The 52,413-nt window shown below is 45.7% G+C and carries 51 protein-coding genes and 5 tRNA genes (1 of these 56 cut by a window edge); 43 read left to right on the top strand and 13 right to left on the bottom strand.

Going from position 1 to position 52,413, the window contains the following annotated elements:
• The 17 genes from OA57_RS01460 to rnhB all read left to right on the top strand — a co-directional run.
• A partial coding sequence (locus tag OA57_RS01460; protein WP_034612483.1) for a YadA family autotransporter adhesin occupies positions 1 to 2,088 on the top strand: 2,088 nt, incomplete at its 5' end.
• Positions 2,089 to 2,188: 100 nt separating this feature from the next.
• Positions 2,189 to 2,932: an OmpA family protein gene (locus OA57_RS01455; protein ID WP_034612481.1), complete on the top strand. Its 744-nt coding sequence runs from the start codon at positions 2,189 to 2,191 to the stop codon at positions 2,930 to 2,932.
• A gap of 227 nt (positions 2,933 to 3,159) precedes the next feature.
• Positions 3,160 to 3,912: a 30S ribosomal protein S2 gene (gene rpsB, locus OA57_RS01450; RefSeq protein WP_034612478.1), complete on the top strand. Its 753-nt coding sequence runs from the start codon at positions 3,160 to 3,162 to the stop codon at positions 3,910 to 3,912.
• 133 nt (positions 3,913 to 4,045) lie between these two features.
• Positions 4,046 to 4,894 (top strand): translation elongation factor Ts, encoded by an 849-nt coding sequence (gene tsf / locus OA57_RS01445; RefSeq protein WP_034612474.1) that lies wholly within the window; start codon positions 4,046 to 4,048, stop codon positions 4,892 to 4,894.
• A 130-nt stretch (positions 4,895 to 5,024) separates the two neighbouring features.
• On the top strand, positions 5,025 to 5,750 hold the full coding sequence (pyrH, locus tag OA57_RS01440) for a UMP kinase (RefSeq protein WP_034612472.1): 726 nt from the start codon (positions 5,025 to 5,027) through the stop codon (positions 5,748 to 5,750).
• A 52-nt stretch (positions 5,751 to 5,802) separates the two neighbouring features.
• Positions 5,803 to 6,360, top strand: a complete 558-nt coding sequence (gene frr / locus OA57_RS01435; RefSeq protein WP_034612470.1) for a ribosome recycling factor — start codon at positions 5,803 to 5,805, stop codon at positions 6,358 to 6,360.
• Between the two features lie 198 nt (positions 6,361 to 6,558).
• Positions 6,559 to 7,749: a 1-deoxy-D-xylulose-5-phosphate reductoisomerase gene (ispC, locus tag OA57_RS01430; protein ID WP_034612468.1), complete on the top strand. Its 1,191-nt coding sequence runs from the start codon at positions 6,559 to 6,561 to the stop codon at positions 7,747 to 7,749.
• Positions 7,750 to 7,804: 55 nt separating this feature from the next.
• A complete protein-coding gene (gene uppS / locus OA57_RS01425) occupies positions 7,805 to 8,533 on the top strand; it encodes a polyprenyl diphosphate synthase (RefSeq protein WP_084589840.1) in 729 nt (242 codons plus the stop codon).
• A gap of 23 nt (positions 8,534 to 8,556) precedes the next feature.
• Positions 8,557 to 9,429 (top strand): CDP-archaeol synthase, encoded by an 873-nt coding sequence (locus OA57_RS01420; RefSeq protein WP_034612466.1) that lies wholly within the window; start codon positions 8,557 to 8,559, stop codon positions 9,427 to 9,429.
• 12 nt (positions 9,430 to 9,441) lie between these two features.
• Complete coding sequence (gene rseP / locus OA57_RS01415; protein WP_034612464.1) at positions 9,442 to 10,788, top strand: sigma E protease regulator RseP; 1,347 nt, start codon at positions 9,442 to 9,444, stop codon at positions 10,786 to 10,788.
• Positions 10,789 to 10,858: 70 nt separating this feature from the next.
• Positions 10,859 to 13,270 carry an outer membrane protein assembly factor BamA gene (gene bamA, locus OA57_RS01410; protein WP_034612463.1) on the top strand — a complete coding sequence of 804 codons (2,412 nt, stop codon included), beginning with the start codon at positions 10,859 to 10,861 and terminating at the stop codon, positions 13,268 to 13,270.
• Positions 13,271 to 13,360: 90 nt separating this feature from the next.
• Positions 13,361 to 13,894, top strand: a complete 534-nt coding sequence (locus OA57_RS01405) for an OmpH family outer membrane protein (RefSeq protein ID WP_034612462.1) — start codon at positions 13,361 to 13,363, stop codon at positions 13,892 to 13,894.
• 11 nt (positions 13,895 to 13,905) lie between these two features.
• Positions 13,906 to 14,934 carry a UDP-3-O-(3-hydroxymyristoyl)glucosamine N-acyltransferase gene (gene lpxD, locus OA57_RS01400; RefSeq protein WP_034612460.1) on the top strand — a complete coding sequence of 343 codons (1,029 nt, stop codon included), beginning with the start codon at positions 13,906 to 13,908 and terminating at the stop codon, positions 14,932 to 14,934.
• 72 nt (positions 14,935 to 15,006) lie between these two features.
• Positions 15,007 to 15,486, top strand: a complete 480-nt coding sequence (gene fabZ / locus OA57_RS01395; protein ID WP_034612458.1) for a 3-hydroxyacyl-ACP dehydratase FabZ — start codon at positions 15,007 to 15,009, stop codon at positions 15,484 to 15,486.
• Between the two features lies 1 nt (position 15,487).
• Complete coding sequence (gene lpxA, locus OA57_RS01390; RefSeq protein ID WP_034612455.1) at positions 15,488 to 16,276, top strand: acyl-ACP--UDP-N-acetylglucosamine O-acyltransferase; 789 nt, start codon at positions 15,488 to 15,490, stop codon at positions 16,274 to 16,276.
• A 120-nt stretch (positions 16,277 to 16,396) separates the two neighbouring features.
• Positions 16,397 to 17,569 (top strand): lipid-A-disaccharide synthase, encoded by a 1,173-nt coding sequence (gene lpxB, locus OA57_RS01385; protein WP_034612453.1) that lies wholly within the window; start codon positions 16,397 to 16,399, stop codon positions 17,567 to 17,569.
• On the top strand, positions 17,556 to 18,161 hold the full coding sequence (rnhB, locus tag OA57_RS01380) for a ribonuclease HII (RefSeq protein WP_034612450.1): 606 nt from the start codon (positions 17,556 to 17,558) through the stop codon (positions 18,159 to 18,161). The genes lpxB and rnhB overlap by 14 nt, the downstream gene beginning before the upstream one ends.
• A gap of 56 nt (positions 18,162 to 18,217) precedes the next feature.
• Here the strand turns inward: rnhB and OA57_RS01375 are convergent, their stop codons facing one another.
• Positions 18,218 to 19,432, bottom strand: coding sequence for a pyridoxal phosphate-dependent aminotransferase (locus OA57_RS01375; RefSeq protein WP_034612448.1), 1,215 nt, complete (start codon positions 19,430 to 19,432; stop codon positions 18,218 to 18,220).
• A gap of 161 nt (positions 19,433 to 19,593) precedes the next feature.
• On the opposite strand from OA57_RS01375, the gene OA57_RS01370 reads away from it, so the two are divergent.
• The 11 genes from OA57_RS01370 (at position 19,594) to prmA (ending at position 30,561) form a co-directional block, all read left to right on the top strand.
• Positions 19,594 to 20,898 carry an isochorismate synthase gene (locus OA57_RS01370; RefSeq protein ID WP_034612445.1) on the top strand — a complete coding sequence of 435 codons (1,305 nt, stop codon included), beginning with the start codon at positions 19,594 to 19,596 and terminating at the stop codon, positions 20,896 to 20,898.
• Positions 20,898 to 22,604 carry a 2-succinyl-5-enolpyruvyl-6-hydroxy-3-cyclohexene-1-carboxylic-acid synthase gene (gene menD, locus OA57_RS01365; protein WP_034612443.1) on the top strand — a complete coding sequence of 569 codons (1,707 nt, stop codon included), beginning with the start codon at positions 20,898 to 20,900 and terminating at the stop codon, positions 22,602 to 22,604. The genes OA57_RS01370 and menD overlap by 1 nt, the downstream gene beginning before the upstream one ends.
• Positions 22,594 to 23,340, top strand: coding sequence for a 2-succinyl-6-hydroxy-2,4-cyclohexadiene-1-carboxylate synthase (gene menH, locus OA57_RS01360; RefSeq protein WP_034612442.1), 747 nt, complete (start codon positions 22,594 to 22,596; stop codon positions 23,338 to 23,340). Before menD ends, menH begins: the two co-directional genes overlap by 11 nt.
• A 22-nt stretch (positions 23,341 to 23,362) precedes the next feature.
• Positions 23,363 to 24,220, top strand: a complete 858-nt coding sequence (gene menB, locus OA57_RS01355) for a 1,4-dihydroxy-2-naphthoyl-CoA synthase (RefSeq protein WP_034612439.1) — start codon at positions 23,363 to 23,365, stop codon at positions 24,218 to 24,220.
• Between the two features lie 111 nt (positions 24,221 to 24,331).
• Complete coding sequence (menC, locus tag OA57_RS01350; RefSeq protein WP_034612437.1) at positions 24,332 to 25,324, top strand: o-succinylbenzoate synthase; 993 nt, start codon at positions 24,332 to 24,334, stop codon at positions 25,322 to 25,324.
• Between the two features lie 82 nt (positions 25,325 to 25,406).
• Positions 25,407 to 25,853, top strand: a complete 447-nt coding sequence (gene aroQ / locus OA57_RS01345) for a type II 3-dehydroquinate dehydratase (RefSeq protein WP_034612436.1) — start codon at positions 25,407 to 25,409, stop codon at positions 25,851 to 25,853.
• A 168-nt stretch (positions 25,854 to 26,021) separates the two neighbouring features.
• Positions 26,022 to 26,462 (top strand): acetyl-CoA carboxylase biotin carboxyl carrier protein, encoded by a 441-nt coding sequence (accB, locus tag OA57_RS01340; RefSeq protein ID WP_034612434.1) that lies wholly within the window; start codon positions 26,022 to 26,024, stop codon positions 26,460 to 26,462.
• 75 nt (positions 26,463 to 26,537) lie between these two features.
• Positions 26,538 to 27,884 (top strand): acetyl-CoA carboxylase biotin carboxylase subunit, encoded by a 1,347-nt coding sequence (gene accC / locus OA57_RS01335; RefSeq protein ID WP_034612431.1) that lies wholly within the window; start codon positions 26,538 to 26,540, stop codon positions 27,882 to 27,884.
• A 94-nt stretch (positions 27,885 to 27,978) separates the two neighbouring features.
• Positions 27,979 to 28,242, top strand: coding sequence for a YhdT family protein (locus tag OA57_RS01330; protein ID WP_034612427.1), 264 nt, complete (start codon positions 27,979 to 27,981; stop codon positions 28,240 to 28,242).
• Positions 28,239 to 29,699 carry a sodium/pantothenate symporter gene (gene panF, locus OA57_RS01325; protein WP_034612425.1) on the top strand — a complete coding sequence of 487 codons (1,461 nt, stop codon included), beginning with the start codon at positions 28,239 to 28,241 and terminating at the stop codon, positions 29,697 to 29,699. Before OA57_RS01330 ends, panF begins: the two co-directional genes overlap by 4 nt.
• Positions 29,680 to 30,561, top strand: coding sequence for a 50S ribosomal protein L11 methyltransferase (prmA, locus tag OA57_RS01320; protein ID WP_034612421.1), 882 nt, complete (start codon positions 29,680 to 29,682; stop codon positions 30,559 to 30,561). Before panF ends, prmA begins: the two co-directional genes overlap by 20 nt.
• A 116-nt stretch (positions 30,562 to 30,677) precedes the next feature.
• Here prmA and OA57_RS01315 read toward each other — a convergent pair whose 3' ends face one another.
• From OA57_RS01315 to yihU, 3 genes are read right to left on the bottom strand one after another with little or no spacing between them, the layout of a single operon-like run.
• On the bottom strand, positions 30,678 to 32,693 hold the full coding sequence (locus OA57_RS01315) for an alpha-glucosidase (protein WP_034612418.1): 2,016 nt from the start codon (positions 32,691 to 32,693) through the stop codon (positions 30,678 to 30,680).
• 53 nt (positions 32,694 to 32,746) lie between these two features.
• On the bottom strand, positions 32,747 to 33,634 hold the full coding sequence (locus OA57_RS01310) for an aldolase (protein ID WP_034612416.1): 888 nt from the start codon (positions 33,632 to 33,634) through the stop codon (positions 32,747 to 32,749).
• A gap of 35 nt (positions 33,635 to 33,669) precedes the next feature.
• Positions 33,670 to 34,557, bottom strand: coding sequence for a sulfolactaldehyde 3-reductase (gene yihU / locus OA57_RS01305; RefSeq protein ID WP_034612414.1), 888 nt, complete (start codon positions 34,555 to 34,557; stop codon positions 33,670 to 33,672).
• A 149-nt stretch (positions 34,558 to 34,706) separates the two neighbouring features.
• Here yihU and OA57_RS01300 point away from each other — a divergent pair, with 149 nt between their 5' ends.
• The 10 genes from OA57_RS01300 (at position 34,707) to fis (ending at position 44,584) form a co-directional block, all read left to right on the top strand.
• Positions 34,707 to 35,609 (top strand): PfkB family carbohydrate kinase, encoded by a 903-nt coding sequence (locus OA57_RS01300; RefSeq protein ID WP_034612412.1) that lies wholly within the window; start codon positions 34,707 to 34,709, stop codon positions 35,607 to 35,609.
• A gap of 47 nt (positions 35,610 to 35,656) precedes the next feature.
• The gene (locus OA57_RS01295) at positions 35,657 to 36,436 is read left to right on the top strand and encodes a DeoR/GlpR family DNA-binding transcription regulator (RefSeq protein WP_034612389.1); all 780 of its coding nucleotides are present in this window, start codon (positions 35,657 to 35,659) and stop codon (positions 36,434 to 36,436) included.
• A gap of 364 nt (positions 36,437 to 36,800) precedes the next feature.
• The gene (locus OA57_RS01290) at positions 36,801 to 38,042 is read left to right on the top strand and encodes an AGE family epimerase/isomerase (protein ID WP_034612385.1); all 1,242 of its coding nucleotides are present in this window, start codon (positions 36,801 to 36,803) and stop codon (positions 38,040 to 38,042) included.
• A gap of 69 nt (positions 38,043 to 38,111) precedes the next feature.
• A complete protein-coding gene (locus OA57_RS01285; RefSeq protein ID WP_200883580.1) occupies positions 38,112 to 38,648 on the top strand; it encodes a TRAP transporter small permease in 537 nt (178 codons plus the stop codon).
• Positions 38,649 to 38,651: 3 nt separating this feature from the next.
• On the top strand, positions 38,652 to 39,941 hold the full coding sequence (locus OA57_RS01280; protein ID WP_034612382.1) for a TRAP transporter large permease: 1,290 nt from the start codon (positions 38,652 to 38,654) through the stop codon (positions 39,939 to 39,941).
• 39 nt (positions 39,942 to 39,980) lie between these two features.
• Complete coding sequence (locus tag OA57_RS01275) at positions 39,981 to 41,030, top strand: TRAP transporter substrate-binding protein (RefSeq protein WP_034612379.1); 1,050 nt, start codon at positions 39,981 to 39,983, stop codon at positions 41,028 to 41,030.
• A 126-nt stretch (positions 41,031 to 41,156) separates the two neighbouring features.
• Positions 41,157 to 42,218 carry an aldose epimerase family protein gene (locus OA57_RS01270; protein WP_034612376.1) on the top strand — a complete coding sequence of 354 codons (1,062 nt, stop codon included), beginning with the start codon at positions 41,157 to 41,159 and terminating at the stop codon, positions 42,216 to 42,218.
• 31 nt (positions 42,219 to 42,249) lie between these two features.
• Complete coding sequence (locus tag OA57_RS01265; protein WP_034612374.1) at positions 42,250 to 42,978, top strand: sulfite exporter TauE/SafE family protein; 729 nt, start codon at positions 42,250 to 42,252, stop codon at positions 42,976 to 42,978.
• Positions 42,979 to 43,282: 304 nt separating this feature from the next.
• Positions 43,283 to 44,248: a tRNA dihydrouridine synthase DusB gene (dusB, locus tag OA57_RS01260; protein ID WP_034612371.1), complete on the top strand. Its 966-nt coding sequence runs from the start codon at positions 43,283 to 43,285 to the stop codon at positions 44,246 to 44,248.
• 39 nt (positions 44,249 to 44,287) lie between these two features.
• Entirely contained in the window at positions 44,288 to 44,584 is a 297-nt protein-coding gene (fis, locus tag OA57_RS01255) for a DNA-binding transcriptional regulator Fis (protein ID WP_034612369.1), read from the top strand.
• Positions 44,585 to 44,735: 151 nt separating this feature from the next.
• Here the strand turns inward: fis and OA57_RS01250 are convergent, their stop codons facing one another.
• From OA57_RS01250 to gltX, 4 genes are all read right to left on the bottom strand, one after another.
• On the bottom strand, positions 44,736 to 45,317 hold the full coding sequence (locus OA57_RS01250) for a sugar O-acetyltransferase (RefSeq protein WP_034612529.1): 582 nt from the start codon (positions 45,315 to 45,317) through the stop codon (positions 44,736 to 44,738).
• A 6-nt stretch (positions 45,318 to 45,323) separates the two neighbouring features.
• Entirely contained in the window at positions 45,324 to 46,028 is a 705-nt protein-coding gene (locus OA57_RS01245) for a GDSL-type esterase/lipase family protein (RefSeq protein WP_052122319.1), read from the bottom strand.
• Between the two features lie 107 nt (positions 46,029 to 46,135).
• Positions 46,136 to 46,211, bottom strand: a tRNA-Ala gene (locus tag OA57_RS01240).
• A gap of 121 nt (positions 46,212 to 46,332) precedes the next feature.
• A complete protein-coding gene (gltX, locus tag OA57_RS01235) occupies positions 46,333 to 47,775 on the bottom strand; it encodes a glutamate--tRNA ligase (RefSeq protein ID WP_034612367.1) in 1,443 nt (480 codons plus the stop codon).
• Between the two features lie 184 nt (positions 47,776 to 47,959).
• On the opposite strand from gltX, the gene OA57_RS01230 reads away from it, so the two are divergent.
• From OA57_RS01230 to OA57_RS01210, 5 genes are all read left to right on the top strand, one after another.
• Positions 47,960 to 48,035: transfer RNA gene (locus tag OA57_RS01230), tRNA-Val, on the top strand.
• 41 nt (positions 48,036 to 48,076) lie between these two features.
• A tRNA-Val gene (locus tag OA57_RS01225) sits at positions 48,077 to 48,152 on the top strand.
• 42 nt (positions 48,153 to 48,194) lie between these two features.
• Positions 48,195 to 48,270 (top strand) — tRNA-Val (locus OA57_RS01220).
• A gap of 34 nt (positions 48,271 to 48,304) precedes the next feature.
• Positions 48,305 to 48,380, top strand: a tRNA-Val gene (locus OA57_RS01215).
• A gap of 110 nt (positions 48,381 to 48,490) precedes the next feature.
• The gene (locus tag OA57_RS01210; protein WP_034612365.1) at positions 48,491 to 49,282 is read left to right on the top strand and encodes a glycosyltransferase family 32 protein; all 792 of its coding nucleotides are present in this window, start codon (positions 48,491 to 48,493) and stop codon (positions 49,280 to 49,282) included.
• A 44-nt stretch (positions 49,283 to 49,326) separates the two neighbouring features.
• On the opposite strand, the gene hisIE is transcribed toward OA57_RS01210, so the two are convergent.
• The 5 genes in view from hisIE to hisB are tightly spaced (at most 44 nt apart) and all read right to left on the bottom strand, a layout consistent with a single transcriptional unit that may run on beyond the window.
• Entirely contained in the window at positions 49,327 to 49,944 is a 618-nt protein-coding gene (gene hisIE, locus OA57_RS01205; RefSeq protein WP_084589839.1) for a bifunctional phosphoribosyl-AMP cyclohydrolase/phosphoribosyl-ATP diphosphatase HisIE, read from the bottom strand.
• A 24-nt stretch (positions 49,945 to 49,968) separates the two neighbouring features.
• Positions 49,969 to 50,742, bottom strand: a complete 774-nt coding sequence (gene hisF / locus OA57_RS01200; RefSeq protein WP_034612362.1) for an imidazole glycerol phosphate synthase subunit HisF — start codon at positions 50,740 to 50,742, stop codon at positions 49,969 to 49,971.
• Positions 50,724 to 51,473, bottom strand: a complete 750-nt coding sequence (gene hisA / locus OA57_RS01195; RefSeq protein ID WP_034612358.1) for a 1-(5-phosphoribosyl)-5-[(5-phosphoribosylamino)methylideneamino]imidazole-4-carboxamide isomerase — start codon at positions 51,471 to 51,473, stop codon at positions 50,724 to 50,726. Before hisA ends, hisF begins: the two co-directional genes overlap by 19 nt.
• Positions 51,474 to 51,517: 44 nt before the next feature.
• Positions 51,518 to 52,111 carry an imidazole glycerol phosphate synthase subunit HisH gene (gene hisH / locus OA57_RS01190; protein WP_034612355.1) on the bottom strand — a complete coding sequence of 198 codons (594 nt, stop codon included), beginning with the start codon at positions 52,109 to 52,111 and terminating at the stop codon, positions 51,518 to 51,520.
• On the bottom strand, positions 52,108 to 52,413 hold the 3' portion of the coding sequence (gene hisB, locus OA57_RS01185; RefSeq protein WP_034612521.1) for a bifunctional histidinol-phosphatase/imidazoleglycerol-phosphate dehydratase HisB. 789 nt of this gene lie beyond the right edge of the window; only the last 306 of its 1,095 coding nucleotides appear in the window; its start codon lies off the right edge, out of view — the gene reads right to left on this strand; it ends in the stop codon at positions 52,108 to 52,110. Before hisB ends, hisH begins: the two co-directional genes overlap by 4 nt.

Raw genomic sequence — 52,413 nt, 5'->3', positions numbered from 1 at the left:
ACATTAAACGACGGCTTGAGATTCCAAGGCGATACAGGTAATGCGATTGCGAAGAAACTGAACGAAACCTTGAGCATTAAAGGCAACGTTGCCGCAGATGCTGAGGTTACCGATAAAAATCTGCGTGTAGATAACGTTAATGGGGATTTGATCCTGAAAATGGCGCGTGATTTGACGGACTTGAACAGCGCAATATTTCTTGATCAGGCTGGAAACCGTACGGTGATCGGTGCTAACGGCATGACGATTGTGTCGGCGGATCCGAATAAACCGACCGTTAGTTTGACGGAAAACGGTTTGGATAACGGCGGAAATGTCATCAGTAATATCGGTGCGGGCAAAAACGATGCTGATGCAGTGAATAAAAAACAATTGGACGATGCCGTTAAAAATGTGGTGGATAATGCGAAAACCGCCAGCGTAAAAGCCGGAAACAACACCACGGTAACAAGCAGTGTTAATCCTGCTGATGCGAATGACACGGTTTATACGGTCAATGCGGAGAAAAGTACGGTTACAGCCGGTTCGGATTTGGTTTCTGTAGCCTCTGCAACAACCGAGGCGAGCAACGTCACCGATTATAAGATTGACCTGTCGGAAAAAGCAAAAGCGGAAATTGGTGCCGCCAAGACTGAAGTTAAAGCGGCTGACGATGAAGCCAATGTGACGGTAACGCCGAGTGTGGGTGAGAATGGTCAGGCTGTTTATGAAGTGGCACTGAACAAAAACTTGTCCGTGGATAGCGTGAAAACAGGTGATGTTGAGATTTCTGCCGGCGGTATCAATGCCGGCGATAAGAAAATCAGCCACGTTGATGCCGGAACGATTGCACAAGGGAGCAAAGATGCCGTCAACGGCGGTCAATTGTTTAATCAGGGCGAAGGGGTGAAAAACATCATCGGCGGCAACACCGTTTATGATCCTGAGACCGGCTCGTATACCAACAATAATATTGGCGGAACCGGTAAGCGTAATCTCAATGATGCGATTCAAGCCGCAAACGAGAAAGCCAATGCAGCTGCCGAGCAGGCGGGTAAAGGCTGGAATCTGTCGGTGAACAATGGGGTTAACGCCGGTAATATTGCGCCGGCGGCAACGGTTGATTTGAATAATGTTGATAAAAACATTGTGATCAGCAAAACAGAGAACAATGTAACCTTTGATCTGAATAAATCGGTAACGGTCGACACGATTACCGCCAATGAAAGCATCAAGGTCGGTGATATTACCGTATCCAAAGACGGTATTAATGCCGGCAATACCGTGATCGGCAATGTGAAAGCGGCAGAGATCAAACAAGGCGGAACCGATGCGGCGACCACCGGTCAGTTGTATAACAATGCACAGTCTATTGCCAAAACGTTAGGCGGCGGTGCAACGATGGATGCCGGCGGCAATATTACGGCGCCGACTTATAACGTGGTCAACGGGGATCCGGCAAGCGGTAATTCGGTTCAGGTTTATACGGTTGGCGATGCGATCAATAACTTAAGCGCTGCGGTGCAAAAACCGTTAACATTTGAAACCGATACCGGCAGTTATGTTGCCAAGTTGGGCAGCTCGATTGCCGTCAAAGGGGACGGAAACAATATTTCTACTTCGGTTGACGCTAATGGGAATATCAGCGTGAAGATGGCGGAAGCACCGACATTCAATACGATTACTGCAAACCGCTATAACGTGGGCGATAAGACATATATTGACGGCAACGGTATTAACGCCAACAATCAAACAGTCAACAATGTGGCTGACGGTGAAATATCCGCCACCTCCAAACAAGCGGTTAACGGCAGCCAATTGCACGCCACCCATCAGGCGATTAATCATGTGAATAATCGTATTGACGGGCTGGCGAAAGATATTGACGGTGTCGGTGCGACGGCTGCGGCAATGTCGAGCCTGCCGCAAGCCTATTTACCGGGACATTCTGCCGTTGCGGTGTCGGGCGGTGCGCATGGCGGACAAAATGCGCTGGCGTTGGGGGTATCCCGTATCTCCGATAACGGTAAAGTGATTGTCAAACTGAATGCCGCCCATAACAGCCGTGGCGATGCCACTGCCGGAGTCGGTGTGGCTTATCAATGGTAATCAACACGTTATCGTCGTCGCAGTTGAACGGGCGTTCACGACTGTCAAACCGGTCTGCCCCCGTTTATAACGGATAATGAAATATTAAAAGGAACATAAAATGAAACAGTATACCAAATATGTTTTAGTGCTGATCGTCGCCATGGCGCTGGCAGGCTGTCGTTTGAGCGATGTGAAAGCCGACGGCACCACCGACGAGCCGGTATGGCCGAAAATCGAAGATGCCGGTGTTAATTTCAGTGGTTCGCAATACGGCATTTGGCCTAACTGGGACAATGTGCGCATGATCGAAAAAGGCATGAACAAAGATCAGTTGTATTATTTGATCGGCAGACCGCACTTTTCCGAAGGGCTGTTTGCGGTGCGTGAATGGGATTATGTGTTCAATTACCGTCAAAACGGAGAACATAAAATCTGTCAGTACAAAGTGTTGTTTGATAAAGATATGAACGCCCAATCTTTCTTCTGGAATCCGCTCGGCTGTAACAATCAGTTTGCGCTGTCGGGGGATTTCTTGTTTGATTTTGATGCGTCAGGCTTGACGATACAAGGCAAATCGGCACTGGACGGCGTGATCGGCGGTTTGCGGGCCGAGAATGTGAAGGCAGTGGAAATTGCCGGTTACACCGATCGTCTGGGTTCTGAGCGATATAATCAATTATTGTCGCAAAAACGGGCGGAAGCGGTGAAAGCCTACTTTGTAGAACAAGGTTTTGCACCAAGTGCGGTGACGGCGGTCGGTTACGGCAAAGCGGATCAAGTGGCGGCGTGTGAAAACGAGCAAGGGCAGGCGTTGCGCGATTGTCTGAAGCCGAACCGCAGAGTGGTGATCTCAGCAAAATAAACCGTCTCAACCTTGTATCGGAATCGGGGCGGACGCATAAGTACGCTAAATTTGCTGGCTATTTGGCGCCGATTATGGTATAAAATGCGCCGTCATTCCGAATGGTCGGCATGGCGTTATGATTAATTCAGACTTCACACACATATCACTTACTGTCAGTCGGGGTGCCAAACGGTCGATGCGACAGGATATGTGGAGGCTAAACCCCAATTTATTAAGGAATTATTATGGCACAAGTTTCAATGCGCGATATGCTGCAAGCTGGCGTACATTTCGGTCACCAAACCCGCTACTGGAATCCAAAAATGAAATCTTACATTTTCGGACCGCGTAACGGCGTTCACATCATTAACCTGGAAAAAACCGTTCCGATGTTCAACGAAGCGTTGGCTGAATTGACCCGAGTGGCGGGCAACAACGGGAAAGTGTTGTTTGTCGGTACCAAACGTGCGGCAAGCGAAGCGGTAAAAGAAGCGGCATTAAGCTGTAACCAATACTTTGTAAACCACCGTTGGTTGGGTGGTATGTTGACAAACTGGAAAACCGTTCGTCAATCAATCAAACGTTTGAAAGATTTAGAAGCGCAATCTCAAGACGGCACTTTTGAAAAATTAACCAAGAAAGAAGCGTTAATGCGTGCGCGTGAAATGGCCAAACTGGAATTAAGTTTGGGCGGAATCAAAGATATGGCCGGTCTGCCGGACGCTATCTTCGTTATCGCAGCGGATCACGAACACATTGCAATCAAAGAAGCCAACAATTTAGGGATTCCGGTATTTGCGATTGTCGATACCAACACCAATCCTGACGGCGTGGATTACATCATTCCGGGTAACGACGATGCTGCGCGTGCCATTCAATTGTACCTGACCGCAGCGGCGGCAGCGGTAAATGAAGGCCGTTCCCAGTCTAACCCTACCGTAACAGAAGAAAGCTTTGCCGAAGCGGAAGCCGCAGTAGAAGCACCGGCAGCGGAATAATGTTATTGGTAATAAGGCAATTTGCCCTTATTAACCACCAGTGATTAATTGGTTAGCAGGGGGCTTGTGAGAGTTCCCTGCTTTTTTATTCAAAGTGCGGTCAGGCAGACGGCACTGACAAGAGGATTTTAAAATGGCTGAAATTACAGCGGCATTAGTTAAAGAACTGCGTGATCGTACCGGCGCAGGTATGATGGAATGTAAAAAAGCATTGGTTGAAGCGAATGGCGACATTGAATTGGCGATCGACAATATGCGTAAATCCGGACAGGCAAAAGCGGCTAAAAAAGCCGGTCGCGTTGCGGCTGAAGGGGTGATTTTAGCGCGTGTTGACGGCGGTTTCGGCGTGTTGGTCGAAATGAACTGTGAAACCGATTTCGTTGCCAAAGATGCCGGTTTCTTGGCGTTGGCAAATAAAGTTGCAGATGCGGCATTAGCCGGCAAAGTGACTGATGTCGAAGTGCTGAAAGCACAATTTGAAGAAGAGCGCGCGGCACTGGTTGCAAAAATCGGCGAAAACATGAATATCCGCCGTGTTGCGGCGATTAGCGGCGATGTTGTCGGCGACTACTTGCACGGGGCGAAAATCGGCGTGTTGGTTGCGGCAAAAGATGCGGATGCGGAATTGGTGAAACACATTGCGATGCACGTGGCGGCAAGCCGTCCGGAGTTTGTCAAACCGGAAGACGTTTCTGCCGATGTCGTCGCCAAAGAGCGTGAAATTCAGGTGGCTATTGCGATGGAATCCGGCAAACCGCGTGAAATCGCCGAGAAAATGGTGGAAGGCCGTATGAAGAAATTCACCGGCGAAGTCTCTCTGACCGGTCAGCCGTTCGTTATGGATCCGTCCAAATCCGTCGGGGATTTGCTGAAAGAGAAAGGTGCCGATGTGACCGGCTTTATCCGCTTCGAAGTGGGTGAAGGGATCGAGAAAGTCGAAACCGATTTTGCCGCCGAAGTGGCAGCGATGCAAAAAGTCTGATAAAACCGATAAAGGCGAGGAAACTCGCCTTTTTAGTAAATGACGGATAGACATTGCAAAATGGTGATCAAATAAATCGTAACACTAAACTATTTGATCAGCACTTTGATGACAGCGAGGAGAGAAAAAAATGAATACACAATCGACCTATAAGCGTGTTTTATTGAAATTAAGCGGTGAAGCCCTGCAAGGCGATGAAGGATTTGGTATCGATCCGTCGGTGCTTGATCGGATGGCGATTGAAATCAAAGAACTGGTTGAATTGGATGTGCAAGTGGCGCTGGTTATCGGCGGCGGCAATTTGTTTCGTGGCGCTAAGCTGGCTAAAGCCGGTATGAACCGTGTAGTCGGCGATCACATGGGCATGCTGGCAACGGTGATGAACGGCTTGGCGATGCGCGATTCCCTGCACCGCGCCAATGTGAATGCAAAACTGATGTCGGCGTTTCCGCTCAACGGTGTTTGTGATACCTACAGTTGGGCGCAGGCGATCCGCTTGTTGAATCAGGGACAGGTGGTGATATTCTCCGCCGGAACCGGCAATCCGTTTTTTACCACCGATTCCGCCGCCTGTTTACGCGGGATTGAAATCGAAGCGGACGTGGTGTTGAAAGCGACCAAAGTCGATGGGGTGTATGATTGCGATCCGGCGAAAAATCCGGATGCAAACCTGTATCGCAATTTAAGTTATCAGGACGTTCTGGAAAAAGAACTGCAAGTGATGGATTTGGCCGCCTTTACGCTGGCGCGCGATCATAATATGCCGATTCGGGTGTTCAATATGAACAAGCCGGGCGCTTTAAAACGTGTTATCCTCGGTGAAAACGAGGGAACCTTGATTTGTCACTCGGAATAGTATAAAAATAGCGGTTTGCAGCCGTTTGATTAACATTACAAAGGAAAACAGCGTGATTAACGACATTAAACAAGATAGCGAACAACGCATGGAAAAAAGTATTGAGGCGTTTAAGTCTCAGATTTCCAAAATCAGAACCGGCCGAGCCCATCCGAGTTTACTGGACGGCATTCAGGTGGAATATTACGGTGCGGCAACGCCGTTGCGCCAATTGGCGAATGTGGTGGCGGAAGATGCCCGAACGCTGGCTGTCAGCGTGTTTGACCGCTCTTTGATTCAGGCGGTGGAAAAAGCGATTTTGACTTCCGATCTCGGGTTGAATCCGGCTTCGGCAGGCACGACAATTCGCGTGCCGTTGCCGGCATTGACCGAAGAGCGCCGCCGTGATTTGACCAAAATCGTGCGTGCCGAAGCGGAGCAGGGCAAAGTCGCCGTGCGCAATATTCGCCGTGATGCCAATGATCAGATTAAGGCATTGCTGAAAGACAAAGCGATCAGTGAAGACGATGAGCGTAAAGCACAGGACATGATTCAAAAACTGACCGATATTTATGTCAAAAAAGTTGATGAAGCGTTGGCGGAAAAAGAAAAAGAGTTGATGGAATTTTAATTTTTATTCATCGGGTTTTTGATCGTAAAGTGCGGTTGTCAGACGAATTGATAACCGCACTTTTGGTTTTTTTTCGACTGTTCGGTAATCGTATTCGGCAGATTGAGCATTTATGCACAGTCTTTTGCCATTGTTCCGCCGGTTGCCGTTTAAAGTGAATTTGCTTAACGGAAAATATTTAATGTTATACGGTGAACTATGCAACAAAATATCGTGATTTTAGGTTCTACGGGATCTATCGGCAACAGCACATTATCGGTGATTCGGCACAATCCCGAACAGTACCGCGCATTTGCCTTAGTCGGTGGGCGCAATGCCGAATCGATGGCGCAGCAGTGCTTGGAATTTCAACCGCAGTTTGCCGTTATGGCAGACGAATCGGCAGCAAACGAGTTGAAAGTGCGGTTGGCGCAAACCCTCAAAACCGACGTGTTGTGTGGAGAGCAGGCGATTTGTGAAATTGCCGCACATTCGGAAGCGGATACGGTGATGGCGGCGATTGTCGGGGCGGCGGGCTTGCTGCCGACATTGGCGGCAATTCGGGCGGGGAAACGGGTTCTATTGGCGAATAAGGAGTCGCTGGTTACTTGCGGACAACTGTTTATTGATGAAGTGGCGAAATCGGGCGCAACCCTGTTGCCTGTCGACAGCGAACACAATGCGATTTTTCAGGCGTTGCCGCAAAGCGAGCAGCAACGGATCGGACATTGCCGCTTACATGACAGCGGGATCGATAAAATTATTTTAACCGGATCGGGCGGTCCGTTTCGGAATACCGCACTTTGCGATTTTGATCGTATCACGCCGGCACAGGCGGTTGCCCATCCTAATTGGTCGATGGGGCAGAAAATTTCGGTCGATTCGGCAACCATGATGAATAAAGGGCTGGAGTATATCGAAGCCCGTTGGTTGTTTAATGCTGCGGCAGAACAGATGGAAATTATTATTCATCCGCAATCGATTATTCATTCGATGGTGCGTTATGCCGACGGCAGCGTTTTGGCGCAAATGGGCAATCCGGATATGCGTACGCCGATTGCCCATAGTATGGCGTATCCGAACCGCACTTTTGCCGAGGTATCGGCACTGGATTTTTTCAAAATCAATGCGTTAACTTTCGTTGAGCCGGATTACCGACGTTATCCTTGTTTGAAGTTGGCGATCGACTGTTTTGCCGCCGGACAATATGCCACCACGGTGATGAATGCCGCCAATGAAGTTGCGGTCGAGGCTTTTTTGCGGGGGCGGATTCGTTTTACCGATATTGAGCGTGTCAATCGGCAAACGGTGGCGGAATTTCCGAGCGCCGTGATCTCACAAGTCGAAGATGTGATTGAAATTGATCGAAAAGCCAGAGAATCGGCCGCGCGGCTGATTTTAACTTTTTAAGTTATTTCCGGCTTATGATATAGTGAGCCGACGAAAAGGCTTGAATTGGACGATTATGGATAAACATTTCACTTTTGATCGACAAAATATGCCGCAACATGTTGCCATTATTATGGACGGTAACGGGCGTTGGGCGAAAGAAAAAGGGAAGCTGCGTCTGGTCGGGCACAAAAACGGCGTGCAGGCGGTGCGCAAAGCCGTGACGTTTGCGGCGCAGCACCATATCCGATCTTTGACGCTATACGCCTTCAGCAGTGAAAACTGGTCAAGACCGGAAAGTGAAGTCAGCGGTTTGATGGATCTGTTTATGCTGGCATTGAACCGTGAAGTCGGCAAATTACATAAAAACAATATCAAATTGCGGATTTTGGGCGATATCGGTCAATTTAGCCGTTCATTGCAAGCCAAAATCAGCGAAGCGGAAGCGCTGACCGCCGAGAATAGCGGACTGATTCTGAATATTGCCGCCAATTACGGCGGGCAGTGGGATATTGTACAGGCGGCGCAAGCATTGGCAAAGCAGGTCAAGTGCGGTCAATTGCAGCCGGATCAGATTACGCCGGCGCTATTGCAGCAACATTTAGTCACGGAGCGGCAGGCGCCGGTGGATCTGTTGATTCGAACCAGCGGTGAGCAGCGGATCAGTAATTTTCTATTATGGCAGGCGGCATACGCTGAATTTTATTTCAGCCCGGTGTTATGGCCGGATTTTGATGAACATGCGTTTGCCGAGGCGATTATTGCGTTTCAGGCACGTGATCGCCGTTTTGGTGCAACGGATTAAGATAGATTAAAGGGGAATTTCAGGTGCTTAAACAGCGTATTATTTCGGCAGCCGTATTATTGTTATTGGTGATTGCCGCACTGTTTTGGTTTTCGCCTTATGCTTTTGCATTGACGATCGCCCTGATCGTGGTGCTCGGGGTGTGGGAATGGTGCCGGTTTGCCGGTCTCGGGCATGATCTTTGGCGTTGGCTGATTACCGCACTTTCAGCCTGTTTTTTATTTGTCGTGCTGTTTTCGGCGCGTGATTACATTAATGCCGGGATTGTTCTCGATAGCCGCACATCGTGGCTGTTGGTGATTGCGCTTGTTTGGTGGTTTGTTGCTTTTCTACTGGTGAGCCGTTATCCGCACTCCACTCGATATTGGCAGAAACCGGCATTGTTACAGTTGATTTTTGCCTTCTGCACCTTGATTCCTTTTATGCTGGCATTACTGGCGTTGCGGCTGTATCACTACAATCAAAACAGTCACGAGGGGATATTATTGCTATTGTATGTGTTGGTATTGGTCTGGAGTACCGATTCCGGCGCTTATTTTTTCGGCAAAGCAGTCGGCAAGCATAAACTGGCGCCTAAAGTGTCACCGGGGAAAACCTGGGAGGGCGTTTTTGGCGGGGTGTTAACCGGACTGATTATCGGCGTGCTGTTTGTGCTGCTGACGCCGACGGATTTTATTTTGAGAGCGGTTCCTTTGCCGTTGCTGTTAGCGGTTTCTTTCGGGACGATAGTGGTGTCGATTCTGGGGGATTTGACCGAAAGCATGTTCAAGCGCCACGTCGGCATTAAAGACAGCAGCCGTTTGATTCCGGGACACGGCGGCGTGTTGGATCGCATTGACAGCCTGACGGCCGCATTGCCGTTTTTTTGTGCTATGTTTTATTTTTATCTTCTATAGGGAAGCGCACGGATGTCGTCTCTTTGGTATGTTTTCGCCTTTTTAATCGTTATCGGCGTACTGGTCTTTGTACATGAATACGGGCATTTTTGGGCGGCACGCAAGTGCGGTATCAAAGTGCTGCGTTTTTCCATCGGTTTCGGCAAGGTGCTATGGAGCAAAACCGATCGGCACGGTACGGAGTTTGCCGTTTCAATGATTCCCCTCGGCGGCTATGTCAATATGTTGGACAGTAAAGTCGAAGATGTGCCGCAAGCGTTACGCGGACAGGATTACAGCGCCAAATCGGTCAGACAGCGCGCGTTTGTGATTGCGGCGGGTCCGATAGCCAACTTTTTGTTTGCGATTGCGGCATACTGGCTGATTTATATGCTGGGTGTGCCGGCGGTCAAACCAGTTATCGGCAGTGTGAATACGGATTCGATAGCGGCACAAGCCGGATTGCAGCCGGGTATGCAGATTCGGGCGATTGATGGTACGGCGGTGGAAGATTGGACGCACGTCAATATGTTATTGACAACCAAGGTCGGCGCACCGCAAGTGACTTTAACGCTGTCTCCGTTTGGCGAACCGCAGCAACCGAGCGTGCAGAAACGTTTGGATTTAAGCGGCTGGCAGTATGATCCGCAGCAACAGGCGGCCTTTACCGCACTTGGGATTTCGCCGAAAAGCGGAGAGATTGAACTGAAAGTGTCTAAAATCAGTGAGGACTCACCGGCGGCACAAGCCGGGCTACAGGTCGGGGATACTATTTTGTCGGTTAACGGGCGGCAGATGGCATGGCAACAGTTAGTCGATACGATTGCCGATCATTTGCAGCGACCGCTGTATTTTTTGATTGAGCGCAACCAACGGCAAATTGAACTGGCGATTACCCCGCAGGCAAATAAAGAAGGACGTACTTATATCGGTTTTTCACCGACATTTCATCCGTTGCCGCAAGAGTACCGCACCGAATTAAAATATGATATTCTAAGCGCCTTGCAACAAGGGGTTGAAAAAACCTGGCAATTAACCGGTGTCATAATAAAACTGGTGGGGAAATTATTGAGCGGTGATATTTCGCTGAGCAATCTGGGCGGTCCGATTTCAATTGCACAGGGGGCGGGCATTTCGTTGGAAAGCGGAGCGGTGTATTACCTCAGTTTTATGGCATTGATCAGCGTTAATCTGGGCATTATGAACTTATTTCCTTTGCCGGTATTGGATGGCGGACATTTGCTGTTTTTGGCGGTTGAAGCCGTGCGCGGACGTCCGGTAACCGAGCGTGTCAGGCAGGTTTTTTTCAAAATCGGCGCGGTGTTATTGCTTATGCTGACATTTTTTGCCGTATTTAATGATATTATACGCTTTATTTGATGTCGAAGATGTCATCAGATTGCTTGGATTAACATTTATTTAACAAGGCTTATTGAACAGGAAAACTACAATGAAAAAACTCCTCGTGACCAGTTTACTCTTGAGTAGTGGCGGTGTACTGGCTGCACCGTTTACGGTGCAGGATATCCGTGTGGAAGGCACTGATCCGGTCACCGCACAAAATATTATTGCAGGCTTGCCGGTCAGCGTAGGACAACGGGCAACGGATCAGGATTTGTCCCAAATTGTACGCACGCTGTTCTTGCGCGGCGGTTATGAAAACGTAGAGGCGGTGCGTGAAGGTAATGCGTTGGTGCTGCGGATTCAGGCACGCCCTTATATCAGTTCACTGGAAATCGAAGGGAATAAACAGATTCCGAAAGATGCGCTGGAAAATAATTTACGTGAAAACGGTATCGCCAAAGGCGAAATTCTGGAACGGGACAAGCTGGCCGCTTTCCGGCAGGAATTATTGAATTATTACCGATCTGCAGGCTATCCGAATGCAGAAATCAATACGGTTGTTGATGATCTGGGGCAGGGACGTGCCGCATTAAAGCTGGAAATTAAAGAGAACGATGCCGCCTTGGTGAAGCAGATAGCATTTTCCGGCAATCAGGCTTTCAGTGACAGCAAATTGCTTGACCAAATCGAAATCCAACCCGATGTCTCTTGGTGGAATATTTTTTCCAGCAGTAAGTTTTCCGAACAAAAATATGAAAAAGATCTGAATACGTTGCGTGATTTTTATTTGAATCAGGGCTATGCCAAATTCAGAATCGTCGACAGCGATGTCAGTTATAGTGAGGATAAAAAAGACATTACGCTAAATCTGACGCTGGATGAAGGGGAAAAATATACGATTAATGATGTGCGGATTATCGGTGATACCGCCGGCATGGGGGCAGAATTGAATCAGTTGCTGGCCAATGTCAAACGCGGCGAACAATTCCGCGGCAATACGGTCAGAACGATCGAAGACGGTATTAAAGATACGTTGGGCGCCCGCGGCTATGCCAATCCGCAAATTAATATTCAGCCGGAATTTAACGATAGCGAGCATACGGTTGATTTGATTGTGGTGGTCGATGCGGGACGCCGTTACTATGTCCGTTCGATTCGTTTCGAAGGCAATGACGTCAGTGCCGATTCAACGTTGCGCCAAGAGATGCGTCAGCAGGAAGGGACTTGGCTGTCGACATCGTTAATCGAACAAGGCAAATACCGTTTGGAAAGAACCGGCTTTTACGAAACGGTTGAAAGCGAGACGTTGGCAGTGCCCGGTGTGGACGATCAGCTGGACGTAGTATATAAAGTGAAAGAACGCAATACCGGCAGTATCAACTTCGGAATTGGTTTCGGTACCGAAAGCGGATTAAGCTATCAAGCCAGCGTTAAACAGGATAACTTTTTGGGGATGGGATCGTCTGTCAGTCTATCAGGTGTGAAAAACAAGTATGCAACCAGTGTGAATCTGGGCTATACCGAGCCGTATTTTACCCGTGACGGCGTTAGTCTGGGCGGCAATATTTTCTATGATAACTACGATTATAAGGACAGCGATACAACCGCCTCCTATGCACGGACCAGTTACGGCATCAACGGTACGTTGGGTTTCCCGGTGAATGAAAACAACTCTTACTATCTGGGACTCGGCTATGTCCATAACAAATTGAAAAATATGTATCCGGAATATAATCGTGCCCGTTATTTGCGTTCGATGGGCGTTGACGGTTGGGGAATTAAAAGTGATGATTTCGAATTCAGCCTCGGTTGGAATTATAACACCCTGAACCGCGGCTTTTTGCCGACTAACGGAACCCGCGCCAGTATCGGCGGAAAAGTTACGATTCCGGGATCGGATAACAAATATTATAAATTGAGTGCGGATATCGTTAGTTATTATCCGCTTAATTATGATCAAACTTGGGTAGTGTCCGGACGGGCAGGGCTGTCTTACGCCAATGGGTTCGGCAATAAGAAATTACCGTTCTATCAAAACTACAGCGCCGGCGGGATAGGCAGTCTGCGCGGATTTGCCTATGGTGCGGTAGGCCCTAGAGCGATTTACAATACGCAAGAAAATGCTTCGGTGAATGCGCCCGCCAGGGATTACAACAACATTAACTATGATGTTGTCGGGGGTAATGCCATGGCGACCGCCGGTGTCGAATTGATTATGCCGACACCGTTTGTGAGCGATAAAAATCAAAATAGCGTCAGAACCTCTCTGTTCGTTGATGCGGCAAGCGTCTGGAATACCGAATGGAGCAAGGATAAAGCCAAACTGTTTACGCAGGGCAATGTACCGCAGCGGATCGTTGATTATAGCGATCCGAGCCGGGTTCGGGCATCCGCCGGGCTGGCATTTCAGTGGAATTCGCCGATTGGACCGCTGGTTTTCTCATATGCCAAACCGCTCAAAAAATACGAAGGTGATGAAATCGAACAATTCCAATTCAGTATCGGCGGCAGTTTTTAATAACGGTTGACCGTGTAGTCGAATGTATATTACTAAACAGGCCGGATTATGATCATAATCCGGCATCTTAACCCAAAAGGATATTTTTGTATGAAAAAAGCATTAAAAATCGCAGGTCTTTCTTTAGCATTGGCATTGACCTCTTCATTGGCGACAGCAGCGGAAAACATCGCTTTTATCAACTCCGCCTATCTGTTCCAAAATCACCCGGATCGTGATGCTGCAGCAGCGAAAATCGATGCGGAGTTAAAAGCGCCGGCAGAAAAATTGCAAGCCAGTGAGAAAGCGATTGTCGCTAAAATCGAAGCACTGCAAAAAGAAGCGCCGAAACTGCGTGCGGCCGATATTCAAAAACGTGAAGACGAAATCAATAAAATGCGTGAAACCTACCAAAAACAAGCGGAAGAGTTGCAAGCCAAAAACGAAGAGTTGCAATATCAGGAGAGAGCGAAGTTATTGGCAGGTATTCAAACGGCAACCAATGAGGTGGCTGCCAAAGCAAACTACAGCTATGTGATCGATGCCAATGCGATTGTGTATGCCTCTGCCGGAAAAGATATTACCGAAGAAGTATTAAGAGCCATTAAACCGGCGGCGCAGGCACCGGCTGACGCTAAAAAATAATCCGGGGATTTATGGCACAATACCTATTACGACAACTCGCTGAGCATGTGGGCGGACAATTGCGGGGCAATGCCGATGCGGTGGTAGACAGCATTGCCTCACTGGATAAAGCGCAGACAAATCAACTGAGCTTTATTTCAAACGCCAAGTTCCGCGATCTGCTGGCGACGGCTACGGCAGGCTGTTTATTAGTGAAGGAAGGCGATGTGGCATTTTGTCATGCCGACAGTAATCTTATTATTGTCAATGATCCTTATATCGCTTATGCCTTGATTGCGCAATTGATGGATACGACACCGCCGGCGGCAACTGGAGTTGCTTCAAGTGCGGTTATATCGGCTTGTGCCGTATTGGGCAAAGATGTTTCGGTAGGCCACCATGCAGTGATTGAAGACGGTGTTGAATTAGGCGATAACGTGGTTATCGGTGCCGGCTGTTTTGTCGGGAAAAATACCAAAATCGGCGCCCGCACCCAACTTTGGGCGAATGTCACGGTATATCACGAAGTGGAAATCGGGCAAGATTGCCTGATTCAATCTTCAGCCGTGATTGGCGGTGACGGTTTTGGTTATGCCAATGATAAAGGCAAATGGATAAAAATTCCTCAGCGCGGTCGGGTCATCATCGGAAACCGGGTTGAAATCGGCGCCTGTACCTGTATTGATCGTGGTGCGCTCGATGCGACAGTGATTGAAGATAACGTGATTATTGATAATCTCTGTCAGATTGCGCATAACGTACATATCGGTACGGGGACGGCTGTTGCGGGCGGAGTGATCATGGCGGGCAGTCTGACGGTCGGACGTTATTGTTTAATCGGTGGTGCCAGCGTCATTAACGGACATATGGAAATTTGTGACGGTGTGACCGTAACCGGCATGGGAATGGTGATGCGACCGATTACCGAGCCGGGTGTCTATTCTTCCGGTATTCCGCTGCAAACAAATAAAGAATGGCGTAAAACGGCGGCACTGACCATGAATATCAGTGAGATGAACCGCCGCTTGAAAGCGCTGGAACGGAATAACGACAAATCATAATTTATTAAGGATATTGTTTCCGCCGTCCTGTCATTTTTGTCTCGGCAACGGAATAATATTAAAGGAACTATTGTGACAACTGAAACTAACGAAACTCAGCAGCAGGAAAGACAAGCGAAAATTGTCGATATTAATGAAATCATGCAGTTATTACCGCATCGTTATCCGTTTTTATTGGTCGATCGGGTCATTGATTTTGAAGAAGGCAAATGGTTGAAAGCGATTAAAAACGTCAGCGTCAATGAACCGTGCTTCACCGGGCATTTTCCGCATAAACCGATTTTCCCGGGGGTACTGATTCTGGAAGCTATGGCGCAGGCAACGGGCGTACTGGCATTTAAAACTTTGGAATTGCCGACCGATGAGCTTTACTATTTTGCCGCGATTGATAATGCCCGTTTCAAACGTCCGGTCGAGCCGGGCGATCAAATGATCTTGGAAGTGCATTTTGTGAAAGAGCGCCGCGGTGTTACCCGTTTTACCGGGGTCGCCACGGTAGACGGTAAAGTCGTGTGTGAAGCCGAATTAATGTGTGCCCGTAGAGGATTTTAAGATGATTGACCCGACAGCAAAGATTCACCCGCAAGCGATTGTAGAAGAAGGTGCCAAGATTGGAGCCGATGTGGTCATTGGTCCGTTTTGCATTATCGGGGCGGATGTCGAGATCGGGGAACGCACAGTGCTGCATTCGCATATTGTGGTCAAAGGGCATACCAAAATCGGACGGGACAATCAGATTTTTCAATTCGCCAGTATCGGCGAAGTCAATCAGGATTTGAAATACAACGGCGAGCCGACCAAAACGATTATCGGCGATCGTAACCGTATTCGCGAAAGCGTGACCATTCACCGTGGGACGATACAGGGCGGAGGTGTTACGCGTATCGGCGACGATAATCTGTTTATGATTAATGCGCACATTGCACATGACTGTCAGGTTAAAAACCGCTGTATTCTGGCTAATAATGCGACTTTGGCGGGACATGTCGAACTTGATGATTTTGTGATTGTCGGCGGGATGTCCGCTATTCACCAGTTCGTGGTGATCGGGGCACACGTTATGTTAGGCGGCGGTTCGATGGTCAGTCAAGATGTGCCGCCTTATGTAATGGCACAAGGCAACCATGCGCAGCCGTTCGGTGTCAATCTGGAAGGTTTGAAGCGACGCGGTTTCGACAAACCGGCAATGCACGCTATCCGTAATGTGTATAAACTGATTTACCGCAGTGGTAAAACCTTGGATGAAGTGATTCCTGAAATTGAGCGGATTGCGGAGACCGAAGCGTCGGTCAGCTTCTTTCTGTCGTTTTTTAAACGTTCGACTCGTGGTATTATCCGTTAATTACCATCATTACGGGCACCGACGAAATTATCTTTGTCGGTTCATAAATAGCCGAATATTGGGATTTGCCTCTACTTTGACCGCACTTTTAACGTGCGGTTATTTTTTAAGGAGCCTTTGATGCCTCAAGAACAAAAATCACCGCTCATTGCCGTTGTCGCCGGGGAAGTTTCCGGCGATATTCTCGGCGCAGGGTTGATTAAAGCATTGCGCCAACGTTATCCGAACGCCCGTTTTATCGGTATTGCCGGCCCGCAAATGCAGGCGCAGGGGGCAGAAAGTTATGTCGATATGGAAGAACTGGCGGTGATGGGGTTGGTGGAAGTGTTGAAACACTTGCCTCGTCTGCTGAAAATCCGTAAGCAGTTGATCCAAAATCTATTATCTGAGAAGCCGGCTGTTTTTATCGGTATCGATGCGCCTGATTTCAACCTCGGTGTGGAAGCTGTTTTGAAACGGAACGGGATTAAAACCATTCATTATGTCAGCCCGTCGGTATGGGCTTGGCGGCAAAAGCGAATTTATAAAATTGCGAAAGCCACTGATTTAGTGCTGGCATTTTTGCCGTTTGAAAAGGCATTTTATGATCGTTTTGATGTGCCGTGCCGTTTTATCGGGCATACCATGGCGGATGCGATCCCGTTGCAGGTCGATCGCCTTCAAGCATGTCGGGCGCTGGGGCTGGACAGCGATAAACGTTATGTCGCCATTTTGCCCGGCAGTCGTGCTTCGGAACTGGCGTTTTTGAGCGAGCCGTTTTTACAGACCGCACTTTTGCTGAAACAGCGTTTTCCTGAGCTGGAATTTTTAGTGCCGTTGATTAACGCAAAGCGTCGTCATCAGTTTGAGCAGGTTAAACAACGTATTGAGCCGAATTTGTCGCTACACCTGCTTGACGGGCAGGCTCGAAACGTGATGATAGCGGCAGAGGCGACATTGTTGGCATCCGGTACGGCGGCGTTGGAGTGTATGTTATGTAAATCGCCGATGGTTGTAGGCTATCGAATGAAACCGCTTACCTATTGGCTGGCAAAACGATTGGTGAAAACACCTTACGTCTCTTTGCCCAATTTGCTGGCGGATGAGATGCTAGTACCGGAATTGATTCAGCAACAGTGTCAGCCACAAAATTTAGCGCAGGCGTTGGCGGATTATCTCGATGAGAGCGAAGCGGCACAGCACCGCACTTTGGTTCTGAAACGGCGCTTTACCGAATTGCATCGTCGGATTCGTTGTGATGCCGATGAACAAGCGGCGCAAGCCGTAGCGGAGGTGTTAAATGGAACAATTTGAATATCCGCAAAATGTCGGGCTAATTGCCGGCGTGGACGAGGTCGGACGAGGGCCGTTGATCGGGGCGGTCGTGACGGCGGCGGTGATTCTGGATCCGCAGCGTCCGATTATCGGCTTGGCGGATTCAAAAAAATTATCAGAGAAAAAACGTCTGCTCTTGGCGGAAGAGATTAAGCAAAAAGCATTGGCTTGGAGTTTGGGGCGTGCCGAAGCGGAAGAAATCGATCGACTGAATATTCTGCAAGCCAGTCTGTTGGCAATGCAAAGAGCGGTCGCCGCATTAGCGCTGCAACCGCACTTTGTCTTGGTCGACGGCAATAAATTACCGCATTTGCCGATGCCGGCTCAGGCGGTGGTGAAAGGGGATAGCCGAGTGGCGGAAATCAGTGCGGCCTCGATTCTTGCCAAAGTAGCGCGAGATCAAGAGATGGCGCAACTGGATCGGCAATATCCGCATTACGGCTTGGCAAAGCATAAAGGCTACCCGACCGCACTTCACTTGGAAAAACTCCATCTCTACGGCGTGCTGCCGCAGCATCGCAAAACGTTTGCGCCGGTCAGAAATTGGTTGCAACAGCATTGCGGTAAATAAAAAAGGCATCGGATTGATGCCTTTATGCCTTTTATGCCTTTGTCAAGGAAAGCGGTTTATTGGCGGTAGGTTTCTAAGAAACGGGCAAACTGTCCTAATGCCTCTTCAATCTGATTGACATACGGCAGGGTCACGATACGAAAGTGGTCAGGCTGCTGCCAATTAAAGCCGCGCCCGTGTACCAATAGTACTTTCTCTTGGGTCAGCAAATCGAATACCATTTTTTCATCGTCATAAATGTTGTATTTTTTAATGTCGATTTTCGGGAACATATACAGTGCCCCCATTGGTTTCACACAGCTGATCCCCGGGATTTGATTCAATAATTCATAGGCTCGGTTGCGCTGTTCCAATAATCGACCGCCCGGCAGAATGTATTCATTGATGCTTTGATATCCGCCAAGTGCGGTTTGAATAGCGTGTTGCATCGGCACATTGGCGCACAACCGCATTGACGCCAGCATATCGAGACCTTCGACATACCCTTTTGCCGCCTGTTTCGGCCCGTGAAGCAGCATCCAGCCTTGGCGGAAACCGGCGATTCGGTATGCTTTCGACAAGCCGTTAAATGTGACTGTCAATAAATCGGGTGCGACTTCCGCCATACTGTGGTGAACGGCATCGTCATATAAAATTTTGTCGTAGATTTCATCGGCGAAGATAATCAGTTTGTTTTGCCGTGCGATTTCGGCAATTTCCAATAATAATTCACGACTGTAAACGGCGCCGGTGGGATTGTTCGGATTGATAATGACGATGCCTTTGGTGCGTGAGGTGATTTTGCTTTTAATATCCGCCAGATCGGGAAACCAGTCGGCTTCTTCATCGCAGAGATAATGAACGGCATTACCGCCGGAAAGGGTGACTGCCGCCGTCCAGAGCGGATAATCCGGCATCGGCACCAAAATTTCGTCCCCGTCATTCAGCAGCGCCTGCATCGACATGGTGATCAGCTCGGAAACGCCGTTGCCGATATACACGTCATTGACCGACGGATTGCGCAAGCCTCGTGATTGGTAGTGCTGTACAATGGCTTTACGTGCCGAATACAGCCCTTTGGAATCACAATAGCCCTGTGCCGTCGGCAGATTGCGGATAACATCGACCAAAATCTCGTCCGGCGCTTCAAAACCGAACGGCGCGGGGTTGCCGATATTCAATTTTAAAATTTTATGGCCTTCTTCTTCCAGCCGCAGCGCTTCTTTATGCACCGGCCCGCGAATGTCGTAGCAAACGTGTTCTAATTTATTGGATTTGGGAAAAATATCCATACGAAACCTTCAAATTCAATGTGTGATAAAAATCTCTCGTTTACTCTACGCTGATTTGCGAAAAATGAAAAGATTTCGGTCAATATTTCTTTTAAAGTGCGGTAGAATTGACGTTTCGAGTTTTTATGGCGACATAGTACAAAATAGGTCTTGGGATAATAATGGACTGTTGGCAACAGATAAAACAACAATTATTACAGCTGTTGAAGGCGCATTCGTTTGGGACGGGTGACGACATAACGCAATACCGGCTTGAGATTGCGTTGCCGTCGGCCGAGACAACACTGTTGGCATGGCTGAAAGGGCAGTGTCATTATCCCCGTTTTTTCTGGCAGGCGCGTGAAGCGGAAACCCAGTATGCGGTGCTGGGGCAAGCTCGTCATTTTACCCGGCTTGGCGAGGCGCAGCAGTTTTTGGCGCAACCGCACTCGTCATCGCTGCGTCTGGTCGGCGGTGTGACGTTTGAAGGTGAGGCCTGTTTTTATTTACCACGCTTACTGTTGACGCAGGATAGCGATAGCACCACTGTAACCGTAACCCTCACACTTTGTCGTGAGGATATTCAAAGTGCGGTTTACGCATTTTTAAATGCGCTGAAATCCGCTGAACCGCTGGCGGCAATCGATGCCGGACTGACGTTAATCGAACGGCATTATACTCAAAAAGCGTGGTTGGATTTAGTGCGGGAAGCGTTGAATAATATCGAACAGGGGCATTTTACCAAGGTGGTATTGGCGCAGAAACAGACGTTTGCACCGGATAAGACGCTCGATCCGCATGATTTGTTGGCACAGGCTCGCAGCCGCCACCCTGCTTGCTACTATTTCTTATGGGCGCAATCGGCGCAGCAGGTTTTTCTCGGCGCGAGTCCGGAACGGTTGTACCGGCGCCGACAGCGGCGGTTACTCACCGAAGCGCTGGCCGGCACGGCGGCGTGCGGCGAAGAGCAGCAGCAATGGTTATTGCAAGACGGAAAAAATATCCATGAAAATCGCTTGGTGGTAGATGATATTTGCCATAAGCTCTCGTCTTTAAGTTGCCGAGTGGATGTTGCGCCATTGAGTAGCCGTAAGCTCAGCTATGTGCAGCATTTGGTCTGCAATATCGAGGCGGAGCTCAAAACTGAGGTAAATGATCAAGCCTGCTTGCGGGCGATTCACCCGAGTGCGGCGGTCGGCGGTTTGCCCTGTGCGGCGGCGTTGAACTTTATTGCCGGTCGGCAAAATTTCAAGCGCGATTGGTATGCCGGTGCGTTGGGGATGATGTCGTCGCAAGACAGCGAGTTTTGTGTGGCGATTCGTTCCACCCGGTTAAGTAAAGATAAGTCGGGCAAGGAGAAAATTGCGATTTTCGCCGGTGCGGGTATTGTTGCCGGTTCTGTTCCCTTGTTAGAATGGCAGGAGATCGAAAGAAAAGCGATGGGGATCCTGTCCCTGTTTCCGGCTGAAGAAAGTGGAGAAAAATAATGTCAGTTGCGGTATTTAATCGCTGTTGGGCGAGAGTGGTATTGGAAAGTTTGGTGCGTAACGGGGTGAAACAGTTTTGTATCGCGCCGGGGTCTCGTTCAACACCGTTGACACTGGAAGCGGTGCGGCTTGAAGACGGGCATCGTGCCACCTGCTATAGCCATTTTGATGAGCGAGGTTTGGGGTTTTTCGCCTTAGGGCTGGCGAAAGCCGCGAATGCACCGGTTGCGATTATTGTGACTTCCGGCACGGCAGCGGCTAATTTATATCCGGCGATTATTGAAGCCAGCCAAAGCGGACACGATTTAATTGTCTTAACGGCGGATCGTCCGCCGGAGTTAATCGATTGCGGTGCAAATCAAGCGATTCGACAGCCGGGGCTTTTCTCCGATTACCCGATTGCCAGCATCAATTTTCCACGCCCTAGTGAAGATTATTCGACCGCATGGCTGTTAAGCCGTATTGATCAGGCATGTCGGCAACAGCGTATCAATCACGGTGTACTGCACTTTAATCTGCCGTTTGCCGAGCCGTTGTATCTTGCCGATGAAGAAGCGATTCAATATTTTCCGGCACTGGTGGAATTTAACCGCTGGCTGAGCAAAAAACAGCCGTGGATTGCATATCCCGAACAGCAAAACGATGTATTGATTCACGAGAATTGGGATTATTGGCGCAGTAAACAAGGCGTGATTGTGGTCGGCAAATTGCCGCAAGAGCAAAGCATGGGCATATCGGCTTGGGCGGCAACAATGGGCTGGGTGGTGATTACCGATATTCAATCGGGCTTGGAATCGCCATTGCCGTATGCGGATATTTGGCTGGCAAACGAAATCGTACAACAAAAACTCCTGCAAGCGGAAATCGTGTTGCAGTTCGGCAGTCAGATTATCAGCAAGCGGGTGAATCATTTTCTGCAACAGTTTAAAGGCGAATATTGGCTGATCGAAGCGTCCAATAAAAATTTGAACCCCTATCATCATCAGCATACCCGTTTTAATGTCAAAGTGCATCACTGGTTGCGGGCGCACCCGCCGCTGCGCCAGCGCCCGTGGTTGCTCGAGCCGCTGGCCTTGTCGCAATTTTGTGCCTCGTTTATTGAGCAGCAAATCGGCGGCAATTTGAATGAAGCCTCGTTGGCGCATCACGTCAGTCGAGTGCTGCCGAGTAACGGTTCACTGTTTTTGGGCAACAGTCTGTTTGTGCGTTTGGTGGACGGTTTATGTAAACTGCCGGAAGGTTATCCGGTCTATACTAATCGCGGAGCCAGCGGCATTGACGGCTTATTGGCAACGGCGGCGGGGATTGCGGTCGGCACCAATCAGCCGTTGGTCGCAATGATCGGCGATATTTCAACTTTATACGATCTCAACTCGTTAGCGCTGTTTAAACAAGTCAATCAGCCGACAATTCTGTTTGTGATTAACAATAACGGCGGTGCGATTTTTGATATGTTGCCGGTTGATGAAAAGGTGAAAGAGCAGTTCTATCGTTTGGGACACGGCTTGGATTTCTCACAGGCGGCAGCCATGTTCGGCATCAATTACAGCCGACCTTATACTTGGGCGGATTTGACGTCGGTGCTGAAACAGGCATACGGGCGCAAAGAAACAACACTGATTGAAATTAAAGTCAACCCGAGTGACGGCAGCAAAATTTACAAATCGTTAATCGAGCAGATTGCAGGGGCGGTGATTGGCAGTTAATGCACCACCGCCGACACTGCTGTTTCTGCACGGTTTGCTCGGCACAAAACAGGACTGGCAAGCGGTAGCGGAACGGTTGCCGCACTTTGCCTGTATCAGTCTGGATTTGCCGTTGCACGGTGAAGAAAAAACAACAAACGTCGCTGATTTTACGCAAACTTGCGAATATTTGCGGCAAAAAATTCAAAGTGCGGTCGGTGACAAGCCTTACTGGTTGGTGGGTTATTCGCTTGGCGGACGAATTGCGCTCTATTACGCGTTGCAGTCACCACTTGCAAAAGGAAATCTGCAAGGACTGGTGTTGGAAGGGGCAAATTTAGGGCTGGCAAGCGAAGCGGAAAAACAAGCACGCCGGCAACATGATCAACACTGGGCGCAACGTTTTGCTGCTGAAAGTGCCGGTGCGGTTTTGAACGATTGGTATCAACAAGCGGTATTTGCCGATTTAACGGTGCGGCAACGGCAGCGATTAATCGAAAAACGAGCGCCCAATTGCGGTGAAAATATTGCCAAAATGTTGTTGGCGACCTCACTGGCAAAGCAGCCGGATTTTGCCGCAAAAGTGCGGTCAGCCGAATGGCCGATTTATTTTTTTTGCGGCGAGCGTGATCAAAAATTCCGCCGTCAGGCGGCACAGCACCAACTCCCGTTAACGTTAATCAAACAGGCGGGGCATAATGCCCATGCCGAAAATCCGGACGAATTTGCGGCACAGTTGACCGCACTTTTAGCCTGATTCATGACCAAAAGGAACGACTATGTTATATCCAAGTGAAGAATTTTTATATGCCCCGATAGCGTGGCAAGATTGCAGTAACGGATTTGACGATATTTTGTATCATAAATCTGCCGACGGCATTGCCAAAATTACCATTAACCGCCCGCAGGTGCGCAATGCGTTTCGCCCGCAGACGGTGAAAGAGATGATCACTGCTTTCGCCGATGCCCGTTTTGATGAAAAGATCGGGGTGATAGTGTTGACCGGACAGGGCGAAAAGGCGTTTTGTGCCGGCGGCGATCAAAAGGTACGCGGTGACTACGGCGGTTATCAAGATGAAGCCGGCGTTCATCATTTGAATGTACTGGATTTCCAGCGCGATATCCGCAGTTGCCCGAAACCGGTGGTGGCGATGGTCGCCGGATATGCGATTGGCGGCGGTCATGTTTTGCATATGCTGTGTGATTTGACCATTGCGGCGGACAATGCGGTCTTCGGACAGACCGGGCCGAAAGTCGGATCGTTTGACGGCGGCTGGGGCGCTTCTTATATGGCGCGGATTGTCGGTCAGAAAAAAGCGCGTGAAATCTGGTTCTTGTGCCGTCAGTACAATGCGCAGGAAGCATTGGATATGGGGCTGGTGAATACCGTCGTGCCTTATGCCGAATTGGAAAAAGAAACGGTGCGCTGGTGCCGTGAAATGCTACAGAACAGCCCGATTGCGCTGCGCTGTCTGAAAGCCGCACTGAATGCCGATTGTGACGGACAGGCGGGCTTGCAAGAGTTGGCAGGCAATGCCACCATGCTGTTCTACATGACCGAAGAAGGGCAAGAAGGACGTAACGCATTTAACCAGAAACGCGAACCGGATTTCAGCAAATTCAAGCGTAATCCGTAATGATCAAGCGACCGATGTATGGACATAATCGTTATCGCAGCTTTGCATAGGGAAGTGCGGTATCGGGTTTATACAGGGAAATGATCTTTTTATGAGTAATAAGGAGTACTGATGACAATCCGAAGTTACCATCTTTACCGCTATTCGATTCCGGTGGATTCGCAAGTGGTGCTGCGCAACCGTTTTCTGAAAAAGCGTGAGGGATTGTTGGTGCAGATCAAGTGCGGTCGGCATGAAGGCTGGGGCGAGATTGCGCCGTTGCCGGAGTTTAGCCGAGAAACCCTTGAGCAGGCGCAGGCGCAGACCGCACTTTGGTTGCAGCAATGGGACGACGCACGCAGTCGTAATGAAAAATTATCGCTCGACGGTTTATATCCGTCGGTGGCGTTCGGCTTGAGCTGTGCCTTGGCGGAAATGAAAGGCGAATTGGGTGAAACGGGCAACTATCAGACCGCCCCGTTATGTTATGGCGATCCGGACGAATTGTACGATCAGCTTGAACAAATGCCGGGCGAAAAAGTAGCAAAAGTCAAAGTCGGTTTGTATGAAGCCAATCGTGACGGTTTGATTGCCGATATGTTGCTGGAAGCCGTTCCGGATTTAAGGCTGCGGCTTGATGCCAACCGCGCTTGGACAGCCGCAAAAGCGCAGATGTTTGCCAAATATGTGAAGCCGGAACATCGTACCCGTATTCAGTTTTTGGAAGAGCCGTGTAAAACGCCTGAAGAAAGCCGTCAATTTGCCGCCGAAAGCGGCATTGCGATTGCGTGGGACGAATCCGTGCGTGAGGCGGATTTTAAGGTTGAAGCCGAACCGCACTTGGCGGCAATCGTGATTAAACCGACCTTAGTCGGTTCGCTGCAAAAGTGTATTGCTTTGATTCAACAGGCACGGCAGCAAGGCATCATGGCGGTGATCAGCTCATCGATTGAATCCAGTTTCGGTCTGACTCAGCTTGCCCGTATTGCACAACAGTACACGCCGAATGTGATACCGGGCTTGGATACGCTTGATCTGATGGATTTTCAATTGATTCGTCCTTGGCCGGGGTCAACATTGCCGCTGCTTGAGCTGGGCTGTGAGCGGGTGGAAAAAATAATATAAAAAGGCGCTATTCGGCAAAATATTGTTATAATGCCGCAATAGTCACTTTTTGAAAGTATCTGCGATAAGTGAGAAAGCGAATATGGCAAACAGAATTCTGTTATTAAACGGCCCTAACCTGAATATGTTGGGGAAACGCGAGCCGCAACATTACGGCAGCCTGACCTTGGCGGACATTGAACGGCAGTTACAGCAGCAGGCGACCGCACTTGGGCTGGAGCTGGATTGCTTTCAGAGCAATAGTGAGGAAAAACTGGTTAATAAAATTCATCAAGCCTTTGAACGGGTGGATTTTATTTTGATTAATCCGGCGGCGTTTACCCATACCAGCGTGGCGTTGCGTGATGCGTTATTGGCGGTCAATATTCCGTTTATCGAAATTCACCTTTCTAACGTCCATGCCCGTGAACCTTTCCGCCACCATTCGTATTTGAGTGATAAAGCGCTTGGTGTCATTTGTGGTCTGGGGGCGCAGGGTTATCGATTCGGGTTGGAATTCGCACAGAGCTACTTGGCGGAAAATCAGTGATTTTCAACAAATTTGGCGCAAAAATGCAGATTTTTATCGCAAAAAAGCAAGAATTCAGGTAATCTTTGCGTTTAATGTAAATCAGTATCACTTTATCGTCGCTCTATTATTGCCAAAGGTATCGGCGACGGTAAATGTCCATTTAAATTTAATCGGCGGAATCAAAACATGGATATTCGTAAAATCAAAAAATTAATTGAATTGGTAGAAGAGTCGGGCATTATGGAAATTGAGATTTCCGAAGGTGAAGAGTCGGTTCGCATCAGCCGCGGTACACCGGCACCGGCTGCCGTTCAATATACCTTACCGCCGGCCGCACCGGTTGCCGCTCCCGCACCGGCGGTAGCTGCGCCGACAGTGGCGGCGGAAGTCAGCGGTCATGCGGTTCGTTCGCCAATGGTCGGTACGTTCTATCGCAGCCCTAGTCCGGAAGCTTCGCCGTTTGTCGACATCGGCAGCAGCGTTAAAGTGGGTGATGCGTTGTGTATTGTAGAAGCGATGAAAATGATGAACCGCATCGAAGCCGATAAAGCCGGGGTGGTGAAGGCCATTTTGGTGAATGACGGCGAAGCGGTCGAATTCGATCAGTCTTTGATCATTATCGAATAATCGGATTATCAACGGCCGTTGACCGCACTTGATGTTTAACGGCGACAACATTTCAAAGAGTAGACGGATAATCGTATGTTAGAAAAAGTTGTGATTGCCAACCGCGGTGAAATCGCGTTGCGAATTCTGCGTGCATGTAAAGAGTTGGGCATAAAAACCGTCGCGGTTCATTCCACCGCAGACCGTGAGCTGAAACACGTGTTGTTGGCGGATGAAAGTATTTGTATCGGTCCTGCCCCCTCCAGTAAAAGCTATTTGAATATTCCGGCGCTGATTGCCTCGGCGGAAGTGAGCGGTGCTGATGCGATTCATCCCGGTTACGGCTTTTTGTCGGAAAATGCGGATTTTGCCGAGCAGGTCGAGCGTTCCGGCTTTGTGTTTATCGGGCCTACGGCGGATGTTATTCGTTTAATGGGGGATAAAGTGTCCGCCATTAACGCAATGAAAGCGGCGGGCGTGCCTTGCGTACCGGGCTCGGACGGGCCGGTCGGCAACGATGCTAAAAAGAATAAAGAGATTGCGGAGCGAATCGGCTATCCGGTGATTATTAAAGCGTCCGGCGGCGGCGGCGGTCGGGGTATGCGTGTGGTGCGATCTGCGGCAGAGTTGGAAGAATCGATTGCGATGACCAAATCCGAAGCGAAAGCGGCATTTAATAATGATGTGGTTTATATGGAAAAATACCTAGAAAATCCACGTCATGTAGAAATTCAGGTGTTGGCCGACACGCACGGTAATGCGGTGTATCTGGCGGAACGCGACTGTTCAATGCAGCGCCGTCATCAAAAAGTGGTGGAAGAAGCGCCGGCACCGGGCATCAGCGAAGAATTACGCCGTGATATCGGCAGCCGTTGTGCCAAAGCCTGTGTGGAAATCGGCTATCGTGGTGCCGGTACGTTTGAATTCCTGTATGAAAACGGTGAGTTCTATTTTATTGAAATGAATACCCGTATTCAGGTTGAACATCCGGTGACTGAAATGATCACCGGGATTGACTTGGTAAAAGAGCAATTGCGTATTGCTTCCGGCTTACCACTCTCTTTTACTCAAGACGATGTGAAAGTTCAAGGTCATGCGATCGAATGCCGTATCAATGCCGAAGATCCGAAAAATTTCCTGCCGTCACCGGGCAAAGTTACCCGTCTGCATACACCGGGCGGCTTCGGGATTCGTTGGGATTCGCATATTTATGACGGCTACACTGTACCGCCGCATTATGATTCAATGATTGCCAAGCTGATCAGCTACGGTGAAAATCGGGAAGAAGCAATCAGCAGAATGCGTAATGCGTTATCGGAAATTATTATTGAAGGATTGAAAACCAATATCCCGTTGCATGAATTGATTATGGAAGATCCTAACTTCCAGCGCGGCGGTACTAATATTCACTACCTTGAAAAAAAATTGGGTATGCACGATTAATTTACCATGAAGGTGAAACGGCAGGATAAGAGTGGAATCAAATGATTCCACTTTTTTTAACAGCATGCTTTTCCGGTTGGATATGAGGGCTAATATGAAGTTGCAGCAAAAGTATCGACAAGCAAGTAAAGAAGCACGTTGGGCGTTGGGATTGACCCTGTTATATGTCGTCGGCTGGTGTTTGTGCGCTTATTTGCCGGGCGGCACTTTGGGGCCAATCGGGTTTCCGTTATGGTTTGAGTTGGCCTGTATTTATCTGCCGATTCTGTTTATCGTTGTGGCGTATTGGATCGTCAAAATCATTTATCAAGATATCGATTTGGAACATAAGGCGGAAGACGACGGAGGCAAACAATGAACCTCGGTATTGTGTTACCCCTGATTTTGTATCTGGCATTTGTCTTCGGTGCTGCGATTTATGCCTATATTAAACGCAGTAAAGGTGATTTTTTGACCGAATATTATGTCGGCAACCGTTCCATGACAGGTTGGGTGTTGGCGATGACAACCGCATCGACCTATGCCAGTGCCAGCTCGTTTATCGGCGGACCGGGCGCCGCTTATAAATTTGGGCTGGGTTGGGTATTGTTGGCAATGGTTCAAGTTCCCGCTGTCTGGCTGGCATTAGGGGCATTGGGGAAAAAATTCGCCTTACTGTCGCGCGAAAGTAACGCGCTCACTATCAATGATTTATTGCTGCACCGCTATAAAAATAAATACTTGGTCTGGATAGCCTGTATTGCTCTGCTGGTCGCTTTTTTTGCCGCGATGACCGTACAGTTTATCGGCGGCGCCAGATTACTGGAAACCACGATCGGCATCAGCTATACCCAGGCGCTGCTGATTTTTGCGCTGACCGTCGGGATTTATACCTTTATCGGCGGCTTTCGGGCGGTGGTGTTGACCGACACTATTCAGGGAACCGTGATGATTTTCGGGACATTGATTCTACTGGTGGCGGTAATTTATGCCGCCGGCGGTGTCGAAAGTGCGGTCGCCGCATTGGCGGCACGGGATCCGCAATTGATCAGCCCTTACGGGCCTAACGAGATGCTGGATTTCCAGTTTATGGCGTCATTCTGGATTCTGGTTTGCTTCGGTGTGGTCGGGCTGCCGCATACGGCGGTGCGCTGTATGGCGTTTAAAGACAGTAAAGCGTTGCACGGCGGCATGTTAATCGGTACCGGCGTGCTGAGTATCATCATGTTGGGTATGCACTTATCGGGCGCTCTGGGGCGTGCGATTTTACCGGATTTAACCATTCCGGATCAGGTGATCCCGACCTTAATGTTGCAGGTATTGCCGCCGATTGTCGCCGGAATCTTTCTGGCAGCACCGATGTCGGCGATTATGTCTACCATTGATGCCCAGTTGATTCAGTCGTCGGCAATCTTCGTCAAAGATATTTATTTGGCGGCCAAACCGGAAAAAGCCAATGATCAAAAGAAAATCGGTATTTTTTCTTCGATGGCAACCCTGATTCTGACCGCACTTTTGGTATTGGCGGCACTTAACCCGCCGGATATGATTATCTGGTTGAACCTGTTTGCTTTTGGCGGGCTGGAAGCGGCATTTTTATGGGTCATAGTCTTGGGATTATATTGGGAAAAAGCCAATGCCTACGGTGCTATTGCCTCGATGGTAATCGGGCTGGCAAGCTATGTCGGCTTAACGGTGGCCTCCGTCAAATTATTCGACTTTCATGCCATCGTGCCGTCACTGGTGTTTGGATTGGCAGCCTTCTTGATTGCCAATAAGCTCGGTGAAAAACAACTTAATAACACGGAAAAAAATTATGCCTTGGGTACAAATTAGACTTAACAGTAACGATAAACATGCGGAAAATATCGGCGAAGTACTGGAACAACTCGGATCTGTCTCAGTGACTTTCGTTGACAGTCAGGATACGCCGGTATTCGAACCGTTGCCAGGCGAAACCCGCCTGTGGGGCAATACTGACGTGATTGCGTTGTTTGATGCGGAAACCGATATGCAGCACATTGTCGCTGAATTAACGGCACAGCATATTTTAAGTTGTGATGTCAGCTATAAAATTGAACAGATTGAGGACAAAGACTGGGAACGGGAATGGATGGAAAATTTCCATCCGATGCAATTCGGCAAACGGTTATGGATTTGTCCGAGCTGGCGGCCGGTGCCGGATGAAAGTGCGGTTAATGTGATGTTGGATCCGGGCTTAGCGTTCGGCACCGGCACACATCCGACAACCGCACTTTGTCTGAAATGGCTGGACGGGTTGGATTTAGCGGGTAAAACCGTGATTGATTTCGGTTGCGGATCGGGCATTTTGGCGATTGCAGCGCTGAAATTGGGCGCTAAACAGGCGATCGGGATTGATATTGATCCGCAGGCTATTCTCGCCAGCCGCGACAACGCCGAACGTAACGGCGTTGCAGAACGCTTGCAGCTGTTTTTAGCCAAAGATCAACCGCAGGATTTGCAAGCCGATGTGGTGGTCGCCAATATTCTCGCCGGCCCGTTAAAAGAACTGGCGGCACCGATTATCGCCTTGTTAAAACCGAATGCCGATTTGGGTTTATCGGGGATTCTGGCAAACCAGGCCTCCTCGGTTTGCGAAGCCTATCAAAGCAAAGTGCGGTTGGAACCAATAACCGAACAGGATGAGTGGTGTCGAATAACCGGCGTTCGATTTTAGCGGTAATGTTTTGTTAGCGCATGGTAGATAAAAACAGAATAAAAAGATCTGTTTTTATCTACTATATGTGTTTTGCTGTTTGTATAAATTCAGCAATATACCGGTGAAAGATAATGCTATTGAATGTTGGTTATACCATCAAAGAGTTCCGCCCATTGGCTGTTTTTTCTATAAAATAGCGGCGGTTTGCCTATTGGCGCAGGTACAATGATAGCCTGTCCTCCTTGAATTTCTTTTTTATCCCAGATATAAATCCAGGTTTCGTCCGCAGGCAGGTATACTTTCCATTCTTGTACAGCTTGCTGGTGTACCGGCGCAACGAGCAATTCTGAACCATAAAGATATTGATCTTGAATATCATATGTATTGAAATCATTTTCAAAGTGCAGGAATAAGGCTCTTTGTATCGGATAGCCTTTCGTATGGGCTTCATTTGAAAGATATTTTAAATATGGGGTCAGATGTTTATAGATTTTAACCATTCTTGCCAAGTGGGTAATCGTGGTTGCATCATGATCAAATTGGAAGTTTTCATCAGGGCGATTACATTCGTGGGTTCTCATCATTGGGGTAAAGGCTGCCATATCTACCCAGCGTTCAAAGACTTCTTTTGTGCGCCGATTTCCAAAAAGGCTGGTATAGCCGCCTATATCGCTATGATGGTAGGCATTACCTAATAGGCCGGAGGAAAGTGCGCCGCAGATAACGGTATTGAGTCCATCATGACGGGAAAAATCAACGCATTGATCGCCCGCCCAGAGCATTGGACAATATTTTTGTGTACCCGTGAATCCGGATCTCATGAAAAACATGATCTCGCCGGTTAGCCCTCTTTCAGCAATGGCTTCGGCGTTGACGCTTGCCCAAAGTGGCGGCCAAGCATTGTGCATTATGGTTGAACTCATTCCGTTAGCCAAAAATAGGTCTTCAGTTGGTAAGTATTCTCCAAAATCAGCCATCCAGCCCGATATCCCTAAATCAAGCATATTTTTGTGGATAATTTCTTTTTTGAACCATTCTTTTGTTGCTTGATTAGTAAAATCCAATACACCGCAATTAAATTCGCCGAAATCGATTAAAGCAACGTCTTTTTTACTGTTTAACGCAAATAATGATTTTGCTTTTGCAATGGTGAATAATTCACCGTCTTCACAGAGATACGGGCTGATATAAGCAAGGAAACGGATATTGTTTTCTTTTAATAATTTTATTTTTTGGTCTAAATTAGGGTAGCGTTTTTTGCTCCATTTCCAATCCCAAAATAATCTTTTTCCAAAAGAGGTTTCCCGTATTCCGGCCCAATCTTCACACCATAGTCCGGCAACCGGAACGCCACTGTTTACCGTGTGCTCTAATCTTGAAAAGGAATTTTCTTCCCCGCCTTTTAATCCTAAAATAATGCCATTATAAATCCATTCGGGTAATTTAGGTTGACGGCCAAAACGCAAACTGAGCCTTTCGATGAGAGATAAGAAAGTAGGGGCAATAAAAAATTCAATTGATTCAGGAATTTCCCAAATTTGTAATTCATGATAAGTGGCGTTTCTGAAATCAAAATCAGCATAAGCGCTACTATTCACATGACAGGCATAATGCCGAGAAGACACGAAAGTGGGTTGTGGGTAATTCGAATTGTAATAGTCTCCGCCTGCTTTGTTATATTTATCAGACAAGAACGTCATTTCCGTTGTTTTATCTCTGCCGACGCCCGGCTCTGAAGTCCACAATGGGAAGTGTTTGCCGCGTAAATTAAAATAAGACATTTGTTCGCCGCATCCCCATACTTTCTCAACCTCAATAGCATTGATCCGAATCCAGAAGCGGTTTAATTCCGATTTGTTGTTTTTAATGGATAATGTTAGATGATGATCATTTGATAAGCTAAACATCAACGTCAATAGTGGGGGCGTATCTTGTCGGTATGAAAGGGTGATGTGATCATCCGATAATTGATAATGAGTTAAGGGAATCCGTTCAATTAAGTGATCTTGTATATCAAAATTTCCGCGATAAGCTACTATATTTTCACGGCCTATCCCTACAAAGAATGCTGGATTTTCACGGGTATGGCTGAGTAATATTTGCGCATCTTGAATTAGTTGGAATCCATTGTCGATTTGTTTGAGCTTCATGATTACCCTCATTTATTTGGCGGAAATTTATGGCTAAGTTGAAAAATATCGTTTCAATTATTTCTTGTCGTCATGATTTCATCAACAATAGTAGCTAAATATTGCATCCTAGGTGCAGAAATATCGCGCAGCATTAATTCTGTATCAGGTAAGCCTATCGTTGATGCCCAAATGGCTCGGCCGGCAAGAAAACCAGAAGCGCCGGCCTGCATTGCAATTCTGACAGAGCGGCAGAATAGATTCTCATGAATGCCTGAAGATAAAATCACCCAAGGAATATTAATGTTATCATTCAGTTTTTTTGCCGCATCGAATAGTACTTTTGAATCGCCTTTGCCAAATAACGGCATCTCGCCCTTATATAAATCTGAGCCTAAATCACCTAATTCTTTTGCCGCATTCAAAATACATTGTTCGCGATCGAATTTATCGCCGATTCTAGGCGGTCTGACTACCGGTTCAATAATACTGAGTAGCCCGGCTGAGTGACATTTTTGATTAAATTCTTTTACCATGTCGATTCGTTGTTGGGCATCTTCATCTTGACGCCAAAGAATCAGAAGTTTTAATGCTTTGCCGCCATTTTTTCTGACTTCTTTGGCACTGATATCAGGATCAATGCATACACTGTCAACAGGTATTCCATTTCCCGGAATAAACTGATCTCCGGCTACAATCAGTGCTGAATTTTCGGCAATCGCTTTTTGTCTAACAATTTCTGTGTAGCAAAATTGATTGTCGACTAATACTGCCGAAGCATATGGTGAAATGATTTTAGCGGCATTGACTTTAAAGTCGGTTAAGATACTGTCAGCGATCGGACATTTCATGCCGGCGGCAGTAAACATATTTCTCATCGCTTCACGTTGATCAACTGCCAACATTGCAAAACCGCCGGATGGTCTTGCAATATCCCTTAGTGTATAAATATTATTTGTCATTTTGGTTTCTCCTAGAGGATTATATTGGATAGTGGTTAATTATTTTTTAATCCGGAATTCATTCGAGCTTGTTCTAATATAGCGGTCCAGTCTTGTTTTCCTCTTCCCATCGCTCTTGCTTGGCTGTACATTTCTCTGGCTGCCGCGCCCATCAATAAAGGAACGTGGAGCTGGTTAGCGACATCGGTTGCTATACCCAGATCTTTGTGAGCTAGATCAATCATAAAAGCAGGAGTTAAATCATTTTTTAAGACTTTATTGGTCCAAGTTGTTGTAAAATGGCTTTTAATTGCCGGAGTACCTTTCATCACATTTATTGCCACATCTAAAGGAAGCCCCAGAGCTTCACAAAGCGTTGCCGCTTCTGCTGATAGTGCATTAAGAGCAATACTCATAAAATTATTGATTAATTTAACCCTAATTCCTTGTCCGGGACCTCCGGCATTTATTATTTCTGATCCCATACAGCGTAGTATTGGTGATGCACGCTTGATTTGTTCGGACGTTCCTCCGGCTAAAATGAGCAGTGTTCCGACGACGGCATTATCTGAAGTTCGTCCAACCGGTGCATCCATAAATTCTATATTCTGCATCGTTAATTTATTACGCAAATTATCGCTTTCAAGAGGATGAATAGTTGACATATCGATTATTAGGCCGTCTTTTCTGATTGTATGAATCACTCCATTTTGCCCAAAAATGACTTCTTCAACTAATTTGCCGTTAGGCAGCATAGTAATAATGAACTCACAGTCTTTTACAGCATCTTTAGGTGAGGTTGAACTTTTAGCGCCTAAAGCTTGCACTTCGGCTATTGCGGTTTTATTGACATCGTAAACGGTTAATGAATGTCCTTTTTTGATTAGATTAGAAGCCATTGGTTTACCCATTTGCCCAAGACCGATGAAAGCTATAGTAGACATTTAAACTCCTTTATATTCGTTTATTTTCGTTTATTATCATATTTGTAATTTTTAATTAAGTAAAGTGATGCGGATCACTTTTTTAAAAATTATAATTCAGTACAATTTGGTCGGTACATTGGCGCAAATCGGTAATATTAGGAGGAGTAATGGTAAAAGTGGCATGTCTTGGCATTGCGGTACAGGATAGAATTTATTATTTGGACAAAATGCCGCAAGCGGGTGGCGGAAAATTTGTCGCTCATCACTATAAAGAAGTCGGCGGGGGGCCGGCAGCGACAGCCGCAGTAGCTATAGCAAAACTTGGTGTCGAAGTCGATTTTATAGGTCGTTTAGGGGATGATGATATAGGCTCTGCTATTATTTCGGAGTTGAGCCGTTATCGGGTAAACCCAAGTAAAATCAAAGTATACAGAGAGGCTAAATCATCACAGTCATCTATTTTCGTTGACAATAGCGGGGAAAGAGTGATTGTAAATTACCCTAGTCCTGATTTATCAGAACATCCAGATTGGCTTGAAGAGATTGATTTTCGCCAATATGATGTTGTTCTCTGTGATGTACGTTGGCACCTTGGTGCGGAATACTGTTTGCAGAAAGCAAAAAAGCTTGGGATTCCTACGGTTCTTGATGCGGATATCACTCCGCAAAATATAGAGCCTTTGGTCAAATTAGCGGATCACGTAATATTTTCTGCGCCGGGATTGGAGAAAATGACTAATGAAAAAGACCTAAATAAGGCCTTGATGCTTGCAAAGAAAATTTGTGGCGGTACAGTGTATGTTACAAAAGGCAGCGAGGGATGTGATTGGATTGTAAGTGATATCCCGTCCAGCTATAAAGGCTTTGAAGTTAACGTCGTTGATACAACCGGCGCCGGGGATGTTTTTCATGGTGCTTTTGCTTATGCAATTGCCAATAAATACGCTATAAAGAGAGCCGTGGTATTTGCGAATGCGGTTGCGGCGCTAAAATGTACGGCTGAGGGAGGACGTGACGGTATTCCTAGCCTGCAAGAGGTTGAAAATTTTATGCTATACGCTAATGGATAAGTTATAATTTAAGAACGACGATAAGTATTACAAGCTAAGGAAATATTTTGGACTATACTGCAATCACCGGAAACCCAAGACATGATAGATTAATTTCTTTGGTCATGGATAACGGCTATATTAGTAATGAAGAATTGGCTAATCTTTTAAATGTTACAACACAAACTATTCGTAGAGATATCAGAGTATTAAGTCAAATGAAACTGATTTCTCGACACCATGGCGGAGCAGGGCGGGTTTCCAGTATAAGTAATACCGAATTTTCTGTGCGGGAGACATCGCACATTAAAGAGAAAGAAGCGATTGCAAAGAAGATTGCTGATTATATTCCTGATGGATCTACACTATTTATTACGATTGGAACGACTGTTGAATTTATAGCAAAAGCGTTAGAAATAAGGAAAAATCTAAGAATCATAACTAATAGTTTGCGTGTCGCAAATGTATTATATCAGAATCAGAATTTTGAGGTTATTACGGTTGGGGGGGTTCTTCGAGCGCATAACAGCGGGATAATCGGCCCTAATGTTGTCTCTTCAATTAATAGTTTCCGAGCCGATTATTTGATCACGAGTTTAGGGGCTGTTGCTGAGGATGGAACCTTACTGGATTTTGATATTAATGAAGTTGCTGTCGTAAAATCTATGCTTGAGAACTCAAAAAAACTGATTTTAGCTTTAGATCATTCTAAATTTCATACTTCGGCAGCTGTTGAAATTAGCCATTTGAATCAAGTTGATCTCCTTTTTACGGATAAAAAGCCCCCGACATATATTATGGATCTTTTAAAGATGAATAAGGTTGAACTATATCTAACTGATAAATAATATATTTTTTATATAAAAATTTTTACTTTTTCTACTCTGTTATTATTTGCGGTGGGATTTCATTTAAAAATGATATCTGACTTTTAAGCTTTTTGCACGGTATTCTTCTATCTTAATATTTTTTCGGATAAAGAATTTTCCTTAAAATCATTCAAAATCAATTGAATAAATGTTTATTTTCTTATAAATGTGATCATAAAAAAGCATTCGCCGCAAAACAAACACCACCCAAATTATCCATAAAAATTTGACCTCTCTCACAAAATTTGTCATTTTTTGTTGTTTTTATTTTCGTTTTTGTCATTATTGATTCGAATTAGATCGGGAAATATTGTTTTCCATTGTTATAAGGGGTAACAGTTGTATGAGATGGATTAATACTAAAGCGCATAACTCTTGGTTGGAAACGGAAGCGGATCGAATTTTTGAGTTTGGAAGAAGAGCGGTTATACCGACGGGATTTGGTTGGTTAAGTAATACGGGAAAAATCAGAGAAGAAATGGGGACACAATTATGGATCACGGCAAGGATGCTACATGTTTACTCTTTGGCGGCATTAATGGGAAGACCTGGAGCCTATGAACTTGTTGAGCATGGCATTAATGCATTAGCAGGCCCTTTGAAAGATAAAATTTATGGGGGATGGTATGCAACGGTTAGTGATTCCGCTGTGATAGATGCATCTAAGCAAGGGTACCAACACTGTTTTGTATTATTAGGGGCGGCAAGTGCGGTCATGACCGGACACCCTAAGGCAAAAACACTTTTGGCTGAAGCCATTGATATTATAGAAAAATATTTTTGGAATGAAGAAGAGCAGATGTGTCTTGAGTCATGGGACGAGCAATTTACCAAAACGGAAGAATATCGTGGCGGTAATGCAAATATGCATGCGGTAGAAGCTTTTTTGATTGTTTATGATGTAACAAAAGATAAAAAATGGTTAGACAGGGCATTGCGTATTACTTCAGTGATTATTCATCATTTTGCTAAAAACAATCATTATCGGGTTAATGAACATTTTGATTCTAACTGGCAACCTATAATTGATTATAACAAAGAGCAACCGGCAAGTCATTTTCGCGCTTATGGCGGTACTCCGGGGCATTGGATAGAGTGGGGGCGTCTAATTTTGCATCTTCGTGAAACGTTAATTTCTATAGGTGCAGAGGCGCCGGAATGGCTGTTGGAGGATGCTGAAAAGTTATTTGCTGCAGGTATTCGAGATGCTTGGTCCGTAGATGGTGCGCCCGGCTTTGTTTATTCGGTTGATTGGGATGGAAAACCCGTTGTCAGAGAGAGAATACGTTGGGTTGTCGTTGAAGCGATAGGAACTGCTTATGCATTATATGCAGTTACCAGTGATAAGCAATATGAGGAATATTATCAGCGTTTTTGGGATTATTGCCGTACATATCTGATGGACTATGAGGGATGTTCTTGGTGGCAGGAATTAGATGCTAATAATGAAGTATCAAATAAAGTATGGGATGGAAAGCAGGATATTTATCATTTAATGCATTGTCTAATTATTCCAAGATTACCTTTAACACCTGGCTTGGCGCCGGCTTTAGCGCAAGGATTACTCGATCATAATATGAAATAGCAATTAGATAGATTTCTATTTGCTACATGATTTAAGTAATTAATAGTCGGCTAGATAGAGGGATTTATCATGATTTTGAAGGATATCGAATTATTTTTGTCAAAAATTAATACGCCTATTGCAAGGTTTGGAAAATTGGCTGCTGGGCTATTATTAATCATCATGACGATAATTGTTCTATTTCAAGTTGTCTTTAGATATATATTTAATAATCCTATAGGATGGAGCGATGAGTTGTCATGTTATTTAATGATATATATGACCTACTTATGTATGCCGTTTATCTATCTAAAAGATAAAAATATTGCAATGACATTCTTATTGGAAAAAACAAAGGAAAATAAATTATATCATATTCTTATGATTTTTATACACATCGTTGCATTGGCAACTATATTGGTTTGGATCTATTTTGGATGGAATTTCTTTTTAAGAGGCAATGTAATGGCAAATAGTTTGCCGTTTAAAATGTATTATGTGTATATCGCTCCGCCATTATTATTTTCAATTACTATTTTTGCTGTGTTGCAGAAAATTATCAGTGCTTTCAATAACTGTATGAATTTTAATAGTTCTAAGAGTTATAATGAAAATGAAGGAGTTTAGAATATGGTCTCACCTATTTTTGTTATTTATTTTCTCATTCTATTATTAATTGGCGTTCCTGTTCTATTTGCGTTAGGACTGTCTCCGGCAATAGCGCTATTTCAAGATGATAAAGTTTTATTTATTAACATGCTTTATCAAAGACTTTACTCCGGATTAGACAGCTTTTTATTACTGGCGTTACCGTTTTTTATGCTAGCCGGTGAGTTTATGGTAAGTGGTGGTATAACAACCCGTATCATTACGTTTTCTCAAACAATGGTACGGCATATGCGTGGTGGTTTGGGGCATGTTGTTATTTTGGCATCCACTCTTTTCGGTGCATTGACAGGATCTGCGGTAGCCGCAACATCAGCTATTGGCAATATGCTGATACCTGAAATGGTACGTTACAAATACGATCGTACCTATGCAGCGGCACTCACTGCTGCCGCAACAGTTTTGGGTACTATTATTCCGCCAAGTGGAATTATGCTGATTTATGCATTTGTGATGAATACTTCGGTCGCTGCGATGTTTATGGGTGGGGTTGTTCCAGGTATTATCCTGTGTATCGGATTGATGGTTGTTAATAAAATTCAAATGAAGAAATATCCGGAGGTTGAGCAATTTTCTCGGGCATCTAGATCAGAACGTATCGCTGGATTTAAATTAGCTATTCTACCGTTATTTACTCCAATTATTATATTGGGCGGGATTTATGGTGGTATCTTCACCCCAACAGAAGCGGCAGCAGTTGCAGTATTTTATGCATTGGTTTTATCTGTATGGATAATGAAGAATTTAAAATTTCGTGAAGTTTTCCCGATGTGTGCAAGAGTAGGGATTAATGCCGCTGCGATACTTATTATTGTAGCTGCTGCAAGTGGTTTCGCTTCTGCAATAAGTTTATCCGGTGTTGCTAAAGAGATAACGTCTTTCTTATATTCAATCACGGATAATAAATATATATTAATTTTCATCATTAATATTTTCTTATTTATTGTCGGAATGTTTCTTGATGCTGGTCCTGCTATTTTAATTTTCGCCCCAATTTTAGCGCCGATTATGATTAATGTTGGTATTGATCCGGTTCATTTTGGTGTAGTAATGGTTTCCAATTTATCGATTGGTCTGGCAACTCCGCCGATGGGTTTGGTTCTTTTTGTCGCATCCGGTGTTTCAGGCGTTCCGCTACAAAAAATTTCAAAAGCAATCCTACCGTTTTTATTTGTAGAGTTCTTGATTATATTTCTAATTTCTTTTTTTCCGATATTGGTAACCGGATTACCTAAGATATTAAATTTAATGTGATGTTTTTATTAAACTTATTTTATATAAAAGGAGATTTCTATGAACCTTAAAACAAAATTATCAATTTCTCTATTGGCATTGTCGGTATCGGCTATGGTTCAAGCGGCTTCGTATAAAATTACAGTGCCGATTGTTACTAATCCGGACAGCTATAATTATCAATCACTTTTGGTTTTTAAAAATATAGCAGAATCTTATTCTAATGGTGAAATTTCAGTGGATATTTATCCAAGCGGCCAATTATGTGGCAACGCAAAGGAGTGTCTTGCCGGCGTACAATCAGGTATGTTTGATTATTTTCAAACTACGGTTCCTGAATTAGCTTATTATTGGAAGCCTATGGAAGGATTTGATTTACCTTATTTATTGCCTAATGATAGAGTCGCTGAATGTGTATATGATGATAAGGATTTTATGCATGATGTTAGAGATAATGTGTTGAAGCAAACCAATGGATTGAGATTAATGATGATCTCTAATTCCGGTGGGTGGAGAAACGTTGCCACAACCAAAAAAAAGGTTCATAACCCTGAAGATATAAAAGGATTGAAACTAAGAACAGTACCGGCCGCTATCCAGCAAAAATTGGTTACTGCCTTGGGTGGATCTCCAACCCCTATTGCTTGGCCTGAGGTTTATACCGCACTTTCAACTGGAATGGTTGATGGCACTAAAAATGGTATCGTGGATATTGTTCAAATGAAATTTCATGAAAGTTTGAAGTATATCATTTTGGATGGCCATGCATATATGGGAGGTGCATGGATTATGAATAATGATAAATTTAACTCATTACCTGATAATTTGAAAAAAGTGATTATTGATGCCGTTACAGCACAAAATCAATATCTTCGTGCTTATCCAAAATGGAAAGAATATGAGGCGTATGAAGAATTCAAGAAATCAGGTGGGAAAATTTATAATCCAACTGATAAAGAAAAAGAAGCATTTAAACTAATGTCAGTTTCTGTGATGGATAATTATATTAAAGATAGTGATGATGAGAGTAAAAGATGGTTGACAAGATTTGAAGAGATAATCCAGTCTTGTGAGGCTAAAATTATAGAGCAAGATAAAGCAGCATTATAGTTATTGAGATGTATTTCATATAATAAGAAGTATGATGTCAAAATCAAAAGATTATAATTTAATGTGATACTTCTTTTATTGAAGTCTATATTTAGTAGTGGAATATAGCGTTGATAATGAGGGTGTATGAAATTCCAGATTGATAAATTTGGTCAAGTCAACGATGAAGACGTTGTTTTAATTACTTTAGTTAATAATATCGGTATGAGTATCAGTGTGACTAATTATGGGTGTATTTTGACTGCGCTTAGAGTGTCGGATCGATATGGAAAAATTGATAATGTCGTTTTGGGTTATGATTTAATTGATGAGTATTATAAAGGTCATCCTTTTTTTGGATCTGTCGTTGGTCGATTTGCGAATCGAATTCGAGGTGGTGAATTTGAATTGGATGGAGTGAAACACAAGCTTGAGCAGAATGAAGGAGAACTGGGTAATCATATTCATGGCGGTATAAAAGGATTTGATAAATATATTTGGAAATATTCTATTGAAGAAAGGTTACAGTCGATAATGATTCATTTTCAGCGGTCTTCCCCTGATAGAGAATCAGGCTACCCCGGTAATTTAGATGTCATTCATACTATAGGACTTGATGAAAATAACCAAGTTTATTTTTATTTCAAGGCAAAAACTGATAAGCCAACAATTCTTAATCTAACTAATCATAGCTATTATAATTTATCGGGAATGAATAATGGAAATATTCTACAACATGAACTGAAAGTCTATAGCGACTTTTATCTTCCAACAAATCACCAATCATTGCCAACCGGTGAAATTTTGAGTGTAAAGAAAACCGGTTTTGATTTTAGAGAAATTACTGTCATTGGTGATAATATGCAGAAAATCGAAGATAAAAGTATAGATAATACATTTATTTTAAGAGGTGATCTTGAATATGGAAAATTTAAAAAAGGAATTGAGCTTTACGATCCAAATAGTGGAAGATATATGAAAATGATTACAACACAGCCTGGAGTTCAAATCTATAATGCCTCAAAGCTATCAAATAAGATATGGATTGGATCAAATGGCCGGCGTTATGAATCTTTTATGGGGATCTGTTTTGAAGCTCAACATTTTCCAGATAGCCCGAATCATATACATTTTCCAACTACTCAGTTGAATCCGGGGCAGATTTATGATGAGCGAACAATTCATCAATTTAGTATGGTTGCTGAATGATTAATCAATTTAATAAGACGGAAAATATTTTATGGAACTTGTGGTTATTTCTATAATTATAGCGCTAGGAGGATTCGTACAAGGCCTCACTGGTTTTGGATTAGCGCTGGTTTCGGTTCCACTATTATCTTTATTTATAGATGTGAAAGTGGCTATACCGTTAGCTGGAATTTTTGGGTGGTTTGTCACTTTTCCTATCGTATATAAAATGCGGCGCTATGTTAACTGGAAAACGGCAGTTATTTTATTTATTGGCTCCTTACCGGGATCGTATCTTGGTGCGGATATTCTAAAACATCTGCCGTCAGATATTATTTTGATTACCATGGGCGTCATTTTGGTTCTATCGGGTCTTTACTCCTTTACATCGAAAAATACACTATTTAAATCAGCTTCAAAGCCGATTTCTCTCGGCGTTGGTTTTTTTTCCGGTGCATTAGGTGCAAGTGTCGGTGAACCCGGTCCGCCTGTTATTGCATATACATCAATGTTACCTTGGACAAATCATGAAACAAAATCTACTTTAGTATTTTTCTTTATGCTGCAAATGATAGGAGCTATTGTCGGTTTTTGGTTTAAAGATCTCTTGACAGGTGGTGTATTAAAGTATGTTGGCCAAGCTATTCCTGCATTCTTAATTGGTGTGTCTTTGGGGATGCTATCCTATAATTTACTGAATAAATATCAATTGAATTACCATAAAATTATCTATACGCTCTTAATTTTTTTAGGGACAATTTTAATTGTAAAAAATATTTAACTGATAGAATCGGTTAATTTATTAGATAATTTTTTTATCCGATTTACGGTAAGTTTAAGGATAGCCTGCACAGCAGAATGACAATCAAGCGTATTCTGTTTTTCAGGCGGATCAAATTTGCAGGATACCGAGCACTTTCTTAAGCATTCTTTTCGTTGTTTTTTTAACCAGATCAAAAAAATGCAAAAAAACGCAATTTGTATAAAAAATGTGCTTCCCTAATTGGCAAAAAGTGCGTATTATAGCCCCCCTTGTTCGATGATGGTTCTGTTTCGATTCTGTTTATTGTTGCTGTGGTGATTCTATGCGTATTGGAAAATTTCAATTAAAAAATCGCGTATTATTGGCACCAATGGCGGGAATAACCGATCAGCCGTTCAGAAGACTTTGTGCCCGTTATAATGCGGGGATGAGTTATTCTGAAATGATGTCGGCGAATCGTGATGTGTGGCACACGGAGAAATCTCGCTTGCGAGTGGCTCACCATGCGGAAATCGGGATCAATGCGGTGCAGATTGCCGGCAGTGATCCGCAGGAAATGGCACAAGCGGCGGCATTGAATGTAGAATTCGGCGCACAGTTGATAGATATTAACATGGGCTGTCCGGCTAAAAAGGTAAATCGCAAAATGGCGGGCTCGGCATTGTTGCAATATCCTGATTTAGTGGAAAAAATTCTGCAAGCTGTGGTCTCGGCGGTGAATGTGCCGGTGACATTAAAAATTCGGACAGGCTGGGATAAAACCAATAGGAATTGCGTTGAGATCGCTAAAATAGCGGAACAATCCGGTATTTCGGCGTTGACCGTACACGGCAGAACCCGTCATTGTTTATATGAAGGGGAAGCGGAATATGATCATATTCGTGCGGTGAAACGGCAGGTTTCTATTCCGGTGATTGCGAACGGTGACGTGACATCACCGCAAAAAGCGAAATACGTTCTGGATTATACCGGAGCGGATGCCGTGATGATCGGGCGGGGTTCTCTCGGTCAGCCGTGGCTGTTTCGACAGGTTGATGCTTTTTTGCAATCGGGCGAGCTTGTGGCGGAGCCTGATTTGGCGGAAAAGTGTCAGGTGGCATTCGAGCATATTCAAGGCTTGCACGATTTCTACGGCGAGCAGAAAGGCTATCGGGTTGCCCGTAAACACGTAAGTTGGTATTTGGATAACATCAAACCAGATTCTGCTTTTAAATGTGCTTTTAACACGATTACTGATCCTAAACAGCAGTTAGTTGTGTTGAAAGAGTTTCTTGACTCAGTCCGATAGGATTGGGGTGATTTTTTTAGTTAAATGGAACACATAACAATGTTAGAACAACGTAGCAATTCAGATGCATTAACAGTTTCAACTTTAAATGCGCAGTCTCAAATTACCAATAAACCATTAAGAGATTCCGTTAAACAAGCGTTGAAAAATTATTTGGCTCAATTGAACGGGCAAGATGTGAATGATCTTTATGAGTTGGTATTGTCCGAAGTCGAGCATCCGATGCTGGATATGGTGATGCAGTATACTCGCGGTAATCAAACCCGTGCAGCCAATATGCTGGGTATCAATCGTGGAACGCTACGCAAAAAACTGAAAAAATACGGTATGGGCTGATTTTAGATTGATAAGTCAGATAATGAAAAGGCTGTCGAAGCGATTTCGGCAGCCTTTTTATTTATCGATAATTTGTATTTTATTTGCCGTGAGATTATCCGATTCCGGTTTAAGCAGTACGGGTATGGATTTGAATAGCGTGTTAACGGGCTCAAGTGCGGTTTTTATCGGTTTGTTCAATATTTTTGATAACGCGGCAAGGCACTCCGCCCGCCAGAACATTATCCGGAATATCGTTGGTTACTACACTGCCGGCCGCAATAACCACATTGTTGCCGATTGTAACGCCGGGCATCACTTTGACCCCACCGCCAAACCAGACATTATTGCCAACGCAGATCGGGTAGGCATATTCCAGTCCTTGATTACGCCGCTCGGCATCCAGCGGATGCCCGGCGGTATAGAAACCGCAATCGGGGGCGACAAAGACATTGTCGCCAAAAGTGACGTGTGCCCCGTCCAAAATTACCAGATTATGGTTTGCATAAAAGTTTTCGCCGATGCTAATGTTATAGCCGTAATCACACCAAAACGGTGCGGTAATGGTGAATGTTGTACCGGTTTTGCCGAATAAGCTGCGAATGAGGATTTGTTGTTGCTCGGTCGCGGACGGGCGCAGTTGGTTATAGTCGTAACACTGCTCTTTGCAGCGTCGCCGCTCTTCGATCAACGCAATATCATTATTCGCGTCATAAATCAGCCCCGCCGACATTTTCTGTTTTTCTGTCATCATCATCGATTAATCTTGCTTATTGTCCTTCAGATATGGTAACAGAATTTGCAAATAGTGTTGATATCCGGCTATCGTTAGGTGTAGCCCTTCACGGGTATAGTCTAAAATTAATTCGTTTTCCGCATTTAAAAATCGGCTATGCAGATCCAGATACGGCAAATGGTGTTGCTGTGCCACGAGTTGTAAATGATGATTAAGCGCCTTAATCCGTTGATTATCACTCAGGCTCATCATCACCTGATCAATTTTATCCGCTTTTGATTTGTTTACCGGCAATACCGACAGCAGATAAAGCCGGCAAGTCGGCAAATGGTGTTGCAATAAGGAGAGAATCTGGGCGATACGTTCACTGACTTGCTGCGGGCTGTCATTCGGGTATTTTGCCAAATCATTGACGCCGATCAGTAAGAACAATTTTTGAGGTTGTAGCGGATAAATATGTTGCGGCAAACGCCTGATCACATCATAGGTGTCATTGCCGCTGATTCCCCGATTATAGATAGCCATCTCAGGCAACATTTCGTTAATCGGAAACTCTTCGGTAATTGAGTCGCCTAAAAATACGATCTGATTCTGCTTGGTCAGTGAGTTCAATTGATTATAACGCGTTGTCATCATGTCTCTTCGTTCCGCACTGAAATTAACCAGAAAGGCTTCTGCCTCAGTTTTGTGTTCCACAGCAACAAACTGTAAAATTTCTCTTAATGCCATAGGAAGTTATGCCTGAATAGGTGTGTCGACTTGAAAGGAAATACTACTTGAGGTAGGTTGAAAATACAATAGCGCAATACTTAAAGAAGAAATACGGGCGAAAATTTTGGTGGAGATAGACGGGATCGAACCGACGACCTCTTGCATGCCATGCAAGCGCTCTCCCAACTGAGCTATATCCCCATAAGAATGGCTTTTATGATGTTCTGTGTGAGTCATCATGAAAGTGCGGCTATATTAATAACCGCACTTGAATCTGTCAATCTGATTTCCGTGATTCTTGGTTTGAATGGCTAAAATTAAATCAGTTGTATTTGTTTTGAATAAATTCAATCGCATTTTGGATACGATTTAAGCTACGTTCTTTGCCGATACCGAGCAAAGTTGTGTCTAATGCCGGCGATTGCCCACCGCCGGTGACGGCAATGCGCAGCGGCATACCGACTTTACCCATGCCAAGTTCCAGTTCGGCAGCCGTTTGTTCGATGGCTTGGTGAATGTCATGGGCGTTCCAATCGCTAAGTGCGGTCAATTTTTGCAAGACGAGCGTGAGTGGTTGAATCGCCGCCGCTTTAAAGTGTTTTTTTACCGCACTTTCGTCAAATTCACTGAAATCTTCGAAGAAATAACGGCTGGCGGCCGCCATTTCTTTCAAGGTTTTACAACGTTCGGCCAATATTTCAACGATGTAGGTCAAACTCGGGCCGTTTTCGGTATTGATTTGTTGGTTTTGCATGTGCCATGCCAGATGAGCGGCAACTTTTTCGGTCGGCAGCTCGCGTATGTAGTGGTGATTGAGCCACAGTAATTTGTCGTGGTTGAATGCACTGGCGGAGCGGCTGACCGATTTCAGATCAAATAAGGCGATCATTTCGTCACGGCTAAATACTTCCTGATCGCCGTGTCCCCAGCCTAGTCGAACTAAATAATTGTTTAGCGCCTCCGGCAGATAGCCGTTGTCACGATACTCCATCACGCTGACGGCGCCGTGGCGTTTGGACAGTTTTTGTCCGTCATCGCCTAAGATCATCGATACGTGGGCATAAACAGGAACCGGAGCGCCTAAGGCTTTCAGAATGTTGATTTGGCGAGGGGTGTTATTGATATGATCTTCACCGCGCACTACATGTGTAATGCCCATATCCCAATCGTCCACCACAACGCAGAAATTATAGGTCGGGGAGCCGTCGCTGCGGCGGATAATCAGATCGTCCAACTCTTGATTGCTGATTTCAATTTTGCCGCGTACGGCATCATCGAAAATCACAGAGCCTTCCGTCGGGTTTTTAAAGCGCACAACGTGAGGTTCGTTTGCTTGATGAGTGTGATCATGCAGGCAATGGCGATCGTAACGCGGTTTTTCTTTATTTTGTTCTTGCTGTTCACGCAGGGTTTCTAACCGTGCTTTGCTACAGTAGCAGCGGTAAGCCAATCCTTGTTCCAGCATTTGGTCGATTACTTGGTTGTAACGGTCAAAGCGTTTGGTTTGGTAATACGGGCCATGTTCCCAATGTAGATCCAGCCATGACATGGCGTCCAAAATCGCATCGGTTGCCGCTTGGGTAGAACGTTCCAAATCGGTATCTTCGATACGCAGTACAAACTCGCCTTGATGATGACGGGCATAGAGCCAAGAGTAAAGTGCGGTACGGGCACCGCCGACGTGCAGGAAGCCGGTCGGGCTAGGGGCAAAACGGGTTCTGACCTTGGTGTCGGGATTAAAATTGAATAGGGGCTGAATATCCATATATTGACCTTGTAAATTCGCTAAATATAAAAATTCGATGAACGGCGTTTATTGTACTATGACTGAGGGCTATTGATAGCGAAAATTGATCTTATATGTTTATTTTTACAACAATCGACGCCAAAAATGTAAAAAAGCATTGACTGAAATACAGCACCAATTATAATGCTCGCTCACAACAAACGGGCGATTAGCTCAGTTGGGAGAGCACCTCCCTTACAAGGAGGGGGTCACTGGTTCGAGACCGGTATCGCCCACCACTTTTTCTAAAGTATCTGTTTGTTGATAAGTTTGACCGTGCGGGCGATTAGCTCAGTTGGGAGAGCACCTCCCTTACAAGGAGGGGGTCACTGGTTCGAGACCGGTATCGCCTACCAATTCCGCACAAACTTACCCAAGATTTCAAGGTAATCTTAAGTGGGCGATTAGCTCAGTTGGGAGAGCACCTCCCTTACAAGGAGGGGGTCACTGGTTCGAGACCGGTATCGCCCACCACTTAAGCCTGAAATCAAACCGCACTTCACAGTACGGGCGATTAGCTCAGTTGGGAGAGCACCTCCCTTACAAGGAGGGGGTCACTGGTTCGAGACCGGTATCGCCCACCAATTTTTTTCAATTAGCATTTCTACTAAAATATCCATTTAAACAATCACTATTCAAGCCGATTATGCTATATTGCGTGTAAATTCAAATAATCTAAAAATCCGGTGATATAATGGAATATAATAAAATCAATAATAAAACCGCTATTCTGATTGCCAATCGTTGCAGTCGCTTGTTGGGCAATATCTGTAAAACACTCTGCTATCCGTTTCATGCCGCTTTCCCTAAAAAACGCTTTAAAATCCCGTCGTTCAGCCCGGCGAAGTTTAAATCGGATAAACCCACTAAAATCAATAAAACAATTTGGCAGACCAATTATACCAATGAAGTCAGTTTGCCGGTTTATCTGAACTATTTGTTTAACCGTTTAATGTCGCTAAGTTTTGACTATCGTTATGTCAGTACCGAAGAGCGAGAAACCTTTATCCGTGAACAGGCGGACGAGCGAATGTTTGCCGCTTACAGTAAATTGACGGACGGCGCGGCGCAAGCCGATTTTTGGCGTTTACTGGTCTTGTACAAAATTGGCGGCATTTATATGGATATTGACGGGCAACTGGTATGGCCGTTGTCGAAAATGATTGCGGAAAATGATGATGAAGTATTGATTTATCGCAAAGGCAGATATAACAATTTTTTTATTGCTTGCGCAAAAGGGAACCTGATTTTAAAGGATACGCTGGATATCGTGATTGACAATATCGAGCAGCGCCGAATTGAACACGGCGTTTATAATCTGACCGGTCCCGTTCCGTTTAATACCGCAATCGGCGATAAAAAAATGAGTGTCCGGCCGGAAAAGTTCACCGCCATTCAAGGCAGTTTTACCAATGAATATTTTCAATATATCGATAAGAAAAAAGGTAAGTGGACACATGCCAAAAAAGAGGATTTACTGAAATAATATGAAGGACAAGCCTGATAATGTGCTGTCAGGCTTGTTTGTTTTTATTTGGCGTGCCGCTCTTTCAATTTCCCAATCACATCAGCCCAAGACAGATCCGCATCTTGCAATAACACCGTCAAGTGATATGCCAAATCGGCGGCTTCGCAAATGGTTTCTTCCCGATCTTTCACGGTGGCCGCAAGTGCGGTTTCCACACCTTCTTCCCCCACTTTTTGCGCAATGCGTTTGGTGCCGCGCGAATATAAATGGGCGGTATAGGAGCTTGCCGGATCCGCCCCTTTGCGTTCGGCAATCAGGCGCTCCAATTTGCTGAAAAAGATCCAGTCGGGTTGGCAAGCGTTTTCAAACTGATGGAAACAGCTTTCTGCGCCGGTGTGACAGGTTTCGCCAATCGGATCGGCGAGGATCAATAACGTATCATCGTCACAATCTAAACTGACATCAACCACATTTAGAAAATGGCCGGACGTTTCCCCTTTGGTCCATAAGCGTTGTTTGGTGCGGGAAAAAAAAGTCACTTTTTTCTCGTCAAGAGTTTTTTGCAAAGCGGGTTGATTCATATACCCCAGCATCAATACTTCGCAAGTGGTGGCATTTTGTACGATTACCGGCAGTAAATTATCGACTTTTTGCCAATTGATTTTTTGTATATCCAACATGTTTATTTTCCTATTTGGCTTGTGTTATCGACGCACTTCCACACCTTCTGTCGCCAGATAGGTTTTGAGTTCGCCGATGTTAATAATCTGTTTGTGAAACACACTGGCAGCCAGTGCGCCGTCAACGTCGGCATCAAGAAACGCATCACGGAAGTGCGCCATTTCACCGGCACCGCCGGAGGCAATCAACGGCACGCGGCATACCGCTCGAACCGCACTTAGCTGTTTTAAATCATAGCCGTTGCGCACGCCGTCCTGATTCATCATATTCAATACGATTTCACCGGCACCACGTTGCTGGACTTCTTTTACCCAATCCAACAACTGCCAGTTGGTCTGGCGGGTGCGGCTTTCGTCACCGGTGTATTGGTTGACCCAATATTTTCCGCTTTCTTGCTCGAACCAACTGTCAATCCCGACGACAATCGCTTGTACTCCAAAGCGATCTGCTAAACGGGAAATGAGATCGGGATCGGCAAGTGCGGGGGAGTTGACCGAAATTTTATCCGCACCGAAGGCAAAAATCTGCTCCGCATCCTCAATAGTTTTTATCCCGCCGGCTACACAGAATGGAATATCAATCACTTCTGCTACCCGTTCAACCCAGCTTTTATCCACCGTGCGACCGTCTGACGAAGCGGTAATATCATAAAAAACCAGTTCATCGGCGCCTTCTTCCGCATAGCGTTTGGCAAGGGGAACAATATCGCCGATAATTTCATGATTACGAAATTGTACGCCTTTCACCACTTGCCCGTTACGCACGTCTAAACACGGGATTATCCGTTTTGCCAACATTCGATTGCCTCCGTGACAGTAAATTTTCCTTCCAGTAGCGCACGTCCGACAATAACGCCTTTTACACCGCTGCCTTTGAGTGCTTCGATATCGGCAAGCGAGCCGATACCGCCGGATGACTGGAAGTCGATCTGAGGGAATTCGGCACAGATTTCACGATATAAATTCACGTTTGAGCCTTGCAATGTGCCGTCACGGGAAATATCGGTACATAAAACGTGCCGTAAGCCGACAGCGCGGAAATCCTGCACCAGTTCTTCTAGGGTTACACCGCTGTTTTCCTGCCAACCGTGAATCGCTATCTGTTTTTGTCCGTCCGTATTGATATTGACGTCTAATGCCAGCACAAATTTTTCTGCGCCGAACTTGTCAAACCAACCTTTTACCATGGCAGGCTGTTTGACCGCCGTTGAACCGATTACGACACGGTTCGCCCCAACAGCCAACAAATCCGCCACATCTTGTTCGCTGCGAATGCCGCCGCCGACTTGAATCCGGCTTTGGGTTGCTTCAATGATATTGCCGATAAGTGCGTTTTGCCGTTTGAGCGGATCTTTCGCCCCGGTCAGATCCACTAAGTGCAATTGTTCGGCTTCTTGACGAATGTAATCGGCAAACTGGGTAATCGGGTCATCGCTGTAAGTGGTTTGTTTGGCATAATCCCCTTGATGCAAGCGAACTACATGCCCGTCGATCAGATCTAACGCGGGAATAATTATGGATTTTTTCATCTGCTTTCCTTATCTGGCTAGGGTAGTCAATTGCGCTAGGGTAGTTAAATGTTCTGTACAAAATTCTTCAACAGCTGCGCACCGGCTTTGCCGGAACGTTCAGGGTGAAACTGGACGCCATAGACGTTTTTAAAGCCTAACGCCGCAGAAAACGGGACGCCGTAATCGCAAGTGGCGATAGTATTGTCGTTCGGCAACACGGCATAGCTGTGTACAAAATAAAAATGGCTGTTTTGTTCGATGTCGGCAAATAGCGGATGATCCGCCTCATACCGCACTTGGTTCCAACCCATATGTGGCAGTGGCAAGTCACAGTCAGGCAATAATTCAGTTTTCCCATCCATTAACGCAAGGGTTGGTAGATTGCCTTCAGCTGAATATTCGGTCATTAATTGCATTCCCAAACAAATCCCCAGCATTGGCTGTGTCGCATTTCGGATTACGTCAATCAAATTACGTTCTTGCAGATTGCGCATTGCCGCTTGTGCAGTACCTACGCCGGGCAACAACAGTTTATCGGCAGCTTGAATTTTATTCAGATCACGGCTAATTTCTGCGGCAATACCTAAGCGGTCAAGGGCAAATTTAACCGATGAAAGATTGGCACAGCCGGTGTCGATAATGGTGATGTTGCTCATAAAACACCCTTTGAACTCGGCAATTCATTGCTTTCAATCCGAATCGCTTGACGCAAGGTGCGCCCGAAGGCTTTGAAAATCGCTTCTACTTGGTGATGGGCATTTTTGCCTTTTACACTCAAGTGTAGCGTACATGCCAAGGCATAAGAGAGTGACATAAAGAAGTGTTCCGCCATTTCGGTGCTGAAATCGCCCACTTTGTCACGAGTGAATTTCGCTTTGAATTTCAAATAAGGGCGACCGGACAGATCCATCGCACACTCCGCTTTGCATTCGTCCATCGGCAGCACGAAGCCGAAGCG

It is taken from the genome of Chelonobacter oris (assembly GCF_000772535.1).
Taxonomy (GTDB): Bacteria; Pseudomonadota; Gammaproteobacteria; order Enterobacterales; family Pasteurellaceae; genus Chelonobacter; species Chelonobacter oris.
This window is presented reverse-complemented; position numbering and strand designations above follow the sequence as displayed.

What these genes read in the sequence shown, in the direction of transcription:
- OA57_RS01455 (WP_034612481.1), top strand. Translation starts at nt 2,189, where the DNA reads ATGAAACAGTATACCAAATATGTTTTAGTGCTGATCGTCGCCATGGCG.
- rpsB (WP_034612478.1), top strand. Translation starts at nt 3,160, where the DNA reads ATGGCACAAGTTTCAATGCGCGATATGCTGCAAGCTGGCGTACATTTC.
- tsf (WP_034612474.1), top strand. Translation starts at nt 4,046, where the DNA reads ATGGCTGAAATTACAGCGGCATTAGTTAAAGAACTGCGTGATCGTACC.
- pyrH (WP_034612472.1), top strand. Translation starts at nt 5,025, where the DNA reads ATGAATACACAATCGACCTATAAGCGTGTTTTATTGAAATTAAGCGGT.
- ispC (WP_034612468.1), top strand. Translation starts at nt 6,559, where the DNA reads ATGCAACAAAATATCGTGATTTTAGGTTCTACGGGATCTATCGGCAAC.
- uppS (WP_084589840.1), top strand. Translation starts at nt 7,805, where the DNA reads ATGGATAAACATTTCACTTTTGATCGACAAAATATGCCGCAACATGTT.
- rseP (WP_034612464.1), top strand. Translation starts at nt 9,442, where the DNA reads ATGTCGTCTCTTTGGTATGTTTTCGCCTTTTTAATCGTTATCGGCGTA.
- bamA (WP_034612463.1), top strand. Translation starts at nt 10,859, where the DNA reads ATGAAAAAACTCCTCGTGACCAGTTTACTCTTGAGTAGTGGCGGTGTA.
- OA57_RS01405 (WP_034612462.1), top strand. Translation starts at nt 13,361, where the DNA reads ATGAAAAAAGCATTAAAAATCGCAGGTCTTTCTTTAGCATTGGCATTG.
- lpxD (WP_034612460.1), top strand. Translation starts at nt 13,906, where the DNA reads ATGGCACAATACCTATTACGACAACTCGCTGAGCATGTGGGCGGACAA.
- lpxA (WP_034612455.1), top strand. Translation starts at nt 15,488, where the DNA reads ATGATTGACCCGACAGCAAAGATTCACCCGCAAGCGATTGTAGAAGAA.
- lpxB (WP_034612453.1), top strand. Translation starts at nt 16,397, where the DNA reads ATGCCTCAAGAACAAAAATCACCGCTCATTGCCGTTGTCGCCGGGGAA.
- rnhB (WP_034612450.1), top strand. Translation starts at nt 17,556, where the DNA reads ATGGAACAATTTGAATATCCGCAAAATGTCGGGCTAATTGCCGGCGTG.
- OA57_RS01375 (WP_034612448.1), bottom strand. Translation starts at nt 19,432, where the DNA reads ATGGATATTTTTCCCAAATCCAATAAATTAGAACACGTTTGCTACGAC.
- OA57_RS01370 (WP_034612445.1), top strand. Translation starts at nt 19,594, where the DNA reads ATGGACTGTTGGCAACAGATAAAACAACAATTATTACAGCTGTTGAAG.
- menD (WP_034612443.1), top strand. Translation starts at nt 20,898, where the DNA reads ATGTCAGTTGCGGTATTTAATCGCTGTTGGGCGAGAGTGGTATTGGAA.
- menB (WP_034612439.1), top strand. Translation starts at nt 23,363, where the DNA reads ATGTTATATCCAAGTGAAGAATTTTTATATGCCCCGATAGCGTGGCAA.
- menC (WP_034612437.1), top strand. Translation starts at nt 24,332, where the DNA reads ATGACAATCCGAAGTTACCATCTTTACCGCTATTCGATTCCGGTGGAT.
- aroQ (WP_034612436.1), top strand. Translation starts at nt 25,407, where the DNA reads ATGGCAAACAGAATTCTGTTATTAAACGGCCCTAACCTGAATATGTTG.
- accB (WP_034612434.1), top strand. Translation starts at nt 26,022, where the DNA reads ATGGATATTCGTAAAATCAAAAAATTAATTGAATTGGTAGAAGAGTCG.
- accC (WP_034612431.1), top strand. Translation starts at nt 26,538, where the DNA reads ATGTTAGAAAAAGTTGTGATTGCCAACCGCGGTGAAATCGCGTTGCGA.
- OA57_RS01330 (WP_034612427.1), top strand. Translation starts at nt 27,979, where the DNA reads ATGAAGTTGCAGCAAAAGTATCGACAAGCAAGTAAAGAAGCACGTTGG.
- panF (WP_034612425.1), top strand. Translation starts at nt 28,239, where the DNA reads ATGAACCTCGGTATTGTGTTACCCCTGATTTTGTATCTGGCATTTGTC.
- prmA (WP_034612421.1), top strand. Translation starts at nt 29,680, where the DNA reads ATGCCTTGGGTACAAATTAGACTTAACAGTAACGATAAACATGCGGAA.
- OA57_RS01315 (WP_034612418.1), bottom strand. Translation starts at nt 32,693, where the DNA reads ATGAAGCTCAAACAAATCGACAATGGATTCCAACTAATTCAAGATGCG.
- OA57_RS01310 (WP_034612416.1), bottom strand. Translation starts at nt 33,634, where the DNA reads ATGACAAATAATATTTATACACTAAGGGATATTGCAAGACCATCCGGC.
- yihU (WP_034612414.1), bottom strand. Translation starts at nt 34,557, where the DNA reads ATGTCTACTATAGCTTTCATCGGTCTTGGGCAAATGGGTAAACCAATG.
- OA57_RS01300 (WP_034612412.1), top strand. Translation starts at nt 34,707, where the DNA reads ATGGTAAAAGTGGCATGTCTTGGCATTGCGGTACAGGATAGAATTTAT.
- OA57_RS01290 (WP_034612385.1), top strand. Translation starts at nt 36,801, where the DNA reads ATGAGATGGATTAATACTAAAGCGCATAACTCTTGGTTGGAAACGGAA.
- OA57_RS01285 (WP_200883580.1), top strand. Translation starts at nt 38,112, where the DNA reads ATGATTTTGAAGGATATCGAATTATTTTTGTCAAAAATTAATACGCCT.
- OA57_RS01280 (WP_034612382.1), top strand. Translation starts at nt 38,652, where the DNA reads ATGGTCTCACCTATTTTTGTTATTTATTTTCTCATTCTATTATTAATT.
- OA57_RS01275 (WP_034612379.1), top strand. Translation starts at nt 39,981, where the DNA reads ATGAACCTTAAAACAAAATTATCAATTTCTCTATTGGCATTGTCGGTA.
- OA57_RS01270 (WP_034612376.1), top strand. Translation starts at nt 41,157, where the DNA reads ATGAAATTCCAGATTGATAAATTTGGTCAAGTCAACGATGAAGACGTT.
- OA57_RS01265 (WP_034612374.1), top strand. Translation starts at nt 42,250, where the DNA reads ATGGAACTTGTGGTTATTTCTATAATTATAGCGCTAGGAGGATTCGTA.
- dusB (WP_034612371.1), top strand. Translation starts at nt 43,283, where the DNA reads ATGCGTATTGGAAAATTTCAATTAAAAAATCGCGTATTATTGGCACCA.
- fis (WP_034612369.1), top strand. Translation starts at nt 44,288, where the DNA reads ATGTTAGAACAACGTAGCAATTCAGATGCATTAACAGTTTCAACTTTA.
- OA57_RS01250 (WP_034612529.1), bottom strand. Translation starts at nt 45,317, where the DNA reads ATGATGACAGAAAAACAGAAAATGTCGGCGGGGCTGATTTATGACGCG.
- OA57_RS01245 (WP_052122319.1), bottom strand. Translation starts at nt 46,028, where the DNA reads ATGGCATTAAGAGAAATTTTACAGTTTGTTGCTGTGGAACACAAAACT.
- gltX (WP_034612367.1), bottom strand. Translation starts at nt 47,775, where the DNA reads ATGGATATTCAGCCCCTATTCAATTTTAATCCCGACACCAAGGTCAGA.
- OA57_RS01210 (WP_034612365.1), top strand. Translation starts at nt 48,491, where the DNA reads ATGGAATATAATAAAATCAATAATAAAACCGCTATTCTGATTGCCAAT.
- hisIE (WP_084589839.1), bottom strand. Translation starts at nt 49,944, where the DNA reads ATGTTGGATATACAAAAAATCAATTGGCAAAAAGTCGATAATTTACTG.
- hisF (WP_034612362.1), bottom strand. Translation starts at nt 50,742, where the DNA reads ATGTTGGCAAAACGGATAATCCCGTGTTTAGACGTGCGTAACGGGCAA.
- hisA (WP_034612358.1), bottom strand. Translation starts at nt 51,473, where the DNA reads ATGAAAAAATCCATAATTATTCCCGCGTTAGATCTGATCGACGGGCAT.
- hisH (WP_034612355.1), bottom strand. Translation starts at nt 52,111, where the DNA reads ATGAGCAACATCACCATTATCGACACCGGCTGTGCCAATCTTTCATCG.